Genomic DNA, 45,359 nt, shown 5'->3' on the forward strand with positions numbered 1-45,359 from the left:
TCGACCGGCAGGGCCTGCGCCCCGACCTGCTCGCCGCGGCGCTCGACGGCGGCGCGAGCGTCGTCGTGCTCCAGCCGCGCGCGCACAACCCGACCGGGGTGAGCATGTCCGCGACGCGGGCCCGCGAGCTCGCGCGCGTGCTGCGGGCCCCACGCGACGGCCCGCGCGTGCACGTCGTCGAGGACGACCACTCGGGCGACATCTGCCGGGCGCCCGACGTGAGCCTCGGCCAGCACCTCCCGCACCGCGTCGTGCACGTGCGCTCCTACTCCAAGTCGCACGGCCCGGACCTGCGCATCGCGGCCGTCGGCGGGCCTGCGGCCGTGCTCGACCGGCTCGTCGCGCGCCGCATGCTCGGGCCCGGGTGGACGAGCCGGCTGCTGCAGGAGGTGCTCGTCGACCTCATGACCGACGGCGACCCGATGGGTGCGGTGCTCGACGCCCGGCGCGTGTACTCCGCCCGCCAGCGCGCGCTCACCGCCGCGCTCGCGGAGCACGGCGTGCGCGTCCAGCCCGGCGACGGGATCAACCTGTGGCTGCCGGTCGCCGACGAGGCCGCGGCGCTCGTCCGGCTCGAGGCCGCGGGGATCCGGGTCGCGCCGGGCTCGCCCTTCCTCGCCCGTACCGAGCCGGCGGACGGCCCGCGCGGTGCGCACGTACGCGTCACCGTCGGGGTGCTGCGGGACGACTTCGAGGCCATCGCCCGGGCGCTCGCGCTCGCCGCAGCCTGAGCGGCGCGCGGCACCTGGACGCCCGTCCGACGCGTTGGCTCAGGTCCCGGTGGGATCCGCCGATAGGAAGGTCCAGCAGCGCGCACCCGGGCAGCGCCGCCGGCGGGGAGGTGGTGGCATGTCGGTGACCGATGCCGCGCACGCGACCTTCGTGCACCCCGTCGACGCCCCCGACTGGGACGCCCTCGTCGACGAGCTCGAGCTGCTCCAGGAGTCCGACGCGCCGGCGTGCGTCGAGCGCGGGCGCGAGCACCTCGACCTCGCCCGGCTGCACGGCGACGAGCACGCGGAGATGCGCCTGTCCTGCTGCGTCGCGTTCGCGCACCACGCGCTCGCGCAGGACGCCGACGCGCTGCGTGCCGCGGGACGCGCGCAGCAGCTCGCGCACGAGCTCGGCGACCTCGTGTGGGAGTCGCGCGCGCTCGTGTGCCAGGGCCTCGTGCACCACGAGATCGGCGACGTCGAGGGCGCGATCGACGAGCTCGACCGCGCGCTCGGCCTGCGCCGGCGAACCGACGACGACGCGGGCACGGCCTCGGTGCTCAACAGCCTGGGCACCGTGTACATGGGCATGGCGCACTTCGCCCCCCAGGCGGCGCAGGTGCTCGCCGAGGCACGGCGGCTGTGGCTCGCGGCCGACGACCCGGACCACGCGTCGATGGCGCTGACCAACCTCGCCAAGGCCTACGTCGTCACGAGCGGGCGGCTCGCCGCGACCAACCCGCGCGGGGCGGTCGCCGCGGCCCGCCACGCGCTCGGGATCGCCCGGCAGTCCGTCGACGAGGCCGACGCCGCGGGCCTCGCACGCACCGGCATCGACGCCCGGCTCGCGGTCGTCGGCGCCCACATGCACGTGGGCGACCTCGAGGCCGCCGGGCAGGCGCTCGAGGGCACCGGCACGATGCTGCGCACGTTCCCCTCCGCGCGGCAGCAGCTCCAGCACCACGGGCTGCGCGGCCGCTGGCTCGTGCGCACCGGACGGCTCGACGAGGCCGTGCTCGCGCTGTGCGACGGCCTCGACCTGTGCGCCGAGCTCGACCGGCCCGGCGAGCGCATCGAGCTCCTCTCGACGCTCGTCGACGCGCACGAGGGCCGCGGCGACCTGCCGTCGGCGCTCGCGACGCTCCGCGAGCTGCACGAGCTCACGCTCCAGCAGGGCGACGCGATCGCCGACCGGCGCGCGCTGCTGCTCAGCTCGCGGCTCGAGGTCGAGCGCGCCGAGCGCGCCGCGGACGCCGAGCGCACGCGCGCCCGCGCCCTCGAGGAGCACAACGCACGGCTCGAGCACGAGGCCACGCACGACGTGCTCACCGGGCTGCCGAACCGGCGCGCGCTCGACGTCGCGCTCGCCCGCTGGTCGGGCGACCCGTCGCGCCGGTTCGCGTGCGCGCTGCTCGACATCGACCACTTCAAGCGGGTCAACGACGAGTTCTCGCACCAGGTCGGCGACCAGGTGCTGGCCCGGCTCGGCGAGGTCCTGCACGACGTCATCAGGGCGAGCGACGTGGCCGCGCGCTACGGCGGCGAGGAGTTCGCGATCCTGCTCGACGGGCTCACCGACGTCAACGCCGCCGACGCGTGCGAGCGCATCCGGCGCGTGATCGTCTCCCACCGCTGGGACGACCTCATGCCCGGCGGGAACCTCACCGTGAGCGTCGGCGTCGCGGTGCACCGCCCGGACGAGACCGTCGGGTCGATGCTCACGCGCGCCGACGAGGCGCTCTACCACGTCAAGCGCAACGGCCGGGACGCGGTGCAGGTCGCCCTCTGACGGGTCCGGGCGGGCCGCCGCACCCCGGCGGCGGACCCGACGACCCGGTTCGCCGGGGCTACGATGTCGCTGGATCCCGGGCTGGACTTGGCTCGGAGCGAGGGCCTCGACCTGGGCCCGGGTTCGACGTCGGCGAGCTGCGCCGACCCCCTGACGTCGCGGGCCCGACGCTGCGCCCCGAGCCGCACCCCAGCACCGCATCCCAGGAGCGCCCATGTCCCGCCCTGCCCGCACGGCACCCGCCGCGCACCGGTCCACGCGCCGCCGTCGCACCGGCGCCCTCGCCCTCGCCCTGACCCTCGGCGCCACGCTCGCCGCCTGCGCCCCGACGACCGCGACCGAGGAGCCCGTCACCGCCTCGCCGGCGCCCTCGGGCGGCTTCTCCCCCGTGACGCTCGACAACTGCGGCACCGAGGTCACGGTCGAGGCCCCGCCCGAGCGCGTCGTGACGATCAAGTCGACCGCGACCGAGATGCTGCTCGCGCTCGGCCTCGAGGACGCGCTCGTCGGCACCGCGTTCGCCGACGGCCCCGTGCCCGCGCCGTACGCGGACGCCGCCGCCGGGATCCCGGTGCTCTCCGACAAGGTCCCCGGGCAGGAGGCGCTGCTCGAGGTGCAGCCCGACTTCGTCTACGGCGGCTGGGAGTCCAACTTCTCGCCCGACGGCGCCGGCGACCGGGACGCGCTCGCGGCGCTCGGCATCGCGACGTACGTCTCGCCCGCCGCGTGCAAGGGCGAGGCGTACATGCCCGACCCGCTGACCTTCGACGAGCTGTTCGACGAGATCCGCGAGATCGCCTCGCTGTTCGGTGCGGGCGAGCGCGCCGAGGAGCTCATCGCCGAGCAGGAGGCGGCCCTGGCGTCGGTGACCCCGCCCGCCCAGGAGACGACCGCGCTCTGGTACAGCTCGGGGACCGACACCCCGTACGTCGGCGCGGGCATCGGCGCGCCGCAGATGATGCTCGAGGCGGTGGGCCTGACCAACGTCTTCGCCGACGTGCACGACACGTGGACGTCCGCCGGGTGGGAGCAGGTCGTCGCCGCGGACCCGGACGTGATCGTCCTGGTCGACGCCGCCTGGAACACCGCGGAGTCGAAGATCGAGCTGCTCGAGAGCAACCCGGCCACGCGCGAGCTCACCGCGGTGCGCGAGCAGCGCTACCTCACGCTGCCCTTCCCCGCGGCCGAGGCCGGCGTGCGCAACGCCGACGCGGTCGTCGACCTCGCCGAGCAGCTCGCCGCGCTGCCGGACGCACGCTGACGGGCGGACGACCGACCCGCATGGACCGGGCCCCCCGGCGTCCGCCGCTCACCGTGCTGCTCGCGGTCGGCGGTGCGCTGCTCGTCGCGACGGTGCTCGTGACCGTGACGATCGGCCCCGCGGACCTCGCCGTCGCCGACGTCGGGCACAGCATCGGCGCGCACCTCCGGATCCCCGGCGCCCGGCCGGTCCCGGTCCTGCTCGACGCGATCGTCTGGGAGCTGCGCCTGCCGCGCGTCCTCACGGCGGCCGCCGTCGGGGCGGGTCTCGCGCTCGCGGGCGCGGTCATGCAGAGCCTCACGCGCAACCCGCTCGCCGACCCGTACCTGCTCGGGCTGTCCTCGGGTGCGTCGCTCGGCGCCGTCGCGGTTCTCGTCGTCGGCGTCGGGCTGCTGCTGCCGGTCGCCGCCTTCGCGGGGGCGCTCGCCGCGCTCGCCGCGACCCTCGCCCTCGCGCGCACCGGCGGGGTCCTGACGCCCGGGCGTGCCGTCCTCGCGGGGCTCGCGGTCTCGCAGCTCGCCGCCGCCGGCACGTCGTTCGTCATCTTCTGGACGGCGACCGGGGACTCGTACCGCGAGATCCTCAGCTGGCTCATGGGCTCGCTCGCGGGCGCCACGTGGTCCTCGGCGTGGATCGCGGGCGGCGCGCTCGCGGTCGTGGGCGTCGTGCTCGTGCTCAGCGCGCTGCGGCTCGACGCGTTCGCGTTCGGCGACACGTCGGCCGCGGCGCTCGGCATCGACGTGGGCCGCACGCGCTGGACCCTCATGACCCTCGTCGCGCTGCTCACCGGCGCGATGGTCGCGGTGAGCGGCGCGATCGGCTTCGTCGGGCTCGTCCTGCCGCACGCTGTCTCGGTCGTCACCGGACCTGCGCACCGCCGGCTGCTGCCCGTCGCGGCGCTCACCGGCGCCGTCTTCCTCGTGTGGGCGGACACGCTCGCGCGCACGGTGTTCGACCCGCGCGAGCTCCCCGTCGGGATCATCACCGCGCTCATCGGCGTCCCCGTGTTCGCGGTGCTGCTGCGCCGCGGTCGGGGGGTCGCGTGGAGCTGACGCTCACGGGCGTGCGGACCCGGCTCGGCGGGCGGTGGGTCGTCGACGGCATCGACGCGACGCCGCCCCCGGGCCGCCTGACCGGGCTGCTCGGCCCCAACGGCGCGGGCAAGACGACGCTCCTGCGGCTCGTCGCCGGGCTGCTCGTCCCCGAGGGCGGCGCGGTGCTCGTCGACGCCGGCGCCGACCCGGGCGCGGCGGCGACCGCGCCGGTCCCCGTGCACGACCTCCCCCGGCGCGCGCGGGCCCGGCGGATCGCGCTGCTCGAGCAGGAGTCGTCGAGCACCGTGCCGCTCTCGGTGCACGACGTCGTCGCGCTCGGGCGGATCCCCTACCGCACCGCCTGGGGCGCCGACCCGGACCCCGCCGCCGTGACCCGCGCGCTCGAGCACGCCCGCGCGGCGCACCTCGCGGACCGGGCGTGGTCGTCGCTGTCGGGCGGCGAGCGCCAGCGGGTGCACGTCGCGCGCGCGCTCGCGCAGGAGCCCGAGCTGCTGCTGCTCGACGAGCCGACGAACCACCTCGACGTGAGCACGCAGCTGAGCCTGCTCGCGTTCGTCCGCGACCTCGGCACCACGACGGTCGCGGCGCTGCACGACCTCAACCTCGCCGCGGCGTTCTGCGAGCACGTGCTCGTGCTCTCGGGCGGACGGCTCGCCGCAGCCGGGCACCCGCGCGACGTGCTGCGTCCCGCGCTGCTCAGCGAGGTCTACGGGGTCGACTGCGACGTGCTGACCCACCCGCGCACCGGGCGGCCGGTCATCGCGTTCGCGGAGCCGGCGAGCGACCCGGCGCCCACCGCCCCCGCACCCCCGACCGACGGAGCCCCCGCATGAAGATCACGGTCCTGTCCGGCGGCGTCGGCGGTGCCCGGTTCACGCGCGGGCTGCTCGCCCACCTGCGCACCGTCCTCCCGGGCGCCCCGGACGCCCCCGCCGGCACGACCGCCGAGGTCACCGTCGTCGCGAACACCGGCGACGACATGTGGTTCCGCGGCGTGCGGGTGTGCCCCGACCTCGACACGCTGATGTACACGCTCGGCGGCGCGGTGCACGAGGACCAGGGCTGGGGCCGGCGCGAGGAGACGACGCGCACGAGCACCGACCTCGCCGCGTACGGGCTCGGCGGCGAGTGGTTCACGCTCGGCGACCTGGACCTCGCGACGCACCTGGCCCGGACGGAGCTGCTGCGCACCGGGCTCGGGCTCGCCGACGTGACCGCCCGGCTGTGCCGGCGCTGGTCCCCCGGCGCGCGCCTGCTCCCCATGACCGAGCAGGAGGTCGAGACGCACGTCGAGGTCGACGGCCCGGACGGCTCGCCCGTGCTGCTGCACTTCGAGGAGTGGTGGGTGCGGCACCGCGCGGCGCTGCCCGCGCGGCGGTTCGTGCAGGTCGGCCTCGGCCCGTCGCAGCCCGGACCGGGCGTCCTGGACGCGCTGCGGGACGCGGACGTCGTCGTCGTGCCGCCGTCGAACCCGGTCGTCTCGGTCGGCACGATCCTCGCCGTCCCGGGGGTCCGCGACGCGCTGCGGGCGACGCGCGCGCCGGTCGTGGGCGTCAGCCCGGTGATCGGCGGGGCGCCGGTGCGGGGCATGGCCGACGCGTGCCTGCGCGCGATCGGCGTCGAGACGAGCGCCGCGGCGGTCGCCCGGCACTACGGGCGGCGCGACGAGGGCGGGGTCCTCGACGCGTGGCTGCTCGACACGGCCGACGCCGCCGCGGCCGAGGAGCTGCGCGCCGAGGGCTGGGTGGCGCGCGCCGTCCCGACGCTCATGACGGACGTCCCGACCACCGCGCGGATCGCCGCCGACGCCCTGGACCTCGTGGCCGCCGGGCGCCGCTAGGGTGCGGCGTCCGCGATCGCGACCGCGCCTCCAGGAGCACCCCGATGTCGAGCACGACCCCCGCCGGCGACTCGCCCACCGGCCCTGGCGCGTACGGCGGCGCACCCGCCGACCCGACGTTCCCGAACCCGTACGGCGGCGCACCCACGCCGGCGGCAGCGCGCGGCCCGCACGGCGGCGCACCCGCGGACCCCGCGAGCCCGTACGCGGCGCCCGCCCTCCGACACCCGGGCCCGTTGCGGCCGCCCGCCGCCGGCTACCCCGGACAGCACCCGGCCCCGGTCGCGGTCCACCCGGGCTACCCGTCCTACCCCGGCCACCCGGGCTACCCGCCCCCGGCGTACGGGCTCCCCTCGCTCGCCTCGTGGGGGCTGCGCGTCGGCGCGCACCTGCTCGACACCGTCCTCATCGTGGTGCCGTACTACGGGCTGCTCGGCCTGGCGCTGGTCAACTCGGAGCCGGGCTACGACATGACCGGCGCCCCGACCCGGGTGCCCACGCCGCTCGGTGTCCTGTTCTTCGTGCTCGCGCTCGTCCTGGCCACGGCGTACTGGGTGTGGAACCGCGGGTACCTGCAGGGCCGCACCGGTGCGACGCTCGCGAAGCGCTGGCTCGGGCTGCGCGTCGTCGACCAGCACACCCTGCAGCCGCTCGGCATGGGACGCTCGCTCCTGCGGGACCTGGCGCACGTGCTCGACGGCTGGTCGCTCAACATCGGCTACCTGTGGCCGCTGTGGGACGACCGCCGGCAGACCTTCGCGGACAAGGTCGTCGGGACGGTCGTCGTCGAGGCCTGACGCACGCGCGGGCGCGGCACCCCGGGTCAGCTGCGCCCCGCCGCGGGTCAGCCCGCACCGCGGGGCAGCCCGCGCCGCACGTCCCGTCCGCCCGACCGCCCCGTGCGTCAGCCGCGCCGCACCCCGGGTCAGCCGGTGCGCCGGCCGCCGAGCCCGTGCAGCACCTGCCGCGTCTGCTCCCCCACGCGCAGCGCCGCCACCGCGTCGAGGTCCGCGGCGACGTCGACGTCCTGCTCCACGCCCGACCCGCGGGGCACCGCGAGCCGGACGTGCCCGGCGGCGGTGTGCGCGGCCGCGGACCCCGCCCCGAAGCGGGGTCGCGGCGCGTGGCCGGCGCGCGCCGTCAGGACGGTCGTCCCCGTCCCCTCGGCGTCCGCGACGAACCCGCGCGCCACGCCGCCGGCCCGCGCCAGCACGTCGTCGAGCTCGTCGGGGCGGAGCGCGGGCAGGTCGCCGAGCACGACCGCCACGCCGTCGTGCGGCGCGAGGTCCCGCGCCCGCGCGATCCCGAGGCCCACCGCCGCGTCGAGCCCGACCGCGGTGCGCTCGGCGAGGACCTCGACCCCGGGCAGCTCGGCGGCGGTGGCACCGAACGCCGCGTCCCCGGTGACCACGACCACGCGGGCGACGGCGCGCGCTGTGCTCACCGCGGCGAGGGTGTCCCCCGCCATCGCGCGCACCAGCGCGGTGCGCGCGCCGGGGTCGAGGGTCCCCGCGAGGCGGGTCTTGCCGAGCGCCGCCGCCTTGACGGGCACGACGACGCTCCAGCGGGCGGTGCTCACGCGGGCGTCGCGCCCGTCGTGGGCAGCCCGCGGCCGTCCGCGGCGTCCTTCCAGCCCTGCGCGTACGCCTCGGCGCTGCCCTGCTCGAACATGTCCTCGGCGCCGAGGCGCACGAGGCTGCGCGCGCCCGGGCCGTCCTCGTCGGTCACGTGCTCGGCGAGCCCGCGCACGACCGCGACGGGCCGCCCGGTGGCCTTGCCCTTGACGAGCTCCGCGGCGCCGGCGATCTCGTCGGCGACCGCGGCCTGGCTCACCTGCAGAGCGCGCCCGTGCGTGTCGAGCCGCCCGCGCAGGTCGTCGAGCACGCGCACGCCCGCGGCGCCGATCGCGAGGTCGGTCTGCCCGTGCCGCCACGGCCGTCCCGCGGTGTCGGTCAGCAGGACGCCGAGCGCGAGCCCGAACCGCTCCCGGAGCCCGGCGCGCAGGCGCCGCGCGGACGCGTCCGGGTCGAGCGGCAGGAGCAGCACGGTGCCGTCGGGGGTGTTCGACGCGTCGACACCCGCCGCGGCCATGACGAGCCCGAGCCGGTTCTCGACGATCCGCGTCACGCCGCCGGGGTGCTCGCGCGTCGCGACGACCCGCACCGTCTCGGCGGTGATCGCGTCCTCGCGGTCGGCCGCCGGGACGACCCGCCCCTCGGCCTTCGAGACGATCTTGCTGGTCACGACCACGATGTCGCCGTCCGCGAGCGCCGGCAGCGCGGGGTCCGCGAGCGCACGGGCGACGAGCTCGACGAGGTCGTCGCCGGGCACGACCTCGGGCAGCCCGTCCGGCGCCCAGACGCGCAGCTCGCTCATCGCACGAGGCTCGGCAGGACGTCGCGGCCGAAGACCTCGATCCACTCGCGCTGGTTGCGCCCGACGTTGTGCAGGTAGATCCGGTCGAAGCCGAGGTCGACGTACTTCTGGATCTCGGCGCGGTGCACGTCGGGGTCCGCGGAGATGACCATGCGGCCCTGGAAGTCCTCGGGGCGCACGAGCTTGGCCATCTGCTCGAAGTCGAACGGCGAGCGGATGTCGGCCTTGGGGAACTTCATGCCGCCGTTGGGCCACTCGGTCATCGCGTTCGTGAGCGCCTGCTCGTCGGTCTCCGCCCAGGACATGTGGAGCTGGAGCACCTTGGGCATCGTGTCGGGGTCCTTGCCGGCCTCGCGCGCGCCCTCGGCGAACTTGGCGAACAGCCCGGAGATCTTCTCGAGCGGAGCGCCGACCGTGATGAGCCCGTCGGCGTGGCGGCCCGTGCGCTTGGCGGTCACGGGCCCGGCGGTCGCGACGAGGATCTCGGGCGGGACCTCGGGCATGGTCCACAGGCGGGTCGACTCGAGCTTGTAGAACGTCCCCGAGTGCTTGACGTCCTTGCCCGCGAGCGACGCCGTGAACAGCTTGTTGATGATCTCGATGGCCTCGAACATGCGGTTGATCCGCTCGGGCGCCTCGGGCCAGTAGCCGGCGACCACGTGCTCGTTGAGCGCCTCGCCCGAGCCGAGCCCGAGCCAGTGCCGCCCGGGGTACATCGCGGCGAGCGTCGCCGACGCCTGCGCGACCATCGCGGGGTGCCACCGGAACGTCGGCGCGGTCACGCCCGGACCGAGGTCGCCGCGCGTGCGCTCACCGAGCGCCGAGAGCACGTTCCAGACGAACGCCGACTGCCCCTGCGCGGGGACCCACGGCTGGAAGTGGTCCGCAGCCATGACGCCCGAGAACCCGTTCTCCTCCGCGTACGCCGACAGCTCGACGACCTCGCTCGGGTGGAACTGCTCCAGCATCGCCGCGTACCCGACCGTCAGTCCGGCCGCCGTCACACCCTGCGCCACGTCGCCACCTCTCTCGCGCCGACCTGACCTCGGCCGGCACCCGCACACGGGCACCTCGGACGAGCGTGCCTCGTCGAGCGTAACGAGTCCGGGTTTCGTGGATGTTCCCCGCGCCCCCGGGCCGGGCGGCGGCGCGTCGGCAGGCCCGCGCATCTGGGAGGATGTCGCACCATGAGCGACCTGCGTCCCGAGCCGACCCCGACCGCACCCGGCACGTCAGCGGCGAACCCGACCAGCGCAGCGACGACCGCCCGCCCCGTACCCGACAAGGTCTCGCTCGACGGCCTCGAGCAGCGCTGGGACACGGCGTGGGGCGAGCAGGGCACGTACTCCTTCGACCGGACCGCCGAGCGCGCGCAGGTCTACTCGATCGACACCCCGCCGCCGACCGTCTCGGGCTCGCTGCACGTGGGACACGTGTTCTCCTACACGCACACCGACGTCGTCGCGCGCTTCCAGCGCATGCGCGGGAAGTCGGTGTTCTACCCGATGGGCTGGGACGACAACGGCCTGCCGACCGAGCGCCGCGTGCAGAACTACTACGGGGTGCGCTGCGACACGTCGCTGCCGTACGTCGAGGGCTACGAGCCGCCGTTCGCGGGCGGCGACGGCAAGAGCGTGAAGGCGGCCGACCAGCAGCCCATCAGCCGGCGCAACTTCGTCGAGCTGTGCGAGCGCCTGACCGCCGAGGACGAGCGCCAGTTCGAGGCGCTGTGGCGCCACCTCGGTCTGTCCGTCGACTGGTCGCACCACTACCAGACCATCGGCCGCGAGGCGCAGAAGGTCGCGCAGACCGCGTTCCTGCGCAACGTCGCGCGCGGCGAGGCGTACGCCGCCGAGGCGCCCGGGCTGTGGGACGTCACGTTCCAGACCGCCGTCGCGCAGGCCGAGCTCGAGGCCCGCGACTACCCGGGGCACTTCCACAAGGTGGCCTTCCACGCCTCCGTCGACGGGGTCGACACGCCCGTCCACATCGAGACGACGCGCCCCGAGCTGCTCCCCGCGTGCGTCGCGCTCATCGCCCACCCGGACGACGAGCGCTACCAGCACCTGTTCGGCACGACCGTCCGCTCGCCGCTCTTCGACGTCGAGGTCCCGGTGCTGGCCCACCCGGCGGCCGAGCCCGACAAGGGCGCGGGCATCGCGATGTGCTGCACGTTCGGCGACCTGACCGACGTGCAGTGGTGGCGCGAGCTCCAGCTCCCGACGCGCTCGGTCCTCGTGCGCGACGGGCGCCTCACGCGCGAGGTCCCGGAGTGGATCACCTCGGAGCGCGGCACGGCGCTGTTCGCCGAGATCGCGGGCAAGACGACCTTCTCGGCACGCACGGCCGTGGTCGACGCGCTCCGCGAGTCGGGCGACCTCGACGGTGAGCCGGTCGCGACGCAGCGCAAGGCGAACTTCTTCGAGAAGGGCGACAAGCCGCTCGAGATCGTCACGTCGCGCCAGTGGTACATCCGCAACGGCGGGCGCGACGTCCCGCTGCGCGAGGAGCTCCTCGGCCGCGGCGCCGAGCTCGGGTTCCACCCCGACTTCATGCGCGTGCGCTACGAGAACTGGGTCGGCGGCCTCAACGGCGACTGGCTCGTCTCGCGCCAGCGCTTCTTCGGCGTCCCGATCCCCGTCTGGTACCCCCTCGACGCGCAGGGCGAGCCCGACTACGACCACCCGCTGGTGCCCGACGAGGCGACGCTGCCGGTCGACCCGTCGTCCGACGTCCCGCCGGGGTACTCCCCCGACCAGCGCGGCGTGCCGGGCGGCTTCGTCGGCGACCCCGACATCATGGACACCTGGGCGACGAGCTCGCTGACGCCGCAGATTGCGGGCGGCTGGCTCTCCGACCCCGACCTGTTCGCGCGCGTCTTCCCGATGGACCTGCGCCCCCAGGGCCAGGACATCATCCGCACCTGGCTGTTCTCGACCGTCGTGCGCGCGCACCTCGAGCACGGCAGCCTGCCCTGGGCGAACGCCGCGATCTCGGGCTGGATCCTCGACCCCGACCGCAAGAAGATGAGCAAGTCCAAGGGCAACGTCGTCACGCCCATGGGCCTGCTCGAGGAGCACGGCTCCGACGCGGTGCGGTACTGGGCGGCGTCCGCCCGCCTCGGCACCGACGCCGCGTTCGAGGTCGGCCAGATGAAGATCGGCCGCCGGCTGGCGATCAAGGTGCTCAACGCGAGCAAGTTCGCGCTGACCTTCGGCTCGCCCGAGGACCGCGCGCGCCTGCTCGACGCCTCGCTCGTGACCGAGACCCTCGACCGCGCGATGCTCGCCGGGCTCGCGGACGTCGTCGACCGGGCGACCGCGGCGCTCGAGGCCTACGACCACACGCGCGCGCTCGAGCTCACCGAGACGTTCTTCTGGACGTTCTGCGACGACTACCTCGAGCTCGTCAAGGACCGCGCGTACGCGGGCGGCGCCGCCGACGCGGACGTCCCCGCGGCGTCGGCCTCGGCCCGCGCGGCGCTCGGCATCGCGCTCGACACGCTCCTGCGGCTGTTCGCGCCCGTGCTGCCGTTCGCGACCGAGGAGGTCTGGTCGTGGTGGCGCGAGGGCTCGGTGCACCGCGCGCCGTGGCCCGTCGCCGAGCCGCTGCGCGCGGCCGCGGGTGACGCGGACGCGTCCGTGGTCGGTGCCGCCGGCGCGGCGCTCGCCGCCCTCCGCAAGGTCAAGTCCGAGGCGAAGGTCTCGATGCGCACCGAGATCACGCGCGTGACGCTCGCCGTCCCGGCCGCGCACACCGCCGGCGTCGAGGCGGCGCTCGCCGACGTCCGGTCGGCCGGCCGCGTGACCGGGACCCTCGATCTCGTGGGCGAGGACGGCGAGGCGGTCGTCGCGCGCGACGCCGAGCTCCTCCCGCCCGAGCCGAAGGTGCAGGCCTGACCGCTCCGGCGTGCGCAGCACCGCACCCGAGCGCAACGTGGCGCAGGATGGGACCACGGTCCTATCCTGCGCCATTTTGCATGATTACTTTGTATTGCGCATACTCATGCACGAACGCCCATCGTGAGAGGACAGCCGTCATGACCCGCACCACCCGCCTCGTCCCCCTGGGGCTCGCCGTGACGCTGCTGCTCTCCGCGTGCAGCGGCGGCGACGGCACGCCCGCCGCCACGTCCGACAGCGGGGTCCCGCTCGTCGCCGAGGGCAAGCTCACGGTCTGCACCAACCCGCCGTACGAGCCGTTCGAGTTCACGGACGACTCCGGCGAGATCGTCGGGCTCGACATCGACATCGTGGCCGAGATCGCGACGGACCTCGGCGTCGAGCCGGAGATCAAGGTCGCGCAGTTCGAGGGCATCCAGTCCGGCGCCGACCTCGAGACCGGCAACTGCGACCTCGTCGCCTCCGCGATCACGATCACCGAGGAGCGCGCGGCGCGCATCGACTTCTCGGAGCCCTACTTCGACGCCGACCAGGGCCTGCTGCTCCCCGCGGCCGCCGGGGTCGAACCCATGGACGAGGCGGAGGCGCTCGCCTCCCTCGAGGGCTCGACGATCGGCGTCCAGCAGGAGACGACCGGCGCCGCCTGGGCCACCGAGAACGGGCTCACGACCATCGAGTTCGAGGACCTCGGGCTCCAGGTCCAGGCGCTCGAGAACGGCCAGGTGAACGCGATCATCAACGACGTCGCGGTGCTCGGCCCGTTCGTCGAGGACGGCTACACGTTCGGCGCGACGTTCACGACCGGCGAGCAGTACGGCTTCGGGGTCAAGAAGGGCAACACCGCGCTGCTCGACGCCGTGAACGGCACGCTCGAGCGCATCCAGGGCGACGGGACCTACGACGCGATCTACACCGAGCGCATCGGTGACATCCCGACGGCCGACTGACGTGACGGCGATCTCCCGTCCGGACGCCGCCGTCCCACCGCGCCTACCGGCGTCGCGGCGGCGCACGAGCCCCCGCCGTCGCCAGCGGATCATCCGCGGGGTGCAGTACGCGGCGCTGGTCGCCGCGGTCGTGGTCGTCGCCGTCGCGACCGACTGGACGCGCGTCGGCACGCAGCTGTTCAACCCGGCGGTCGCGGCCGACATGGCGGCCTCGCTGCCGGTCGCGCTGAAGAACACGGTCGTCTACACGCTCGCGGCGTTCGCGATCGGCCTGAGCCTCGGCACCGTGCTCGCGCTCATGCGGCTGTCGTCCGTCGGGCCCTACCGCTGGATCGCGACGCTCTACATCGAGTTCTTCCGCGGCATCCCGGCCCTGCTCGTGGTCATCGCGTTCGGCTACGCCGTGCCCATCGCGCTGGGCGTGCGCATCGAGTCGGTGATCGCCAAGGCCGGTCTCGCGCTCGGCATGGTGTCCGCGGCGTACATCGCCGAGACGCTGCGCGCGGGGATCCAGGCCGTGCCGAAGGGTCAGGTCGAGGCGGCACGCTCGCTCGGGATGTCCCCGACCCGCACGCTCGTGCAGGTCGTGATCCCGCAGGCGTTCCGCATCGTGCTGCCCCCGATGACGAACGAGCTGATCCTGCTGACCAAGGACACCTCGCTCATCTCGGTCGTCGGCCTGCTGCCGACGCAGTTCGACCTCACGAAGGTGGGGCGCGACATGCTCAACAGCGCCACCGGCGGGCTCACCGCGCTGTTCGTCGTCGGCGCGTGCTACCTCGTCATCACCATCCCGCTGGGCCTCGTCGCACGCTGGCTCGAGCGCCGCACCGGAGGGGGCTCGCGCCCATGACCGTGTCCCCCGAGGCCCACGCCGGCGGCGTCACGACCCGCACCGGCGGCGAGGACGTCGTCGTCCGCATCGACGCCCTGCACAAGTCGTTCGGCGAGAAGCAGGTGCTCCGCGGCATCGACCTCGAGGTCCGCTCGGGCGAGGTCGTGTGCGTGATCGGCCCGTCCGGCTCGGGCAAGTCGACGCTCCTGCGCTGCGTCAACCTCCTCGAGGAGCCGACGGGCGGGAGCATCGAGGTGCTCGGCACCGAGGTGACCGACCCCGACGTCGACATCGACCACGTCCGCACGCACGTCGGCATGGTGTTCCAGCAGTTCAACCTGTTCACGCACCGCACGGTCCTCGACAACTGCACGATGGCCCAGCGCACCGTGCTGCGCCGCTCGCGGGCCGAGGCCGAGCGGGTCGCGCGGGAGAACCTCGCACGCGTCGGGCTCGCGGGCACCGAGTCGCTGATGCCCGCGCAGCTGTCCGGCGGGATGCAGCAGCGCGTGGCGATCGCCCGGGCGCTGTCGATGGACCCGCAGCTCATGCTGTTCGACGAGCCGACGTCGGCGCTCGACCCCGAGCTCGTGGGCGACGTGCTGGGGGTCATGCGGGACCTCGCCGAGGGCGGGATGACGATGATCGTCGTGACGCACGAGATGGCGTTCGCGCGCGAGGTCGGCGACCGCGTCGTCTTCATGGACGGCGGTGTCGTGGTCGAGGACGGCCCCGCGGACGAGGTGATCGGCGCACCGCGCGAGGAGCGCACGCGCGAGTTCCTCCAGCGCGTGCTCGACCCGACGCACCGGCACGACGACCAGGGCGCCGGTGGTCCCGGTACGTCCGGCTGAGAGCGGTCTAGGGTCGGGGGGTCCGGACCCCTGAGCAGGAGCACCGATGCCCGAGACCCAGTCCCCCGCCCTCGTCGAGCCCGACCCGGCGTGGAGCATCCCGCGACTGCTCGCCGAGCGCGTCGCCCGCGACCCCGACGGCACGCTCGCCGAGCGCTCGACGGGCCTGGGCGGCACGTGGCGGCCCGTGAGCGCCGCGGCGTTCGCCGACGAGGTCACGGGGGTCGCCCGCGGGCTCGTCGCCCGCGGGATCCAGCCCGGTGACAGCGTCGCGATCATGTCCCGCACGCGCTACGAGTGGACGGTCGCGGACTTCGCGGTCTGGGCCGCGGGCGGCGTGAGCATCCCCGTGTACGAGACGTCGTCGGCCGAGCAGGTCCGGTGGATCCTCTCGGACGCGCGGGTGCGGCTCGTGCTCGTCGAGACGGCCGCGCACGCCGCCGTCGTCGAGCAGGTCCGCGGCGAGCTGCCCGAGCTCGGCGAGGTGCTCGTGATCGACGAGGGCGCGCTCGACCGGCTCACGGAGACCGGCACCGACGTCCCTGCCGCCGAGGTCGAGCGCCGGAGCACCGCGACGGTCGCGGACGACCTCGCCACGATCATCTACACGTCCGGGACGACCGGGCGGCCCAAGGGCGTCGAGCTCACGCACGGCAACTTCGCGGCGATCACGCTCAACGGCGTCGCCGGTCTGACCGACGTCGTCGCCTCCCCGGGCTCGCGCACGCTGCTGTTCATGCCGCTCGCGCACGTGTTCGCGCGCTTCATCCAGGTGCTGTGCATCCCGTCCGGGGCGGTCCTGGGGCACACGCCCGACACCCGCAACCTGCTCGCGGACCTCGGGACGTTCCAGCCGACGTTCATCCTCGCGGTGCCGCGCGTCTTCGAGAAGGTCTACAACTCCTCGGAGCAGAAGGCCGGCACGGGCGCGAAGCTGCGCATCTTCCGCTGGTCGGCGAAGGTCGCCATCGCGTACTCGCGCGCGCTCGAGCAGCCCGGCGGGCCGGGCGCGGCGCTCAAGGCGCAGGAGGCCGTCGCCGAGGCCCTCGTCCACCGCAAGCTCCGGGCGGCGCTCGGCGGGCGGGCGCGGTACGCCGTCTCGGGCGGCGCCCCGCTCGGCGAGCGGCTCGGGCACTTCTACCGCGGCATCGGCCTCATCGTGCTCGAGGGCTACGGCCTCACCGAGACGACCTCCGCCACCGCGGTGAACCGCCCCGAGCTCACGAAGATCGGCACGGTGGGCCCGGCCTACCCTGGTGCGTCACTGCGCGTCGAGGACGACGGCGAGATCCTCGTGCGCGGCCCCCACGTCTTCCGCGGGTACCACGGCAACCCCGAGGCCACCGCCGAGGCGCTGCAGGACGGCTGGTTCCGCAGCGGGGATCTCGGAACCCTCGACGAGGACGGCTGCCTGCGCATCACGGGCCGCAAGAAGGAGATCATCGTGACCGCGGGCGGCAAGAACGTCGCCCCTGCGGTGCTCGAGGACCGCCTGCGCGGCCACCCGCTCGTGAGCCAGGTCGTCGTCGTCGGCGACGCGCGGCCGTTCATCGGCGCGCTCGTGACGCTCGACGCCGAGCTGCTGCCCGGCTGGCTGACGTCGCACGGGCTGCCGGTCATGGACGTCGCCGCGGCCGCCGCCCACCCCGACGTGCTCGCGGCGCTCGACCGGGCTGCCGAGCGGGCCAACGAGGCCGTGTCCCGCGCCGAGTCGATCCGCAAGCTCCGGGTGCTGCCGCTCGACTTCACCGAGGCGAACGGGTACCTGACGCCGTCGATGAAGGTCAAGCGCGCGCTCGTGCTGCAGGACTTCGCGCGCGAGATCGACGGGCTGTACGTCGACACGCGGGACGCCGGCGCGCACTGAGGGACTCGGCGCCCGCCGCACGCAGGACGCGCGCACCGGCCGCCGGGCCGGTGCGCGCGTCGTGTGCGGGCAGCTCTCGGGTCAGACCACGTCGTGCACGCGCGTCCGGTCGCCCGACTGCGTGAGCAGCGACTCGCTCGGCGTCGACGGGTCGTGCCAGCGCAGCACGGCGCCGACGCCGTCGATCAGGTCGACGCTGCCGTCGACGGCGAACGTCAGGCCGGCGTCCTGCCCGAGCGCCGCCCGGACCACCGCGATGTCGGCGCGCAGCTCACGCGCCCCCTCGTCGACGCCCATGGCCTCGAGCCCGGCGCGGTCGACCGCGATCTGCAGCGGGTCCGGCCCGACCCACACGGTGCGCTCGGCGAGCGCCGACGCGGGCGTGCTGACCGACTCGAGCAGCACGAGCTCGGACACCTGACCGCGCTGGAGCACCGCCACGACGTCGCCGAGCTGCGTGACCGCCGCACCGGCACGGCCCTGCTCCTGACGGAACCGGTCGAGCACCTCCTCGCGGCGCCGCGCCCGGAAGGCCTCGAGCGTCGCGTGGACCCGCTCGTCGAACGCGTCCTGCTTGACACCCTCGGCACGCGAGCCACCGGGCACGTCGACCACGAGCTCCTTCGTGCGGTGGCCGAGCGCCTCGTGCAGCAGCGGCACCTCGCGCACGTCCCCGGTGAGGATGACGAGCTCCGGGCACCGCTCCACGACCTGACGGTCGATCTCGGCGGCGACCGTCTCGGCGTTGCGCTCCCACGAGTCCTCGGCGCGCATCTGCATGCGCCGGTGTGCCCAGCCGTCACCGCTGCGGACCTTGCGGATCACGTCGTGGTCGCCCTCGACGACCTCGTGCTGGCGGGCGTCGAGCCGACCGGCCTCGTCGCTCCACCACAGGTCCGCGCCCTGCCGGTCGACCTGTACGAGCAGATAGCTCACGGCCTCGTCGGCCGCGCGGGCCGCCGGCAGGAGCGAGGGGACGGGCCCGTGCACGGCGACGTTGCTCGCGGGCGGGTCGGCGAGGACGCGGTCGATCGCGACGCCCTGGGAGTCGGCGATGAGCACGCGGCCGTGCGGCCCGGGGACCCGGGTCTGGGTCGTGACGCGCTCCTCGATCTCGTCGAGGAGCGCCGCAGGGGCGCCCTGGCGGTCGAGCTCGCGGCGCAGACCCTTCCACCGGTCGAGCACCTCGGTCTCCCCCGCGGCGTCGGCGCGGGTCGCGTCGAGGTAGACGGTCGTGAACGGACCCGTTCGTCCGAGCAACGGCTTGAGCCAGTCGAGCTTCATGGGCAGCGCCTCCGGGGTAGCTGTGGAGTGGACCCGGCGTCGTGCTCGGCCGGGTGCTGACCCCTCCACCATGGTTCACCCCGCAGGGGCGCGCCACCCGGTCGGACGTCCTGATGAGGTGCTCCCGGCGGCCGGGCGCGTCGTCGCCCCGCCGGTGTCCGGACATGTCCGGACAGCCTGGGCGCCGGGGGTCGCCGGCCCGCGACCGTTGGTGGCGTCGGGCCCCGCCGGGTCGCGTGGACCGCACGCCGGGTCGCGGGAACCGCCGTCCGCCTGACGCGGACCGCCCGCCGCCCCGCTCAGCCGCCGGTGCGCGCGTCGGAGGCGATCGCCTCGTGGTGGCGGATCACCTCGTCGACGATGAACGCGAGGAACTTCTCCGCGAAGACCGGGTCGAGCTCGGCCTCGTGCGCGAGCGTGCGGAGCCGGGCGACCTGACGCGCCTCACGCGCGGGGTCCGACGGCGGCAGGCCGCGCGACGCCTTGAGCACCCCGACCTGCTGGGTGGCCTTGAAGCGCTCGGCGAGCAGGTACACGAGCGCCGCGTCGATGTTGTCGATGCTCCCGCGCAGCCGGACGAGGTCCGCGGGCAGCGCGGCGTCGGCGGGCAGGGTCGTTCCGGTCGGCGCGGTGCGGTTCTCCTCGGTCACGCGCCGATCCTAGGCGTCGTCGCGTGACCGGTGACGGGACCGTCCGCTCAGGCGGACTTCTCCCGCGGCGTGCGCTTCGGGGTGCTCGCGTCGCGCGGGACGAGCGTCGGGTTCACGTTCTCGAGGACGACCTCGCGGGTGATGACGACCCGGGCGACGTCGTCGCGGCTCGGGACCTCGAACATCACCTGCTGGAGGACCTCCTCCATGATCGCCCGCAGCCCGCGCGCGCCCGTGCCCCGCAGGAGGGCCAGGTCGGCGATCGCCCCGATGGCGTCGTCGGAGAACTCGAGGTCCACGCCGTCGATCTCGAACATGCGCTGGTACTGCTTGATGAGCGCGTTGCGCGGCTCCGTGAGGATGCGCATGAGGGCCGACTGGTCGAGCGGCGAGACGGTCGTGATGACCGGGACGCGGCCGATGAACTCGGGGATGAGCCCGAACTTCAGCAGGTCCTCCGGCATGACCTCGCCGTACACGTCCGTGTCGTCGGCCGAGTGCAGCGGTGCACCGAAGCCGATCCCGCGGCGGCCCGAGCGCGACGTGATGATCTCGTCGAGCCCCGCGAAGGCACCCGCGACGATGAACAGCACGTTCGTCGTGTCGATCTGGATGAACTCCTGGTGCGGGTGCTTGCGGCCACCCTGCGGCGGCACCGACGCGGTCGTGCCCTCGAGGATCTTCAGCAGAGCCTGCTGGACGCCCTCGCCGGAGACGTCGCGCGTGATCGACGGGTTCTCGCTCTTGCGAGCGATCTTGTCGACCTCGTCGATGTAGATGATGCCCGTCTCGGCCTTCTTGACATCGTAGTCCGCGGCCTGGATGAGCTTGAGGAGGATGTTCTCGACGTCCTCGCCGACGTAGCCGGCCTCGGTGAGCGCGGTCGCGTCGGCGATCGCGAACGGGACGTTGAGCATCCGGGCCAGGGTCTGCGCGAGGTACGTCTTGCCGCAGCCCGTGGGGCCGATCAGCAGGATGTTCGACTTCGCGATCTCGATCGGCTGCTCGCCGCCGGACCCCGGGCCCAGGCGGCCGAGCTCGCCGGCCTGGATGCGCTTGTAGTGGTTGTACACCGCGACGGCGAGCGACCGCTTCGCGGGCTCCTGCCCGATGATGTACTGCTCGAGGAAGGCGAAGATCTCCTTCGGCTTGGGCAGCTCGACCATGCCGACCTCGGTCGCCTCGGCGAGCTCCTCCTCGATGATCTCGTTGCAGAGGTCGATGCACTCGTCGCAGATGTACACCCCTGGGCCCGCGATGAGCTTCTTGACCTGCTTCTGGGACTTGCCGCAGAACGAGCACTTGAGGAGATCGGCTCCGTCCCCGATGCGAGCCACGTGCGTCCCCTTCCTCGGTGTCGCTCTCCGCCCGGTCGGGCGGCGCGTCGGTCCTGCGCAGAGCTCTCCGGGCGCCGACCTCGGCGTTCCCCCGTGCTCCCCACCATTGCACACCACCTGGGCCGACATGTCAGCCCGCCGGGCCGGTGGACGCCCGACTGTCCGCCGGGCCCGCTCGTCGCGGGCCCGGCGAGACCCGTCAGACGGGCTGGACGACCGGCGTCACGACGCCCTTGCGCGACGCGAGCACCTGGTCGACGAGGCCGTACTCGTGCGCCTCTGCGGCCGTGAGGATCTTGTCGCGCTCGATGTCGTTGCGCACCTGCTCGACGTCACGACCCGTGTGCTTCGCGAGCGTCGCCTCGAGCCACTCGCGCATGCGGATGAGCTCGTTGGCGTGGATCTCGATGTCGGACGCCTGCGCGTAGCCGCCGCCCTCCATCGCGGGCTGGTGGATCAGCACGCGCGCGTTCGGCAGGGCCAGGCGCTTGCCCGGGCTGCCGGCGCCGAGCAGCACCGCCGCGGCCGACGCGGCCTGCCCGAGGCAGACCGTGACGAGCTGCGGCTTGATGTACTGCATCGTGTCGTAGATCGCCGTCATCGCGGTGAACGAGCCACCGGGCGAGTTGATGTACAGCGTGATGTCACGGTCCGGGTCCGTGCTCTCGAGCACGAGCAGCTGGGCCATGATGTCGTCGGCCGACGCGTCGTCGACCTGCACCCCGAGGAAGATGATGCGGTCCTCGAAGAGCTTGGTGTAGGGGTCCTGGCGCTTGAAGCCGTAGGCCGTGCGCTCCTCGAACTGCGGCAGCACGTACCGGCTGCTCGGGGACGCGGGACCCTGCCCGGACCAGCCGGACGCGCCCGGCCCGGCCAGGCGCCCGGCGCGGGCGATGAACTGGGACTCGATGCTCACTGGGTTCTCCTCAGGTCTCGGTGGTCGGTCGGGACGCGGTCAGGACGCCGTGGTCCCGCCACCGCCGGAGACCGATCCGGCGTGGGTGACGACGTGGTCGACGAAGCCGTACTCGAGCGCCTCGGCCGCGGTGAACCAGCGGTCGCGGTCCGAGTCGGCGTTGATCTGCTCGGGCGTCTTGCCGGTCTGCTCCGCGATCAGGTCCGCGAGGACCTTCTTCATGTGCATGATCAGCTGGGCGTTGATCCGCACGTCCGTCGCCGTGCCGCCGATGCCGCCCGAGGGCTGGTGCATCATCACGCGGGTGTGCGGGGTCGCGTAGCGCTTGCCCTTGGTGCCCGAGGAGAGCAGGAACTGCCCCATCGACGCCGCCATGCCGATCGCGACCGTGGCCACGTCCGGCTGGATGTACTTCATCGTGTCGTAGATCGCCATGCCGGCCGTGATCGAGCCGCCGGGCGAGTTGATGTACAGGAAGATGTCCTTGTCCGGGTCCTCCGCGGCCAGGAGCATCATCTGGGCGCAGATGGCGTTCGCGTTCTCGTCGCGCACCTCGGAGCCCAGCCAGATGATGCGCTCCCGCAGGAGCCGGTTGTAGATGTGGTCGTTGAGGCCGAACCCGGGGGAATCGGCCCGGGCGATCGCCGGCATCTGGTCGTTCACGAAGGCTCCCTCGTCAGACTGCGTCCGCTCCCGGAACCGGGGGCGGACCTGCATGTGCAAGGACCCTAACGCGCACGTGCGACGGCGAACGTCCCGCGGACACGCGTTTTCGCTGACGGCGCACCCGGCCCGGCGACCGGCACCCGGACGCACGCAGGGCCCCGCACCGGGTGGGTGCGGGGCCCTGCGTCGACCGGGCGGGTGCGCGTCAGGCCTTGGCGTCCTCGGCGGGCGCCTCGTCGTCGAACACGATGTCCGAGTCGTCGGCGCCGACGCTCGCCTGCACGGCGGCGTCCTCGAGCGCGTCCTCCTCGTCGGACCCGATGAACTCGGAGAGGTCCACGGGCGCGCCGCTCGCGTCGGTCACCGTGATGCGGCGCAGCGCGATGGCGAGCGCCTTGGAGCGCGCGACCTCGCCGACCATCGCGGGGATCTGACCCTGCTGGTCGACGGTCTGGATGAACGTGTTCGGGTCCATCCCGTACTGGCGCGAGGCGCTCACGAGGTAGTCGAGCAGCTCGTTCTGGCTGACCTTGACCTCGAGCTGCTCGGCCAGCGTGTCGAGCAGGATCTGGTTGCGCAGGGCCGTCTCGGCCTGCTCGCCGACCTCGGCGCGGTGCTCGGCGTCCTCGAGGCGGCCCTCGTTCTCGAGGTGGCGGTGGACCTCGGCCTCGACGACGCCGGCCGGGACCGGGATCTCCGTGGCGGCGAGGAGCTGCTCGAGGAGCAGGTCGCGCGCCTGCACGGCCTGGCCCGACGCCTTGTTCTTCGCGGCCTGCTCGCGCAGGTCGGCCTCGAGCTCGGCGAGCGTGTCGAACTCGCTCGCGAGCTGGGCGAAGTCGTCGTCCGCGGCGGGCAGCTCACGCGTCTTGACCGTCGTGGCCGTGACGGTGACCTGAGCCTTCTCGCCGGCGTGGTCGCCGCCCGCGAGGGTCGTCTCGAACGTCGTCGTCTCGCCGCCGGACAGCCCCTCGAGCGCCTCGTCGAGCCCCTCGAGCATGTTGCCCGAGCCGATCTGGTAGCTGATGCCGCTGACGGAGTCGACCGTCTCGCCGTCGATCGTCGCCTCGAGGTCGAGCACGACGAAGTCGCCCTCGGCCGCCGGGCGGTCGACGCCGACGAGCGTGCCGAACCGCTCGCGCAGCGCGTCGAGGCGGGTCGCGACGTCCTCGTCGGTGACGGTGACGTCGTCGACCGAGATCGTCAGCGAGTCGAGGGTGGGGACCGTGATCTCGGGGCGGACCTCGACCTCGGCGGTGAAGTGCAGCTCGCCCTCCTCGCCCGCGGGGGCGGCGGTCAGCGCGGGCACCTTGGTGACCTCGACCTCGGGCTGGCCGAGCGGGCGCAGCTTGTTCTCGCGGACGGCCTCGGCGTAGAAGCCCGAGAGGCCCTCGTTGACGGCGTGCTCGATCACGGCCACGCGACCGACGCGCTGGTCGATGATCCGCGGAGGCACCTTGCCCTTGCGGAAGCCGGGGACCGTGACCTGCTCAGCGATGTGCTGGTAGGCGTGGTCGATGCTCGGCTTGAGCTCGTCGTACGGCACCTCGACGGTCAGCTTGACCTTGGTGGCGTCCAGGGTCTCGACGGCGCTCTTCACTTCGATGATCTCCAACTGGTCGGGGCGGGCGCCGGCGACTCCGGCGATCTCCGGGGCCGACGCGCGGCCCCCGCGCCAGGCAGCCCGGCAGGTGACCGCACGCTGGCGACCCTCGATCCTACGTCACGGGTTCCGACGGCCCAAGCCGCCAGGTCAGGTGCGGGGCTCGGCCGTGGACGGGTCGGGGTCGGCGGGCGGCAGGGCCGCAGAGGTCGGGATGGCGGGATTCGAACCCACGACCTTCCGCTCCCAAAGCGGACGCGCTACCAACCTGCGCCACATCCCGTGCGGGCCGAGTCTAGTGGCGCGGCGCACGCCCGGGACCCGTCGACCGCCGTCCGCGCGCCACGCGGCACACCGGGGAGGAGGGACACCGGACGGGTGCCGCGGGTGAGGTGCGGCCGCGACTGCCGCGTGCGCCCACCCCGGGCGGAGCGCGTCGCACGGCCCGGCGCGGAGCCGCTAACCTAGGGCCGCTGGTCCGGCGTGAGCCGGTCCGCGCGGGTGTAGCTCAATGGTAGAGCCCCAGTCTTCCAAACTGGCTACGCGAGTTCGATTCTCGTCACCCGCTCCCCGCACCTCCCCCGCACCTCCCCGCACCTCCCCGAGGGCCGTTCCTCGGACGGACCCGCGACGCCGTCGGCCCTCGCCAGGCAGTCGCGCCGCCCCCCGCCGGCCGGCTCCCGGCCCGCACCGCCCCCGGTCCTCGGCGCCTACGAGCGCAGCTCCGCCGCCGCGTGCTCGACCACGCGCCCGGTCAGCACGCCGAGCCAGTGCGAGCCGACCTTCCAGTGCTGCCAGTAGAGCGGGACGTCGAGGTGCTGCCCCGGCGCGAGCTCGACGAGGTCGCCCCGGGCGGCGCCCGCGCGCGCGGCCTGCTCGGGGACCATCCCCCAGCCGAGCCCGCGCATGACGAGCTCGACGAACGCATGGTTCGACGGGACGAGGTGACGCGGCGGGTCGACGCGCCGGCCCGTGACCTGCTCGGCGAACCGGTCCTGCAGCGCGTCCTTGCCCGTGAACGCGAGCAGCGGCGCCTGCCCGAGAGCCTCGTGCGTCGGGCCCTCGGGGAGCCACCGTGCGACGAAGTGCGGGGCTGCGACGGCGAGGTAGCGCATGTCGCCGAGGTGGTGCACGCGGCAGCCCTGCACGGGCGCGCTGTCGGTCGTGACGGCCGCCATGACGGAGCCCTCGCGCAGCAGCGCCGCCGAGTGGTCCTGGTCCTCGCGCCGCACGTCGAGCAGGACGTGCGGGGCGAGCCCCGCGAGCACCGGCGGGAACCACGTCGACAGCGAGTCCGCGTTGACGGCGATCGCGAGCCGGACGTGCGCGTCCGGGTCGTCGCCCCCGAGCACGCCGGCAGCCTCCGCCTCGAGGACGCTCCACTCGCGTGCGAGACGGAGCAGCGCGCGGCCGGGGACGGTCGGCTCGCACGGCCGGGCGCGGCGGACGACGACGTGGCCCGCGGACCGCTCGAGCGCCTTGATGCGCTGGCTGACCGCGGACGGGGTGACGCTCAGCAGCCGCGCGGCCCCCTCGAAGCTGCCCTCGTCAACGACCGCCGCGAGCGCCTTGAGCTGAGCGGGGTCGAGGTCCATGAAGCAATCCTACGCATCCGTGAAAATCATTCGGTGGCCTGAACGGCACCCGCTGCCTACGGTCGAGGCATGCCCCTCCCCCTCCCCCGGGTCGCCCGGTGAACGCCTCGGCGCCGGCCGACGCCCTCGTCGGCCTCGTCACCGGGCTCGGCCTCATCGTGGCCATCGGCGCCCAGAACGCCTTCGTCCTGCGCCAGGGGCTGCGGCGCGAGCACGTGCTTGGCGTCGTGCTCATGTGCGCGCTCGCCGACGCCGCCCTCGTGACCGCGGGGGTCGCGGGCCTCGGTCCGGTGCTCACCGCCCACGAGACCGTCATGGCCGTCGTCCGGTACGGCGGCGCGGCGTTCCTGGGGTGGTTCGCGTTCAGCGCCGCGCGCCGGGCGCTGCGACCCGCGGCACTGCAGCCCGCCGCCGACGACGCGCCGGGCGGGCGCACCCGGGTGCTGCTCACGTGCGCCGCCCTGACGTTCCTCAACCCGCACGTGTACCTCGACACGGTCGTGCTGCTCGGCTCGGTCGCGCACCAGCAGGACCGCCCGTGGGCGTTCGCCGCCGGCGCGGTGACCGCGAGCTTCGGCTGGTTCACGACGCTCGGCTTCGGCGCCGGCCGGCTCGCCCCGCTGTTCGCCCGACCGCGCGCGTGGCAGGTCCTCGACGCGCTCGTCGCGCTCGTCATGGCGGCGCTCGCGGTCTCGCTCGTCGTCGGCACCTGACGGGTTGGCCCCGGCCGGGCCCGTGTGCTGCAGTTCGAGCATGACGCTTCTCGAGGCGGGCGACCGCATCCTCCTGACCGGCGACTCGATCACGGACTGGGGGCGCGACCGTCAGGACCCGACGAGCCTCGGTCACGGGTACGCGATGGTCGTCGCCTCGCTCGCCGGGGCGCGCCGGCCCGACCTGGGCCTGACGTTCCTCAACCGCGGGATCGGCGGGGACACCGCGCGCCGGCTCCGGGACCGCTGGGAGGTCGACGCGCTCGCGCTCGAGCCCACGGTGATCTCGGTCCTCGTCGGGATCAACGACACGTGGCGGCGCTACGACTCGGGCCGCTCCACGTCCGTCGACGCGTACGAGGAGGACTACCGCGCGATGCTCGACTCCGCGCGCGAGCGGCTCGGCGCGCGCCTCGTGCTCGTCGAGCCGTTCGTCGTCCCCGTCGAGGAGGCCCAGCACGGCTGGCGCGAGGACCTCGACCCGCGCATCGGCGTCGTCCGACGGCTCGCCGCCGAGTACCGCGCGACGCTCGTGGCGGCCGACGGGCTCTTCGCCGCGGCATCCGTCCGCACGACGCCGGCCGCGTGGGCGTACGACGGCGTGCACCCGACTCCGGCCGGGCACGGCCTGCTCGCGACCGCCTGGCTCGACGCGGTCGGGCTGGGCTGACGCGCGAAGGGCGGGGGACGCGCGAACCACCCCTCCGGGTGCACCCGTTCGTGAACGGACGAGAACACCCGGACCGGGCGTGAACGGATATCCCGGGCATCGCAGGAGCAGGACGCCCACGAGGCGAACAACACGCAGGAATCGGCGGCCTGTCGGGCTTTCCTGCGCCCGTGACCTGCGGGATCGCCCCGGTCCGCACGTGCTGATATCACCGGCCGAGGTGTCCCGCTGACCAATCGGCGTTCTTTCACCCGCTTGCTGGACGCTGTGACTCTTGTCGAGAAGGGTCACGACCGCATACGGTCCTCCTGTCCACGAAAAGGCAAAGCTGCCGCGAGGTAGTGACGCAAAGCCATGGGACCCACGAGGTTCGCCAGGCTGCCGAACGACGGAGAATCCAGTGCTCAATGCAGTCCGCTCGACCTTCAGCGCGCCCACCGACAGCCTCGTGGAGCGCGCCGTCCAGCGCGCCCCCCGCCGCCGGGGCCGGGCCTTCGCCCTCGTCGCCGGCCTCAGCGTCGCCGCGACGCTCGCCGCGACCGCTCCCGCCGCCGGCGTCGGCGCCGCACCCGCCGCGCTCACGGTCCCGACGCTGAGCAACGCCAGCGCCAGCACGACCGGCGTGCCGGCCGGCACGGTCCTCACCGTCATCACGGGCGACCTCGTGGTGACCACGCCCGGCGCGGTCATCGACGCGGTCGACGTGCGCGGGTTCCTCAAGGTGTCGGCGCCCAACGTCACGATCAAGCGCTCGATCGTCCGCGGCCGCCCGATCACCAGCAGCTTCGCCCTCATCACGAACGGCGCGGGCCTCTACCCCTTCACCGTCGAGGACAGCGAGCTCATCGCGTCCGACGCCTCGCCGCACATCGCGGGGATCATCGGCCACAACTTCACGGTCCGGCGCACGGAGATCGCGAAGGTCATCGACTCGGTGCACGTCACCGGCTCGAACGTGCTCGTCGAGGACTCGTTCCTGCACAGCAACCTGTACTACGCGGCGGACCCGAACCACGGCGGCGCCGAGAGCCACGCCGACAGCGTCCAGATCCAGGGCGGGACGAACATCCGGATCCTGCGCAACAACATCCAGGGCGCGCAGGCCACGGCGATCCAGACGACCCAGGACCGCGCGCAGATCACCGGCCTGACGATCAAGGACAACCGCATCGGTGGCGGCAAGTGCACCGTCAACATCGCATACGGCAGCCGCCCGGCGAGCACGGGCATCGTCGTCCAGAACAACGTGTTCCGCCTGGACACGGGCTACACGCGCTGCGGGATCATCGCCCCGATCACGAACACGATCGCGAACGTCGACAACTACTTCACGGACGGCTCGGCGGTGAAGATCTCGCGCGGCTGATCCGGTCGACGGGTTTCGCAGCAGTGCCCCGCGGGACGGGGCGGACGAGAGCGGTGCGCGGAGGTCCTCGCGCACCGCTCTCGTGCGTCCGGACGGCACATGTCCCGCGCCTCGGGCATGCTTTGCGCCGCGCCGACGTTGTCGATACCGTCAGCCCGTCCATGACCGACCGGGAGGAGAGGTGACCGTGCAGCTCCGCCGCGCGTCCGTCACCGCCCTGGTCCCGTGCGACGCCTCGTGCGCCGGCCCCGACCGGGTCGCCCCCACCTGCTGTCGCTGTCACTAGAGCGCTGGCCGCTCCCGCTGCCCTCGCAGCGGGAGGCCCGCACGGGCACATCCCCCCGCGCCAGCGCTCGCCCCACGCGCCGCAGCCGTGGTCCCCGGCGCTCGACGGCCTCCCCGGCGGCGCGCCCCGCGCCCCGTCGGCACCCGAGGCGACGAGCCCACCACCCGGCGCGCGACCCCCGGAGACCTCCCGGTCCCCCGCTCCACCTCCCCCACCCGCCACGCACCCCGTGGCCCCGCACAGACGAGGACGACATGGCCCGCATCTACGACGACGCGACCCAGCTCATCGGCAACACCCCGCTGGTCCGGATCAACAAGCTGACCGAGGGCGCCGGCGCGACCGTGGTCGGCAAGCTCGAGTTCTACAACCCGGCCAGCTCGGTCAAGGACCGCATCGGCGTGGCGATCATCGACGCCGCCGAGGCGTCCGGCGAGCTGCCCGCGGGCGGCACGATCGTCGAGGCCACGTCCGGCAACACCGGCATCGCGCTCGCGTTCGTCGGCGCGGCCCGCGGGTACAAGGTCGTCCTGACGATGCCGGAGACCATGTCGAAGGAGCGCCGGGCGCTGCTGCGCGCGTACGGCGCCGAGCTCATCCTGACGCCGGGCTCCGAGGGCATGAAGGGCGCGGTCAACCGCGCGAACGAGATCGCCGCGGAGCGCCCGGGCGCGGTGCTCGCGCGCCAGTTCGCGAACGCCGCCAACCCGGCGATCCACCGCGCCACGACCGCCGAGGAGATCTGGGCGGACACCGACGGCAAGGTCGACATCTTCGTCGCGGGCATCGGCACCGGCGGCACGATCACGGGCGTCGGCCAGGTGCTCAAGGAGCGCAACCCCGACATCCAGGTCATCGCGGTCGAGCCGGAGGAGTCGCCGATCCTCAACGGCGGCCAGCCGGGGCCGCACAAGATCCAGGGCATCGGCGCGAACTTCGTCCCCGAGATCCTCGACACCTCGGTCTACGACGAGGTGATCGACGTCAACGCCGAGACGGCCGTCGAGTGGGCGCGCCGCGCGGCGAAGGAGGAGGGGCTCCTCGTCGGCATCTCCTCCGGCGCGGCGCTGTACGCCGCCGTCCAGGTCGCCAAGCGCCCCGAGAACGCCGGCAAGCTGATCGTCACGATCATCCCGTCGTTCGGCGAGCGCTACCTGACGTCGATCCTCTACGCCGACCTGCTGGACTGACCGTGCCGTCGCTCACCCGTTTCCTCGGCGTCCTGCGGGAGGACCTCGACGTCGCGCGCCGGCGCGACCCCGCGGCCCGCTCCGTCGTCGAGGTCGCCCTCGGCTACCCCGGGGTGCACGCGGTGTGGGCGTACCGGCTGTTCCACCGCATGTGGCGCGAGCCCGGCCTGAGGCTGCCCGCGCGTCTGCTCTCGCAGGCGACGCGGGCAGCCACGGGCATCGAGATCCATCCCGGCGCACGGCTCGGACGCCGGCTGTTCATCGACCACGGCATGGGGGTCGTCATCGGCGAGACCGCGGTCGTGGGCGACGACGTCGTGCTGTTCCACGGCGCGACGCTCGGCGGCCGCACGATGCGCGTCGGCAAGCGCCACCCGACGCTCGGCAACGAGGTCGTGGTCGGCGCGGGCGCGAAGATCCTCGGTCCGGTGTGGATCGGGGACGGCGCGCAGATCGGCGCGAACGCCGTCGTCGTCAAGGACGTGCCCGCCGGGTCCGTCGCGGTCGGCGTCCCCGCCGAGGTGCGACGCCGGCCCGCCGCCTGGACGACCGAGGAGATCGTCGACGACCCCGCGATCTACATCTGACCGCACCCCCGGCGCCCCGCTGCGCCGCCGCGACGCATCCGTCCCGCCCTGCGCGCGCCTGACCTGCGCGCGCCTGACCTGCACCCTCCCGACCTGACAGACTCCTCCCCGGGCGCGACGAGGCGCCCGCACGAGGCAGGGACGAGGGACGCGATGCGACTGGGTTACCACACCGGCTACTGGTCGGCGGGTCCGCCGCAGGGCGCGCAGGAGGCCGTGCTCGCGGCCGAGGAGCTCGGCTTCGACTCGGTCTGGACCGCCGAGGCGTACGGGTCGGACGCGCTCACACCGCTCGCCTGGTGGGGAGCCCGGACCTCGCGTATCCGGCTGGGCACCGCGATCGCGCAGATCTCGGCGCGCACCCCGACCGCCGCGGCGATGGCCGCGCTCACGCTCGACCACCTGTCGGGCGGGCGGTTCACGCTCGGGCTCGGGGCGTCCGGGCCGCAGGTCGTCGAGGGCTGGTACGGCCAGCCGTACCCGCGCCCGCTAGCCCGCACGCGCGAGTACGTCGACGTCGTCCGGCAGGTCCTCGCCCGCGAGGCGCCCGTCACGTACGACGGCGCCTTCTACCAGCTGCCGCTCCAGGGCGGCGCGGGGCTCGGCAAGGCGCTGCGGTCGACCGTGCACCCGCTGCGCGCGGACCTTCCGGTCCACCTCGCCGCCGAGGGTCCCAAGAACGTCGCGCTCGCGGCGGAGATCGCGGACGGGTGGCTGCCGCTGTTCTACTCGCCGCGCATGGACGGGACCTACCGCGAGCTGCTCGCGGACGGCTTCGGGCGGCGCGGCGCGGGCCGGCGTGCCGTCGAGGAGTTCGAGGTGACCGCGACGGTGCCGGTCGTGCTGGACGACGACGTCGAGCGGGCCGCCGACCGGGTCCGGCCGTTCATCGCGCTGTACGCGGGCGGCATGGGCGCCAAGGGCGCGAACTTCCACCGCGACGTGCTCGACCGGCTCGGGTACGCCGACGCGTGCGACGAGATCCAGGCGCACTTCCTCGCGGGCGACAAGGCCCGCGCGACGGCGGCCGTGCCGCTCGAGCTCGTGCAGGACGTCGCGCTCGTCGGGCCGGCCGAGGAGATCCGCGACCGGCTGCCGTCGTGGCGGAGCACCGCGATCACGACGCTGCTCGTGCAGGCGGACCCGCGCACCCTGCCGCAGATCGCCGCTCTGCTCGCCTGACCCCCGCGCGGCACAGCGCCGCAGGTCGCACGCGCGGAGCCGCCCACCGAGCCCGTCTGCCGACGCCACCCGAGCGGGTGATGTCGGCAGCGGCATGCCCGGACCGGGTTGGCCGAGGGGCCTGAAGGGCGCTACTGTCGGCCCGTTCCCACTGTGTGGGCAGGGTGTCCCAGAATGTGGACACCATCCGACGGCGACGAGAGGCAGGCCCGTGGCGCACCGCACCATGCCCGTCCCGTCGCGCGTCGCCGCGACGAGCTGTCGCGCGTGCTGTTGTCCGCAGCCGCACCGCAGCCGCGCCTGACGGGTCCGCCCGCCCAGACCCTCCCGGTCCCCGACCGGACGCGCCCCGCCGGTGCACCGCCCGCAGCTCCCCCGCATGCAGGCACCGGCCGGCCCTCAGCCACGCACCGGAGCCCGCGCCCGACCTCCAGGACGGCCATGGCCCTCACCTCCCCCCTCGCGAGCCGCACGCCCGGCACCGCGGGAGCCCACCCCGTCGCGCTGCGCGGCGTCGGCCGCACGTTCCCGACCGCCGCAGGGCCGCGCGTCGTGCTGCACGACGTCGACCTCGAGCTCACCCCGGGCGAGATCGTCGCGATCATCGGTCCCTCGGGCTGCGGCAAGTCGACGCTCCTGCGTCAGGTCGCGGGGCTCGACGTGCCGGACGCCGGCGAGATCCTGCTCGACGGCAGCCCCGTCGCGGGCGTCGACACCCGCACCGCGGTCGCGTTCCAGGAGCCCCGGCTGCTGCCGTGGCGCACGCTCAGCCAGAACGTCGCGCTCGGCCTGCCGCGCGGCACCGAGCGGCCGGCGGGCGCCCGTCGCGTCGCCGAGCTGCTCGACCTCGTCGGGCTCTCCTCGTCCGCGGGCCTGCGCCCCCGGCAGGTTTCGGGCGGCATGGCGCAGCGCGCGTCCCTCGCCCGGGCGCTCGCCCGCAACCCCGGGGTGCTCCTGCTCGACGAGCCGTTCGGCGCGCTCGACGCCCTGACCCGGCTCAAGATGCAGGACCTCCTGCTCGAGATCCACGCGGCCGAGCCGACGACCGTGCTGCTCGTGACGCACGACGTCGAGGAGGCCCTCTACCTCGCCGACCGGGTCGTCCTGCTCACGACGCTCGCAGCAGCGGCGCCCGGGACGGGCTCGGTGCGCTCGGTCATCCCCGTGCCGGGGATGCGGCCGCGCGACCGCGCCGACCACGTGCTCGCCGAGCTGCGTGCCGACCTGCTCGAGGGCCTCGGCGTGCCGACCCACCACCGCACCCCCGGCGACCCGGACCTGCACCACTCCATCTGAGCCCCCGCTCACCCCCCACCGCGCCGTCCCCCCGGCGCACCACCCGAGAGAGAGACCATGAAGATCCGTACCGCACTGCCCGCCGCCGCCCTCGTCACCGTGCTGGCCACGAGCGTGCTGAGCGGCTGCGTCTCGGGCGAGGGCGCCGCCGCCGAGCCCGAGGACGCGGGCACCCCGGCCGCCGACGCCGGCTGGAGCGACACCCAGCTGACCCTCGACTTCGCGACGTACAACCCGCTGAGCCTCGTCATCAAGGAGCAGGGCTGGATCGAGGAGACCCTCGGCGACGACGTGACCGTCACCTGGGTCCAGTCGGCCGGCTCGAACAAGGCCAACGAGGCCCTGCGCGCCGGTGCGGTCGACGTCGGCTCGACCGCCGGGTCCGCTGCGCTGCTCGCCCGCGCCAACGGCTCGCCGATCAAGGTCATCGACATCTACTCCCAGCCCGAGTGGGCCGCGATCGTCGTCCCCGCGGGCTCGGACATCACCGACGTGAAGCAGCTCGCCGGGAAGTCGGTCGCCGCGACCAAGGGCACCGACCCGTACTTCTTCCTGCTGCAGGCGCTCGAGGAGGCCGGCGTCCCGCTCGCCGACGTCGAGGTGCAGAACCTCCAGCACGCCGACGGCAAGGCAGCCCTCGAGAACGGCAGCGTCCAGGCGTGGTCCGGGCTCGACCCGCTCATGGCCGCGAGCGAGGCGACCGCGGGCTCGAAGCTGATCTACCGCAACATCGACTTCAACACCTACGGGTTCCTCAACGCGACCGAGCAGTTCCTCACCGAGAACCCCGACCTCGCGCAGGTCGTCGTCGACGCGTACGAGAAGGCGCGCGCGTGGGCCGAGGAGAACCCCGAGGAGGTCGCCGCGATCCTCGCCGAGGTCGCCGCGATCGACCCGGCCGTCGCCACGACGGTCATCACCGAGCGCACCAACCTCGCGGTCGACCCGGTCCCGGGCGACGCGCAGCGCGAGGTGCTCGAGGTCGTCGGCCCGATCTTCGTCGAGTCCGGTGACGTCGCGAGCCAGGACCTCATCGACGACGCGCTCGAGTCGCTCCTCGAGCCGGCGTTCGCCGAGAAGGCCGACCCGAGCACGATCGCGGACTGACCGCGAGGAGCCGTCCCCGCGCCGCCCGGCGCGGGGACGGCTCCGCCTCGCGACCTCCGGGCCGCACCGCGCACGACCCCCGCACCCGCACCACCAGGAGCACTCATGACGATCCCCGGCAGCCTCGGGACGGGACCGGTGACCGACGACCAGGGTCGCGTGCGCGCTGGCCTGAACCCGTTCTCGTCCTCCCCCGCCGCTGACGAGCCCGACCCTGTCCCCGGACGCGGGCGCACGGGCGCGGGCGTCGCCCTCGACGGCGGCTCGCCGGCGCGCGGGCACCGCCGTCCCGCGCTCGCGCGCGCGTGGGTCCGTGCCGCCCTGGGCGCCGTGCTCCCGCTCGCGCTGCTCGGCGTCTGGCACGCCGTGACGACGGCCGGGCTCGTGCCGGCCTACCAGCTCCCCGCGCCCGCGTCGGTGTGGACGGCGGCGGTCGACCTCGCCGAGCGCGGGCAGCTCGCGCAGTACACCGCGATCTCGACGCAGCGCGTGCTCCTCGGCTTCGCCATCGGCGGGAGCCTCGGGCTCCTGGTCGGCGCGCTCGTCGGGCTCTCGCGTGTCGCGGGCGCCCTGCTCGCGCCGACGATCGGCGCGGTGCGCGCGGTCCCGTCGCTCGCGTGGATCCCGCTGCTCATCCTGTGGATGAAGATCGGCGAGGAGTCCAAGATCACGCTCATCGCGATCGGCGCCTTCTTCCCGGTCTACACGACCGTCGCGGCCGCGCTGCGGCACGTCGACCCGCACCTCGTCGAGGTCGGGCGCGCGTACGGCCTGCGCGCGGTCTCGCTGTTCAGCCGCGTGCAGCTCCCCGCGGTGCTGCCGTCGATGGTCTCGGGCCTGCGCCTCGCGCTCGCGCAGTCGTGGCTGTTCCTCGTCGCCGCGGAGCTCATCGCCTCGTCGATGGGGCTCGGGTTCCTGCTCATGGACTCGGGCAACAACGGCCGGATCGACCGGCTCCTGCTCGCGATCGTCCTGCTCGCCGTGCTCGGGAAGATCACCGACTCGCTGCTCGGCCTCGCCGAGAAGCACCTGCTGCGGAGGTGGTCGTGACGACCGGCACCGAGACCGTGACGACCCACGCGCGCGAGCGCTCCTACCCCGCGCCGGCGGCGTTCTCCGCCCGCGCGCAGGTCGGCCCGGCCGAGCACGCCCGGCTCGCCGCCGCCGCGGACGCCGACCCGGTCGCGTTCTGGGAGGACGCCGCGCGCCGGCTGCAGTGGGACACCCCGTGGCACACCGCGCACACGTGGTCGCCCGCGGTCCCCACGAGCGACGAGCCCGACGCGCCGCTGAGCGTGCCCGAGGCCCGCTGGTTCCTCGGCGGGACGCTCAACGTCGCCGTGAACTGCGTGGACCGGCACGTGGCGGCCGGCCGCGGCGACAAGGTCGCGCTGTTCTTCGAGGGCGAGCCGGGCGACCGCCGGGCCGTGACGTACGCGGAGCTGCAGCGCGAGGTCGCGCGCGCGGCGAACGCGCTCACGGCGCTCGGCGTCGGGAAGGGCGACCGGGTCGTCGTCTACCTCCCCGTGCTCGTCGAGACCGTCGTCGTGACGCTCGCGATCGCCCGGATCGGCGCGATCCACTCGCTCGTCTTCGGCGGCTTCTCCGCCGAGGCCGTGCGGTTCCGGCTCCAGGACACCGGCGCGAAGCTGCTCGTGACGTCCGACGGGCAGTTCCGCCGGGGCGTCGCGACACCGACCAAGGCGACCGCGGACCAGGCCGCCGAGGGGCTCGGCACGCTCGAGCACGTGCTCGTGGTGCGCCGCACCGGCGACGCGACGCCCGACGTGCCGTGGACCGAGGGCCGCGACGTCTGGTGGCACGACGTCGTCGGCGCGGCGAGCGACGTGCACGCGGCCGAGTCGTTCGACGCCGAGACGCCGCTGTTCATCATCTACACGTCCGGCACGACCGGGCGGCCCAAGGGCCTCGTGCACACCGCCGGCGGGTACCTGACGCAGGCGTCGTGGTCGCACTGGCTGCACTTCGACGCGCGCGACGACGACGTGCACTGGTGCACCGCCGACCTCGCGTGGGTCACGGCGCACACGTACGAGATCTACGGCCCGCTCTCGAACGGCCTGACCCAGGTCATCTACGAGGGCGTCCCGAACGCCCCGCACCGGGAGCGCCACCTCGAGATCATCGAGCGCTACGGCGTGACGGTCTACTACACGGCCCCGACGCTGATCCGGACGTTCATGACCTGGTTCGGCGACGACCTGCCCGCCGGGCACGACCTGTCCTCGGTCCGGCTGCTCGGGAGCGTCGGCGAGGCGATCAACCCCGAGGCGTGGGCATGGTTCCACCGCAACCTCGGCCGCGGCGAGGCGCCGGTCGTCGACACGTGGTGGCAGTCCGAGACGGGCGCGGCGATCATCGCGCCCGTGCCCGGGCTTTCGACGCTCAAGCCCGGCTCCGCGACGCGGCCGTCGCTCGGCGTCTCGGCGCGCGTCGTCGACGAGGCGGGCGAGCGCACCGCGCCGGGCGAGCAGGGGTTCCTCGTGCTCGACCGGACGTGGCCGGGGATGGCCCGGACCATCTGGAACGACCCCGAGCGCTACCGCGACGCGTACTGGTCGCGGTACGCCGCGCAGGGCTGGTTCTTCGCGGGCGACGGCGCGCGGTACGACGAGGACGGCGACATCTGGCTGCTCGGGCGGGTCGACGAGGCGATCAACGTCTCGGGGCACCTGCTCTCGACGATCGAGATCGAGTCGGCGCTCGTCGCGCACCCGGCCGTGGGCGAGGCCGGGGTCACGGGCGTGCACGACGCGCTCACCGGGCAGGGCATCGCGGCGTTCGTGGTACCGACGACGCCGCCCGGCCCGGTCGAGGACGTCGCGGCGTGGCAGGCGGCCGGGGCGGCGCTCCGCGAGGAGCTCCGGGCGCACGTCGCGACGGCCATCGGCCCGATCGCGAAGCCGCGGGACGTCGTCGTCGTCCCCGAGGTGCCCAAGACCCGCTCGGGCAAGATCCTGCGCCGCCTGCTCGCGCAGCTGCGCGACGGCGAGACGCTCGGGGACACGACCTCGCTGCAGAACCCGTGGGCGGTGGCGGACATCGCCCGGATCCTGGGTACCGTGCAGGCGGGCACGCCCGACGCCCCTGCGGCGACCACCCCGCCCGGGACGACGACCGCCCCCGTCACCGCGCCCACCGGCGCGACCGACCCCCGCACGACCGAGGCCGAGGAGGCCCGCACCGCATGACCGACCACCGCTTCGGGTTCCGCACGCGTGCGCTGCACGCCGGGGCCATCCCCGACGCCGCGACCGGCGCGCGCGCCGTGCCGATCTACCAGTCCACGTCGTTCGTCTTCCAGGACACGACCGACGCAGCGACCCTGTTCGCGCTGCAGAAGTACGGCAACATCTACTCGCGCATCGGCAACCCCACGGTCGCCGCGTTCGAGGAGCGCGTCGCCTCCCTCGAGGGCGGGATCGGCGCCGTCGCGACCGCGTCCGGCATGGCCGCCGAGTTCATCGTGTTCGCGGCCCTCGTCGGCGCAGGCGACCACGTCGTCGCGGCGGCCCAGCTCTACGGCGGCACCGTGACGCAGCTCGACGTGACGCTGCGCCGGTTCGGCGTCGAGACCACGTTCGTGCCCGGCACCGACCCGGCCGACTTCGCCGCGGCGATCCGCCCCGAGACCAAGGTCGTCTACGTCGAGTCCATCGCGAACCCGTCGGGCGAGATCGCCGACCTCGCGGGGCTCGCCGAGGTCGCGCACGCCGCCGGGGTCCCGCTCGTCGTGGACTCGACGCTCGCGACGCCGTACCTGCTGCGGCCGATCGAGCACGGCGCCGACATCGTCATCCACTCCGCGACCAAGTTCCTCGGCGGGCACGGCACGACGCTCGGCGGCGTCGTCGTCGAGTCGGGCCGGTTCGACTGGGGCAACGGCCGGTTCCCGCAGATGACCGAGCCCGTGCCGTCGTACGGCGGCGTGAGCTGGTGGGAGAACTTCGGGGAGTACGGCTTCCTCACGAAGCTGCGCAGCGAGCAGCTCCGCGACATCGGCCCGGCGCTGTCCGCGCAGTCGGCGTTCCAGCTCCTCCAGGGCGTCGAGACGCTCCCCCAGCGCCTCGACGCGCACCTCGCGAACGCCCACGCGGTCGCCCGGTGGCTCGAGGAGGACCCGCGCGTGTCGTACGTGAACTGGGCCGGGCTGCCGAGCCACCCGCACCACGAGCGCGCCGCGCACTACCTGCCGCAGGGGCCGGGCTCGGTCTTCGCGTTCGGGCTCGCCGCGACGCCCGAGCGGGACGGCCGCGAGGTCGGCCGCCGGTTCATCGAGGCGCTGCAGCTCGCGAGCCACCTGGCGAACATCGGTGACGCCCGCACGCTCGTCATCCACCCCGCGTCGACGACGCACCAGCAGCTGAGCGCCGAGCAGCTCGTCGCCGCGGGCATCCCCGCGGACCTCGTGCGGCTCAGCGTCGGCATCGAGGACGTCGAGGACATCCTGTGGGACCTCGACCAGGCCCTCACCGAGGCGAGCGGAGCGACCCGATGAGCACCGTGATCCCTCCGGTCGGTGGCGGCGACGCGTGCGCCGTGCCGGCGGCTCCCTCGCCCGTGCCGTCGACCTCGGCCGAGCGCGACCCCGCGACCAGCGCCCCGGTCCGCACCTGGACCGGCCCGGGCGCCCAGGAGCGGCTCGCCCTGCTGCGGCGCACCCGCACGGTCGCGATCGTCGGCGCCTCGACCAACCCGGCGCGCGCGAGCTACTTCGTGTCGACCTACCTGCTGTCGAGCTCGCCGTACGAGGTGTACTTCGTCAACCCGCGCGCGAGCGAGATCCTCGGCCGCCCGGTCTACCCCTCGCTCGCGTCCCTGCCGGTCGTGCCCGACCTCGTCGACGTGTTCCGCCGCCACGACGACCTCCCGAGCGTGCTCGACGAGACGCTCGCGGTCGGCGCGAAGGCGCTGTGGCTCCAGCTGGGCTCGTGGCACGAGGACGTCGCGCGCCGGGGCGAGGCGGCCGGGATCCAGGTCGTCATGGACCGGTGCCTGAAGATCGAGCACGCGCGCTTCCACGGCGGCCTGCACCTCGCGGGCTTCGACACGGGCGTCATCAGCTCGCGGCGCGCCACGTCCTGACGGAGGGGCCGGCCTCGGACCGCCCCCGCAGGCCGGCCGCCGCGCGGCGCGCTCCACGGCTCCGACGCGCGGCACCCGCTTCTCCGAGCGCGGCCGCGCACTCCAGCGACGACCGATGCCCGCGCCGCACCGGCGCGGGCGTCAGTCGTCGTCGTCGGGGAACCAGATCGCGCGCCGCAGCGCGACGCGGGTCCCGTCGGCCGTGAGCGGGGTGCCCTCGGCGCCCAGGTGGTCGAGCGCCCGCCGCGCGGCGTGCACGGGCGGGCGCCCCGAGGCGTTCACGACGCGCCACCACGGCACGCCGCTGCCGGCGCGCGCGAGCACCTGACCGACCTGGCGCGGACCGCCGCGCGCCGTGCCGCCGGACGCCACGAGACCGTCGGCGACGACCTCGGCGATCGTGCCGTAGGTCATCGCGCGCCCGGCCGGGATCCGCTCGACGAGGTCCAGGACCGCCTCGAGGTACTCCTCGTCCACGTGCGGCTCCCCGGCTCAGTCGCGGTGCACGAGCACGAGCGCCCGGTCGTCGTTCTCGCCCGCGCGGACCTCGGCGAGCACCGCCTCGGCGCCCCCGCGCCGGGTCGCGAGCAGCTGCTCCGCGGCGCCCATGAGCCGGTCGATGCCGAGGTCGAGGTCGTAGCCGGGCATCTCGACGAGGCCGTCCGTGTAGAGCAGCAGGACGTCGCCGTGGTCGAGCCGGCCCGAGCGCGCGGTGTAGGTGACGGCTCCGACGACCCCGAGCGCCGGGCTGCCGACCGTGTCGACGACATCGATGCGCCCCGACCCCGCGTGCAGGTGCACCGCGGGCGGGTGGCCCGCCGACGCGATCCAGTACTCCCCCGTGCCCAGGTGCACCGCGAGGTGGACGGCGGTCGCGAAGCCCTCCTCCCAGGCCTGGGACAGCAGGTACTCGTTGGCCGCCGCGAGGAACTCGGTGCGCGGCATCGAGCCGAGCAGCCCGCCGAACGCGCCCGACAGCAGCAGCGACCGCACGCCCGCGTCCTGCCCCTTGCCCGAGACGTCGACGAGGACGATCTCGAGCTGGTCGCCGCGCTCGCGCTTCGTCGCGACCATGAAGTCCCCCGAGAACGCCTCGGCGTGCGCCGACCGCAGCGCGGTGTCGACGCGCCAGCCCGGCGGGAGGGGCGGGATGCGCCCGTGCGCCGCGAGGCGGTCGCGCAGGTCGACGAGCATGAGCTCACCGGGCGCGCCCTGGAGGCCGAGCCGCGCCCGGGCCCGCGCGAACGAGAGCACCGCGACCACCGAGATCGCGAGCACCACGAGCACGCCCGGCACGAGGGTCCGCAGGCCGCTCGACCACAGCAGGACGATCTCCGCCAGCACGAACGCGCAGAGCACGACCATGCCGCCGAGCCGCAGCAGGAACGCGCTCACCAGCAGGAGCAGCAGGAACGTCGCGGGCGGCACCCAGTCGGGGTACGCCAGGGCGCCGAGCACGATGAGGACGCTCAGGCCGGCGAGCACGGCCGTCAGGACGACCTGGGACTGCAGGCCGAAGCGCCGTTGCAGCCCCGCGACCCGGGCGCGCAGCGGCGTGCGGCCCCGCACGGGGGCCCCCGATGTCGTCACGTCGTGAGGGTATCCACGGCGACCGGTCGGGGACAGGCAAGCGCGGCCGGAAATGGACGTGACCTGCGCCGCAGGACCGGCCGAGGATGGCGCCATGACTGCTGCCCCCGCCGGCTACCGCGTCGTCGAGGTCCCCGAGGCGCGCAAGGCCGAGCTCCTCGACGTCGACCACCTCGCGTTCGCGTTCGAGCCGGACGCCGAGACGTCCGCCCAGGTGCCCATGACGCTCGAGTGGGACCGTACGGTCGGCGTCGAGGCGCCCGACGGCACGCTCGCCGCCGTGCACGGCTCGTTCCGCCTCGTCCTGCCGGTGCCCGGCGGGGCGGTTCCCTGCGCCGGCCTGACGTGGGTCGGGACGCGGCCGGACCAGCGCCGGCGCGGGCTGCTCTCGACGATGATCGACACCCACTTCGCGCGCTCGCTCGCCCGCGACGAGCCGGTGTCCGCGCTTTACGCCGCGGAGCCCGGGATCTACGGCCGGTTCGGGTACGGCAGCGCCGCGACGAACGTGCGGCTGACCGTCCCGCGCGGGGCCGCGCTGCGTCCGGTGCCGGGCTCCGACGCGCTGGCCGTGCGGTTCGAGAAGCTCGACGCCGACGGGCACGGGCCGCTCGTCCAGCGCGTGCACGCCGCCGCCGGGTCGGGGCGGCCGGGCTGGATCACGCGCGACACCGACGCGCTGCGCCGCAAGCACCTCGCCGACCCGCCCGCGTGGCGCGACGGCGCCGAGCCGCTGCGGGTCGTCACGGTCCTGGCCGGCGACGAGCCGCGCGGCTACGCGCTGCTGCGCCGCAAGGAGACCTGGACGGACGGGCAGCCCGCGATGGTCGTGCGGATGCACGACCTCGCCGCGCTCGACGCCGCCGCTGCGCACCGGCTCTGGTCCGTCGTGCTCGACCTCGACCTGACATCGGCCGTCGAGACGCCGATGCTCGCCCCCGACGACGAGCTCCTCCAGCTGCTCGTCGACCCGCGGGGACCGCGGCCGCGCGTCGCCGACAACCTGTGGCTGCGCGTCCTCGACGTCCGGGCGGCCCTCGCCGCGCGCCGGTGGAGCGCCCCGGTCGACGTCGTGCTCGACGTGCAGGACGCGCGGCTGCCCGCGAACGCCGGGCGGTGGCGGGTGACCACCGGCGAGCCGGGCCCCGACGGCACGTGGGACGCGCGCGTCGAGCCGACGCACGAGCCCGCCGACGTCGCGCTCGACGTGCGCGAGCTCGGGGCCGTCTACCTCGGCGGGCGCTCGCTCGGGGCGCTCGGGCGTGCGGGGCTCGTCACCGAGCTCGTGCCCGGGACGCTGCACCGGGCGTCGGCCGCGTTCGGGTGGCCGCTCGCGCCGGTGTGCAGCTGGGCGTTCTGACCGGGGGTCAGCGACCGGCCTCGTAGGCCGCGAGCAGGTCGATGCGGCGCTGGTGGCGCGGGTCGCCGCTGAAGGGCTCGGCGACGAACGCCTCGACGAGTGCGACGGCGTCGTCGACCGAGTGCTGACGCGCGCCGATGGCGATGACGTTGGCGTCGTTGTGCTGGCGGCCCAGCTTCGCGGTCTCGGTGCTCCACGCGAGGACCGCGCGCACGCCGGGCACCTTGTTGGCGGCGATCTGCTCGCCGTTGCCCGACCCGCCGATCACGATGCCGAGCGAGCCCGGCTCCGCGACGACGGCCTCGCCGGCCGCGAAGCACACCGGCGGGTAGTCGTCCTGCGCGTCGTACTCGTGCGCGCCGTGGTCCACGACCTCGTGGCCCGCGGCCTGCAGGTGCTCGGTGAGGGCGGACTTGAGCTCGAACCCGGCGTGGTCGGCGGCGACGTGGATGCGCATGGGCCGATTCTGCCGCATCCCGGACCGGCGGCGCGGGCACCGTCCGGCGTGCGGCCCGCGCCCGGCCACCGACCCCGCGGGGCGGCGTGCACGCCTCCAGCGAACAGCGCGGCGCGGCCCCCGGCCCCCGGGCGCGCCGCGCCTACGCTGGGTGCGGCCGCACGAGGAGAGCTCGTGGACGCCCGAGGAGAGCGAGAGAACGCATGGCACGCAGCGGCATCGACCTGACCGCGCTCGACACCGACGTCCGTCCCCAGGACGACCTCTACGCGCACGTCAACGGCCGGTGGGTCGCGTCGCACGTGATCCCCGCGGACCGGGCGACGGACGGAGCGTTCCGCGCGCTGCACGACCGCGCGGAGGAGCAGGTTCGCGTCATCATCGAGGAAGCCGCGGCGCGGGCCGCCGCGGGCGAGGGTGAGGGCGTCGAGGCGCAGATCGGCGCGCTGTACGCGAGCTTCATGGACGAGGACCGGGTCGAGGCCGCAGGCGTCGAGCCGCTGGCTGCCGACCTCGCGCTCGTCGACGGTGCGACCTCCCCGGCGGAGCTCACGCAGGCCCTCGGGGCGCTCCAGCGCACGGGCGGTGCGGGCGCGGTCGGCTTCTGGGTCGACAACGACGCCAAGGACCCGACGCGGTACGTCGTGTACCTCGTGCAGTCGGGCCTCGGGCTGCCCGACGAGTCGTACTACCGCGACGCGCAGTACGCCGAGGTGCTCGCCGCCTACCGCCCGCACGTCGCGCGGATGCTGCGCCTCGGGGGCGCGGTAGCCGACGCCGAGCGGGCCGACGAGCTCGCGGGGCGCGTCGTCGCGCTCGAGACGCAGCTCGCCGCGGGCCACTGGGACGTCGTCAAGGACCGCGACGCCGACCTGACCTACAACCCGACGACGCTCGACGCGCTCGCCGCGTCCGCGCCGGGCTTCGACTGGCACACGTGGGCCCGCGCGCTCGGCGCACCCGAGACCGCGCTCGAGCAGCTCGTCGTGCGCGAGCCGTCGTTCGCCGAGGCGTTCGCGCGGCTGTGGACCGAGCTGCCGCTCGAGGACTGGAAGGCGTGGCTCGCGTACCACCTGGTGTCGGCGCGAGCGCCGTACCTCCCGGCGGAGGTCGTCGAGGCGAACTTCGACTTCTACGGCCGCACGCTGACCGGCGCGCAGGAGCTGCGCGACCGGTGGAAGCGCGGCGTCGCGCTCGTCCAGGCCGCCCTCGGCGAGGCCGTCGGCAAGGTCTACGTCGAGCGGCACTTCCCCGCGGAGCACAAGCAGCGGATGGAGGTGCTCGTCGGGCACCTCGTCGAGGCGTACCGCGAGTCGATCACCGGCCTCGACTGGATGGGCGAGGAGACCCGGGTCAAGGCGCTCGCGAAGCTGGACGCGTTCACGCCCAAGATCGGCTTCCCGGCGCGCTGGCGCGACTACTCGGAGCTCGTCGTCGCGCCCGACGACCTGCTGGGCAACGTGCGGCGCGCCAACGCGTTCGAGCAGGACCGCGAGCTCGCGAAGATCGGGAAGCCGATCGACCGCGACGAGTGGTTCATGACGCCGCAGACCGTCAACGCCTACTACAACCCGGGCATGAACGAGATCGTGTTCCCGGCCGCGATCCTGCAGCCGCCGTTCTTCGACGCGGACGCCGACGACGCGGTCAACTTCGGCGGGATCGGCGCCGTCATCGGCCACGAGATCGGGCACGGCTTCGACGACCAGGGCTCGAAGTACGACGGCGACGGCCGGCTCGAGGACTGGTGGACGGCCGAGGACCGCGCGGAGTTCGAGAAGCGCGCGGCGGCGCTCGTCGCGCAGTACTCGGCGTTCTCCCCGTCCCAGCTCGGCGACGAGCACCACGTCAACGGGGCGCTCACGGTCGGCGAGAACATCGGCGACCTCGGCGGGCTCACGATCGCGCTCAAGGCCTACCGCCTCGCGCTCGGCCGCCCGCTCGACGAGGCGCCGGTGGTCGACGGGCTGACCGGCGTCCAGCGCGTGCTGCTCGGCTGGGCGCAGGTCTGGCAGACGAAGGCCCGCGACGAGGAGGCGGTCCGCCGCCTCGCGGTCGACCCGCACGCGCCCGCGGAGTTCCGCTGCAACGGCGTCCTGAGCAACCTCGACGAGTTCTACACCGCGTACGACGTGCAGCCCGGGGACGCGCTGTACCTCGCGCCCGAGGAGCGCGTGCGCATCTGGTGAGGCGACGAGCCGGGCCCTGCGTGACGCGGGGCCCGGCTCTGCCGCGTGGGCGGGCGAGGATCGCGTCGGGTCGGACGGGTTCGACGAGCGGGTCGGCCGAGCCGGCGAGCGGGTCAGCCGAGCTCGACGAGCTCCGCGCGCGCGAGCCGGAAGCCGGTGCCGGACTCGTCGACGCACGTCACGCCGTTCGTGGCGCTCGTGCAGGTCCACCCGCCCACGGTCGACGTCGCGCCGTACTCGAGCCGCGGGACGTCGTCCGCCGCGACGGCGGGGACCGGACCGTCGAGGCACGGCAGCTCGACCCCGTCGGCGCCCGCGACGACGGTGTGCCCGAGGGTCCCCGCGGCGCACGCCTCGGCGCCCGGCGGGGCGAACGTGATGCTCGCGATCGAGCACGTCACGCCGTCGTCCGCCATCGCGCACGAGATGTTGCCCGTCGGGCTCGCGAACGTCTCGACACCCGTGGGCGCTGCGGACGGGGTCGCCTCCGACGCGGGTGCGGACGCCGCCGGGTCGACGTCCGACCCGGTGTCCCGCGGGCCGGTGCCGCGGAGCACGCCGCTCAGGACGACCGCGGCGACCACGACCAGGGCGAGCACGAGCACGAGGTCGACCAGCAGGAACGCCCTCATCCCCCGGCTCAGCCCCGCCATGCGTGACGACAGACCCACCTCGCACCCTTCCGTCGGCCGTGCGTGCGGCGCCCAGCATCACACGTGCCGGGCGTCCTGCTCCACACGGGTGACCCGCGCACCCGCCGGTCGGGGCGGGGG

40 protein-coding genes, 2 tRNA genes and 1 riboswitch (1 of these 43 cut by a window edge) are annotated in these 45,359 nt (G+C 74.4%); of the genes, 27 read left to right on the plus strand and 15 right to left on the minus strand.

Features of this window, described 5'->3' with window-relative positions:
- The 7 genes from CCE01nite_RS11715 to CCE01nite_RS11745 form a co-directional block, all read left to right on the plus strand.
- Positions 1 to 731: the 3' portion of an aminotransferase-like domain-containing protein gene (locus CCE01nite_RS11715; RefSeq protein ID WP_141372389.1), read on the plus strand. Its footprint begins 676 nt before the window's first position; only the last 731 of its 1,407 coding nucleotides appear in the window; the start codon falls outside the window, past its left edge; the stop codon is at positions 729 to 731.
- A 118-nt stretch (positions 732 to 849) separates the two neighbouring features.
- On the plus strand, positions 850 to 2,502 hold the full coding sequence (locus CCE01nite_RS11720; protein ID WP_141372390.1) for a GGDEF domain-containing protein: 1,653 nt from the start codon (positions 850 to 852) through the stop codon (positions 2,500 to 2,502).
- A gap of 214 nt (positions 2,503 to 2,716) precedes the next feature.
- Positions 2,717 to 3,763 carry a putative F420-0 ABC transporter substrate-binding protein gene (locus CCE01nite_RS11725; RefSeq protein WP_141372391.1) on the plus strand — a complete coding sequence of 349 codons (1,047 nt, stop codon included), beginning with the start codon at positions 2,717 to 2,719 and terminating at the stop codon, positions 3,761 to 3,763.
- Between the two features lie 20 nt (positions 3,764 to 3,783).
- The gene (locus tag CCE01nite_RS11730) at positions 3,784 to 4,815 is read left to right on the plus strand and encodes a putative F420-0 ABC transporter permease subunit (RefSeq protein WP_141372392.1); all 1,032 of its coding nucleotides are present in this window, start codon (positions 3,784 to 3,786) and stop codon (positions 4,813 to 4,815) included.
- Positions 4,806 to 5,651, plus strand: coding sequence for a putative F420-0 ABC transporter ATP-binding protein (locus tag CCE01nite_RS11735; RefSeq protein WP_141372393.1), 846 nt, complete (start codon positions 4,806 to 4,808; stop codon positions 5,649 to 5,651). Before CCE01nite_RS11730 ends, CCE01nite_RS11735 begins: the two co-directional genes overlap by 10 nt.
- Positions 5,648 to 6,658: a 2-phospho-L-lactate transferase gene (gene cofD, locus CCE01nite_RS11740; protein ID WP_141372394.1), complete on the plus strand. Its 1,011-nt coding sequence runs from the start codon at positions 5,648 to 5,650 to the stop codon at positions 6,656 to 6,658. The genes CCE01nite_RS11735 and cofD overlap by 4 nt, the downstream gene beginning before the upstream one ends.
- Positions 6,659 to 6,702: 44 nt before the next feature.
- Positions 6,703 to 7,455 carry an RDD family protein gene (locus CCE01nite_RS11745; protein WP_141372395.1) on the plus strand — a complete coding sequence of 251 codons (753 nt, stop codon included), beginning with the start codon at positions 6,703 to 6,705 and terminating at the stop codon, positions 7,453 to 7,455.
- Between the two features lie 128 nt (positions 7,456 to 7,583).
- Here CCE01nite_RS11745 and cofC read toward each other — a convergent pair whose 3' ends face one another.
- Genes cofC through CCE01nite_RS11760 form a run of 3 tightly spaced genes read right to left on the minus strand, consistent with a single transcriptional unit; the run spans position 7,584 to position 10,050 of the window.
- On the minus strand, positions 7,584 to 8,237 hold the full coding sequence (gene cofC, locus CCE01nite_RS11750) for a 2-phospho-L-lactate guanylyltransferase (protein WP_141372396.1): 654 nt from the start codon (positions 8,235 to 8,237) through the stop codon (positions 7,584 to 7,586).
- Positions 8,234 to 9,034, minus strand: coding sequence for a coenzyme F420-0:L-glutamate ligase (locus CCE01nite_RS11755; protein WP_034624791.1), 801 nt, complete (start codon positions 9,032 to 9,034; stop codon positions 8,234 to 8,236). Before CCE01nite_RS11755 ends, cofC begins: the two co-directional genes overlap by 4 nt.
- Positions 9,031 to 10,050, minus strand: coding sequence for a TIGR03557 family F420-dependent LLM class oxidoreductase (locus tag CCE01nite_RS11760; RefSeq protein WP_281282387.1), 1,020 nt, complete (start codon positions 10,048 to 10,050; stop codon positions 9,031 to 9,033). Before CCE01nite_RS11760 ends, CCE01nite_RS11755 begins: the two co-directional genes overlap by 4 nt.
- Before the next feature lie 171 nt (positions 10,051 to 10,221).
- Between CCE01nite_RS11760 and valS the strand changes: the two genes are divergently transcribed.
- From valS to CCE01nite_RS11785, 5 genes are all read left to right on the plus strand, one after another.
- Positions 10,222 to 12,933: a valine--tRNA ligase gene (gene valS, locus CCE01nite_RS11765; protein ID WP_034624792.1), complete on the plus strand. Its 2,712-nt coding sequence runs from the start codon at positions 10,222 to 10,224 to the stop codon at positions 12,931 to 12,933.
- A gap of 140 nt (positions 12,934 to 13,073) precedes the next feature.
- A complete protein-coding gene (locus tag CCE01nite_RS11770) occupies positions 13,074 to 13,883 on the plus strand; it encodes a transporter substrate-binding domain-containing protein (RefSeq protein WP_034624793.1) in 810 nt (269 codons plus the stop codon).
- A gap of 91 nt (positions 13,884 to 13,974) precedes the next feature.
- Positions 13,975 to 14,736: an amino acid ABC transporter permease gene (locus CCE01nite_RS11775; RefSeq protein ID WP_371861039.1), complete on the plus strand. Its 762-nt coding sequence runs from the start codon at positions 13,975 to 13,977 to the stop codon at positions 14,734 to 14,736.
- The gene (locus CCE01nite_RS11780) at positions 14,733 to 15,572 is read left to right on the plus strand and encodes an amino acid ABC transporter ATP-binding protein (RefSeq protein ID WP_084142437.1); all 840 of its coding nucleotides are present in this window, start codon (positions 14,733 to 14,735) and stop codon (positions 15,570 to 15,572) included. Before CCE01nite_RS11775 ends, CCE01nite_RS11780 begins: the two co-directional genes overlap by 4 nt.
- A 46-nt stretch (positions 15,573 to 15,618) precedes the next feature.
- Positions 15,619 to 17,439 carry an AMP-dependent synthetase/ligase gene (locus CCE01nite_RS11785; RefSeq protein WP_034624794.1) on the plus strand — a complete coding sequence of 607 codons (1,821 nt, stop codon included), beginning with the start codon at positions 15,619 to 15,621 and terminating at the stop codon, positions 17,437 to 17,439.
- A gap of 81 nt (positions 17,440 to 17,520) precedes the next feature.
- Here the strand turns inward: CCE01nite_RS11785 and CCE01nite_RS11790 are convergent, their stop codons facing one another.
- The 7 genes from CCE01nite_RS11790 to CCE01nite_RS11820 all read right to left on the minus strand — a co-directional run bounded on the left by CCE01nite_RS11790 (position 17,521) and on the right by CCE01nite_RS11820 (position 24,175).
- Positions 17,521 to 18,723, minus strand: coding sequence for a baeRF2 domain-containing protein (locus tag CCE01nite_RS11790; RefSeq protein WP_034624795.1), 1,203 nt, complete (start codon positions 18,721 to 18,723; stop codon positions 17,521 to 17,523).
- Between the two features lie 299 nt (positions 18,724 to 19,022).
- Positions 19,023 to 19,334: a chorismate mutase gene (locus CCE01nite_RS11795; protein WP_034624891.1), complete on the minus strand. Its 312-nt coding sequence runs from the start codon at positions 19,332 to 19,334 to the stop codon at positions 19,023 to 19,025.
- An 86-nt stretch (positions 19,335 to 19,420) separates the two neighbouring features.
- A complete protein-coding gene (gene clpX, locus CCE01nite_RS11800; RefSeq protein WP_034624797.1) occupies positions 19,421 to 20,710 on the minus strand; it encodes an ATP-dependent Clp protease ATP-binding subunit ClpX in 1,290 nt (429 codons plus the stop codon).
- 199 nt (positions 20,711 to 20,909) lie between these two features.
- Positions 20,910 to 21,626: an ATP-dependent Clp protease proteolytic subunit gene (locus CCE01nite_RS11805; protein WP_034624799.1), complete on the minus strand. Its 717-nt coding sequence runs from the start codon at positions 21,624 to 21,626 to the stop codon at positions 20,910 to 20,912.
- 39 nt (positions 21,627 to 21,665) lie between these two features.
- Positions 21,666 to 22,289: an ATP-dependent Clp protease proteolytic subunit gene (locus CCE01nite_RS11810; protein ID WP_034624895.1), complete on the minus strand. Its 624-nt coding sequence runs from the start codon at positions 22,287 to 22,289 to the stop codon at positions 21,666 to 21,668.
- 208 nt (positions 22,290 to 22,497) lie between these two features.
- Positions 22,498 to 23,889 (minus strand): trigger factor, encoded by a 1,392-nt coding sequence (gene tig, locus CCE01nite_RS11815; protein ID WP_034624804.1) that lies wholly within the window; start codon positions 23,887 to 23,889, stop codon positions 22,498 to 22,500.
- A 212-nt stretch (positions 23,890 to 24,101) separates the two neighbouring features.
- Positions 24,102 to 24,175, minus strand: a tRNA-Pro gene (locus tag CCE01nite_RS11820).
- 214 nt (positions 24,176 to 24,389) lie between these two features.
- On the opposite strand from CCE01nite_RS11820, the gene CCE01nite_RS11825 reads away from it, so the two are divergent.
- A tRNA-Gly gene (locus CCE01nite_RS11825) sits at positions 24,390 to 24,460 on the plus strand.
- A gap of 142 nt (positions 24,461 to 24,602) precedes the next feature.
- On the opposite strand, the gene CCE01nite_RS11830 is transcribed toward CCE01nite_RS11825, so the two are convergent.
- Positions 24,603 to 25,487 (minus strand): LysR family transcriptional regulator ArgP, encoded by an 885-nt coding sequence (locus CCE01nite_RS11830; RefSeq protein ID WP_034624808.1) that lies wholly within the window; start codon positions 25,485 to 25,487, stop codon positions 24,603 to 24,605.
- A gap of 98 nt (positions 25,488 to 25,585) precedes the next feature.
- Between CCE01nite_RS11830 and CCE01nite_RS11835 the strand changes: the two genes are divergently transcribed.
- The 12 genes from CCE01nite_RS11835 (at position 25,586) to CCE01nite_RS11890 (ending at position 38,990) form a co-directional block, all read left to right on the plus strand.
- The gene (locus CCE01nite_RS11835) at positions 25,586 to 26,200 is read left to right on the plus strand and encodes a LysE/ArgO family amino acid transporter (RefSeq protein ID WP_034624812.1); all 615 of its coding nucleotides are present in this window, start codon (positions 25,586 to 25,588) and stop codon (positions 26,198 to 26,200) included.
- 40 nt (positions 26,201 to 26,240) lie between these two features.
- The gene (locus CCE01nite_RS11840; RefSeq protein WP_034624816.1) at positions 26,241 to 26,870 is read left to right on the plus strand and encodes an SGNH/GDSL hydrolase family protein; all 630 of its coding nucleotides are present in this window, start codon (positions 26,241 to 26,243) and stop codon (positions 26,868 to 26,870) included.
- 311 nt (positions 26,871 to 27,181) lie between these two features.
- Positions 27,182 to 27,256, plus strand: a riboswitch (cyclic di-GMP riboswitch).
- Positions 27,257 to 27,270: 14 nt separating this feature from the next.
- Positions 27,271 to 28,236, plus strand: coding sequence for a hypothetical protein (locus CCE01nite_RS11845; protein WP_034624820.1), 966 nt, complete (start codon positions 27,271 to 27,273; stop codon positions 28,234 to 28,236).
- Between the two features lie 540 nt (positions 28,237 to 28,776).
- Positions 28,777 to 29,712 (plus strand): cysteine synthase A, encoded by a 936-nt coding sequence (gene cysK / locus CCE01nite_RS11850; protein ID WP_034624824.1) that lies wholly within the window; start codon positions 28,777 to 28,779, stop codon positions 29,710 to 29,712.
- Between the two features lie 2 nt (positions 29,713 to 29,714).
- On the plus strand, positions 29,715 to 30,299 hold the full coding sequence (gene epsC / locus CCE01nite_RS11855; RefSeq protein WP_034624828.1) for a serine O-acetyltransferase EpsC: 585 nt from the start codon (positions 29,715 to 29,717) through the stop codon (positions 30,297 to 30,299).
- Positions 30,300 to 30,452: 153 nt separating this feature from the next.
- Positions 30,453 to 31,481, plus strand: a complete 1,029-nt coding sequence (locus CCE01nite_RS11860) for an LLM class F420-dependent oxidoreductase (protein ID WP_034624830.1) — start codon at positions 30,453 to 30,455, stop codon at positions 31,479 to 31,481.
- 441 nt (positions 31,482 to 31,922) lie between these two features.
- The gene (locus CCE01nite_RS11865; RefSeq protein ID WP_034624898.1) at positions 31,923 to 32,777 is read left to right on the plus strand and encodes an ABC transporter ATP-binding protein; all 855 of its coding nucleotides are present in this window, start codon (positions 31,923 to 31,925) and stop codon (positions 32,775 to 32,777) included.
- A 57-nt stretch (positions 32,778 to 32,834) separates the two neighbouring features.
- Positions 32,835 to 33,884: an aliphatic sulfonate ABC transporter substrate-binding protein gene (locus CCE01nite_RS11870; protein ID WP_034624832.1), complete on the plus strand. Its 1,050-nt coding sequence runs from the start codon at positions 32,835 to 32,837 to the stop codon at positions 33,882 to 33,884.
- Positions 33,885 to 33,989: 105 nt separating this feature from the next.
- Complete coding sequence (locus CCE01nite_RS11875; RefSeq protein ID WP_084142438.1) at positions 33,990 to 34,934, plus strand: ABC transporter permease; 945 nt, start codon at positions 33,990 to 33,992, stop codon at positions 34,932 to 34,934.
- Complete coding sequence (gene acs, locus CCE01nite_RS11880) at positions 34,931 to 37,096, plus strand: acetate--CoA ligase (RefSeq protein ID WP_084142440.1); 2,166 nt, start codon at positions 34,931 to 34,933, stop codon at positions 37,094 to 37,096. The genes CCE01nite_RS11875 and acs overlap by 4 nt, the downstream gene beginning before the upstream one ends.
- Positions 37,093 to 38,403, plus strand: coding sequence for an O-acetylhomoserine aminocarboxypropyltransferase/cysteine synthase family protein (locus CCE01nite_RS11885; RefSeq protein ID WP_034624834.1), 1,311 nt, complete (start codon positions 37,093 to 37,095; stop codon positions 38,401 to 38,403). The genes acs and CCE01nite_RS11885 overlap by 4 nt, the downstream gene beginning before the upstream one ends.
- The gene (locus CCE01nite_RS11890) at positions 38,400 to 38,990 is read left to right on the plus strand and encodes a CoA-binding protein (RefSeq protein ID WP_034624836.1); all 591 of its coding nucleotides are present in this window, start codon (positions 38,400 to 38,402) and stop codon (positions 38,988 to 38,990) included. The genes CCE01nite_RS11885 and CCE01nite_RS11890 overlap by 4 nt, the downstream gene beginning before the upstream one ends.
- Before the next feature lie 141 nt (positions 38,991 to 39,131).
- On the opposite strand, the gene CCE01nite_RS21565 is transcribed toward CCE01nite_RS11890, so the two are convergent.
- Both CCE01nite_RS21565 and CCE01nite_RS11895 read right to left on the minus strand, forming a co-directional pair.
- A complete protein-coding gene (locus tag CCE01nite_RS21565; protein ID WP_034624839.1) occupies positions 39,132 to 39,467 on the minus strand; it encodes an MGMT family protein in 336 nt (111 codons plus the stop codon).
- A gap of 15 nt (positions 39,468 to 39,482) precedes the next feature.
- Entirely contained in the window at positions 39,483 to 40,580 is a 1,098-nt protein-coding gene (locus tag CCE01nite_RS11895; RefSeq protein WP_034624842.1) for a PP2C family protein-serine/threonine phosphatase, read from the minus strand.
- Between the two features lie 94 nt (positions 40,581 to 40,674).
- On the opposite strand from CCE01nite_RS11895, the gene CCE01nite_RS11900 reads away from it, so the two are divergent.
- Positions 40,675 to 41,940, plus strand: coding sequence for a GNAT family N-acetyltransferase (locus CCE01nite_RS11900; RefSeq protein ID WP_034624845.1), 1,266 nt, complete (start codon positions 40,675 to 40,677; stop codon positions 41,938 to 41,940).
- A gap of 7 nt (positions 41,941 to 41,947) precedes the next feature.
- Here CCE01nite_RS11900 and CCE01nite_RS11905 read toward each other — a convergent pair whose 3' ends face one another.
- On the minus strand, positions 41,948 to 42,397 hold the full coding sequence (locus CCE01nite_RS11905) for a ribose-5-phosphate isomerase (protein WP_034624847.1): 450 nt from the start codon (positions 42,395 to 42,397) through the stop codon (positions 41,948 to 41,950).
- Positions 42,398 to 42,600: 203 nt separating this feature from the next.
- On the opposite strand from CCE01nite_RS11905, the gene CCE01nite_RS11910 reads away from it, so the two are divergent.
- Positions 42,601 to 44,586 carry a M13 family metallopeptidase gene (locus CCE01nite_RS11910; RefSeq protein WP_034624849.1) on the plus strand — a complete coding sequence of 662 codons (1,986 nt, stop codon included), beginning with the start codon at positions 42,601 to 42,603 and terminating at the stop codon, positions 44,584 to 44,586.
- Positions 44,587 to 44,699: 113 nt separating this feature from the next.
- On the opposite strand, the gene CCE01nite_RS11915 is transcribed toward CCE01nite_RS11910, so the two are convergent.
- Positions 44,700 to 45,257: a DUF6636 domain-containing protein gene (locus CCE01nite_RS11915; RefSeq protein ID WP_141372397.1), complete on the minus strand. Its 558-nt coding sequence runs from the start codon at positions 45,255 to 45,257 to the stop codon at positions 44,700 to 44,702.
- Positions 45,258 to 45,359 lie beyond the last annotated feature (102 nt).

The sequence above is a fragment of the Cellulomonas cellasea genome, from assembly GCF_006538745.1.
Lineage (GTDB): Bacteria > Actinomycetota > Actinomycetes > Actinomycetales > Cellulomonadaceae > Cellulomonas_A > Cellulomonas_A cellasea.

Coding starts and splice junctions, on each gene's coding strand:
- CCE01nite_RS11910 (WP_034624849.1), top strand. CDS start 42,601: ATGGCACGCAGCGGCATCGACCTGACCGCGCTCGACACCGACGTCCGT.
- CCE01nite_RS11900 (WP_034624845.1), top strand. CDS start 40,675: ATGACTGCTGCCCCCGCCGGCTACCGCGTCGTCGAGGTCCCCGAGGCG.
- cofD (WP_141372394.1), top strand. CDS start 5,648: ATGAAGATCACGGTCCTGTCCGGCGGCGTCGGCGGTGCCCGGTTCACG.
- CCE01nite_RS11790 (WP_034624795.1), bottom strand. CDS start 18,723: ATGAAGCTCGACTGGCTCAAGCCGTTGCTCGGACGAACGGGTCCGTTC.
- CCE01nite_RS11830 (WP_034624808.1), bottom strand. CDS start 25,487: ATGGACCTCGACCCCGCTCAGCTCAAGGCGCTCGCGGCGGTCGTTGAC.
- cysK (WP_034624824.1), top strand. CDS start 28,777: ATGGCCCGCATCTACGACGACGCGACCCAGCTCATCGGCAACACCCCG.
- CCE01nite_RS11875 (WP_084142438.1), top strand. CDS start 33,990: ATGACGATCCCCGGCAGCCTCGGGACGGGACCGGTGACCGACGACCAG.
- CCE01nite_RS11745 (WP_141372395.1), top strand. CDS start 6,703: ATGTCGAGCACGACCCCCGCCGGCGACTCGCCCACCGGCCCTGGCGCG.
- CCE01nite_RS11785 (WP_034624794.1), top strand. CDS start 15,619: ATGCCCGAGACCCAGTCCCCCGCCCTCGTCGAGCCCGACCCGGCGTGG.
- CCE01nite_RS11755 (WP_034624791.1), bottom strand. CDS start 9,034: ATGAGCGAGCTGCGCGTCTGGGCGCCGGACGGGCTGCCCGAGGTCGTG.
- CCE01nite_RS11905 (WP_034624847.1), bottom strand. CDS start 42,397: ATGCGCATCCACGTCGCCGCCGACCACGCCGGGTTCGAGCTCAAGTCC.
- CCE01nite_RS11780 (WP_084142437.1), top strand. CDS start 14,733: ATGACCGTGTCCCCCGAGGCCCACGCCGGCGGCGTCACGACCCGCACC.
- CCE01nite_RS11770 (WP_034624793.1), top strand. CDS start 13,074: ATGACCCGCACCACCCGCCTCGTCCCCCTGGGGCTCGCCGTGACGCTG.
- CCE01nite_RS11865 (WP_034624898.1), top strand. CDS start 31,923: ATGGCCCTCACCTCCCCCCTCGCGAGCCGCACGCCCGGCACCGCGGGA.
- CCE01nite_RS11890 (WP_034624836.1), top strand. CDS start 38,400: ATGAGCACCGTGATCCCTCCGGTCGGTGGCGGCGACGCGTGCGCCGTG.
- CCE01nite_RS11860 (WP_034624830.1), top strand. CDS start 30,453: ATGCGACTGGGTTACCACACCGGCTACTGGTCGGCGGGTCCGCCGCAG.
- valS (WP_034624792.1), top strand. CDS start 10,222: ATGAGCGACCTGCGTCCCGAGCCGACCCCGACCGCACCCGGCACGTCA.
- CCE01nite_RS11720 (WP_141372390.1), top strand. CDS start 850: ATGTCGGTGACCGATGCCGCGCACGCGACCTTCGTGCACCCCGTCGAC.
- CCE01nite_RS11870 (WP_034624832.1), top strand. CDS start 32,835: ATGAAGATCCGTACCGCACTGCCCGCCGCCGCCCTCGTCACCGTGCTG.
- CCE01nite_RS11840 (WP_034624816.1), top strand. CDS start 26,241: ATGACGCTTCTCGAGGCGGGCGACCGCATCCTCCTGACCGGCGACTCG.
- CCE01nite_RS11885 (WP_034624834.1), top strand. CDS start 37,093: ATGACCGACCACCGCTTCGGGTTCCGCACGCGTGCGCTGCACGCCGGG.
- CCE01nite_RS11725 (WP_141372391.1), top strand. CDS start 2,717: ATGTCCCGCCCTGCCCGCACGGCACCCGCCGCGCACCGGTCCACGCGC.
- CCE01nite_RS11730 (WP_141372392.1), top strand. CDS start 3,784: ATGGACCGGGCCCCCCGGCGTCCGCCGCTCACCGTGCTGCTCGCGGTC.